Annotated in this window: 50 protein-coding genes (2 of these 50 cut by a window edge); 43 read left to right on the forward strand and 7 right to left on the reverse strand. The window is 34.5% G+C overall.

Annotated features, from left to right (window positions below; all coding sequences use genetic code 11):
* The 4 genes from ILYOP_RS01345 to hslO form a co-directional block, all read left to right on the forward strand.
* Positions 1–523, forward strand: partial view of a type II secretion system F family protein gene (locus ILYOP_RS01345; protein WP_013386709.1) — the final stretch only. Its footprint begins 686 nt before the window's first position; the window shows 523 of its 1,209 coding nt (coding positions 687–1,209); the start codon falls outside the window, past its left edge; its stop codon occupies positions 521–523.
* A 17-nt stretch (positions 524–540) separates the two neighbouring features.
* Positions 541–1,935, forward strand: coding sequence for a coproporphyrinogen III oxidase (locus ILYOP_RS01350; RefSeq protein ID WP_013386710.1), 1,395 nt, complete (start codon positions 541–543; stop codon positions 1,933–1,935).
* 25 nt (positions 1,936–1,960) lie between these two features.
* A complete protein-coding gene (locus tag ILYOP_RS01355; protein WP_013386711.1) occupies positions 1,961–2,509 on the forward strand; it encodes a ComEA family DNA-binding protein in 549 nt (182 codons plus the stop codon).
* Between the two features lie 116 nt (positions 2,510–2,625).
* The gene (gene hslO, locus ILYOP_RS01360; protein WP_013386712.1) at positions 2,626–3,513 is read left to right on the forward strand and encodes an Hsp33 family molecular chaperone HslO; all 888 of its coding nucleotides are present in this window, start codon (positions 2,626–2,628) and stop codon (positions 3,511–3,513) included.
* A gap of 141 nt (positions 3,514–3,654) precedes the next feature.
* Here hslO and ILYOP_RS01365 read toward each other — a convergent pair whose 3' ends face one another.
* On the reverse strand, positions 3,655–4,545 hold the full coding sequence (locus tag ILYOP_RS01365) for a fumarylacetoacetate hydrolase family protein (RefSeq protein ID WP_013386713.1): 891 nt from the start codon (positions 4,543–4,545) through the stop codon (positions 3,655–3,657).
* Positions 4,546–4,788: 243 nt separating this feature from the next.
* Between ILYOP_RS01365 and putP the strand changes: the two genes are divergently transcribed.
* From putP to ILYOP_RS01420, 11 genes are all read left to right on the forward strand, one after another.
* Positions 4,789–6,237 carry a sodium/proline symporter PutP gene (gene putP, locus ILYOP_RS01370; protein ID WP_013386714.1) on the forward strand — a complete coding sequence of 483 codons (1,449 nt, stop codon included), beginning with the start codon at positions 4,789–4,791 and terminating at the stop codon, positions 6,235–6,237.
* A 187-nt stretch (positions 6,238–6,424) separates the two neighbouring features.
* The gene (locus ILYOP_RS01375; RefSeq protein WP_013386715.1) at positions 6,425–8,152 is read left to right on the forward strand and encodes a phospho-sugar mutase; all 1,728 of its coding nucleotides are present in this window, start codon (positions 6,425–6,427) and stop codon (positions 8,150–8,152) included.
* A gap of 183 nt (positions 8,153–8,335) precedes the next feature.
* Positions 8,336–9,376 (forward strand): ABC transporter substrate-binding protein, encoded by a 1,041-nt coding sequence (locus ILYOP_RS01380; protein WP_013386716.1) that lies wholly within the window; start codon positions 8,336–8,338, stop codon positions 9,374–9,376.
* A gap of 76 nt (positions 9,377–9,452) precedes the next feature.
* The gene (locus ILYOP_RS01385) at positions 9,453–11,174 is read left to right on the forward strand and encodes an ABC transporter permease (protein ID WP_013386717.1); all 1,722 of its coding nucleotides are present in this window, start codon (positions 9,453–9,455) and stop codon (positions 11,172–11,174) included.
* Positions 11,174–12,244, forward strand: coding sequence for an ABC transporter ATP-binding protein (locus ILYOP_RS01390; RefSeq protein WP_013386718.1), 1,071 nt, complete (start codon positions 11,174–11,176; stop codon positions 12,242–12,244). The genes ILYOP_RS01385 and ILYOP_RS01390 overlap by 1 nt, the downstream gene beginning before the upstream one ends.
* A 289-nt stretch (positions 12,245–12,533) precedes the next feature.
* Positions 12,534–13,613 carry a radical SAM family heme chaperone HemW gene (hemW, locus tag ILYOP_RS01395; RefSeq protein WP_013386719.1) on the forward strand — a complete coding sequence of 360 codons (1,080 nt, stop codon included), beginning with the start codon at positions 12,534–12,536 and terminating at the stop codon, positions 13,611–13,613.
* Positions 13,614–13,632: 19 nt separating this feature from the next.
* Positions 13,633–14,313: a YggS family pyridoxal phosphate-dependent enzyme gene (locus tag ILYOP_RS01400; protein ID WP_013386720.1), complete on the forward strand. Its 681-nt coding sequence runs from the start codon at positions 13,633–13,635 to the stop codon at positions 14,311–14,313.
* A gap of 15 nt (positions 14,314–14,328) precedes the next feature.
* Positions 14,329–14,859, forward strand: coding sequence for a cell division protein SepF (locus tag ILYOP_RS15445; RefSeq protein ID WP_013386721.1), 531 nt, complete (start codon positions 14,329–14,331; stop codon positions 14,857–14,859).
* A 15-nt stretch (positions 14,860–14,874) separates the two neighbouring features.
* Entirely contained in the window at positions 14,875–15,804 is a 930-nt protein-coding gene (locus ILYOP_RS01410; protein ID WP_013386722.1) for a nucleoside recognition domain-containing protein, read from the forward strand.
* 64 nt (positions 15,805–15,868) lie between these two features.
* Complete coding sequence (locus tag ILYOP_RS01415; protein WP_187288109.1) at positions 15,869–16,867, forward strand: 7-cyano-7-deazaguanine synthase; 999 nt, start codon at positions 15,869–15,871, stop codon at positions 16,865–16,867.
* Positions 16,868–17,187: 320 nt separating this feature from the next.
* Positions 17,188–17,676: a GNAT family N-acetyltransferase gene (locus tag ILYOP_RS01420; protein WP_013386724.1), complete on the forward strand. Its 489-nt coding sequence runs from the start codon at positions 17,188–17,190 to the stop codon at positions 17,674–17,676.
* A gap of 268 nt (positions 17,677–17,944) precedes the next feature.
* On the opposite strand, the gene ILYOP_RS01425 is transcribed toward ILYOP_RS01420, so the two are convergent.
* Positions 17,945–18,235, reverse strand: coding sequence for a hypothetical protein (locus ILYOP_RS01425; protein WP_013386725.1), 291 nt, complete (start codon positions 18,233–18,235; stop codon positions 17,945–17,947).
* A gap of 236 nt (positions 18,236–18,471) precedes the next feature.
* On the opposite strand from ILYOP_RS01425, the gene ILYOP_RS01430 reads away from it, so the two are divergent.
* Positions 18,472–19,320, forward strand: coding sequence for a tRNA lysidine(34) synthetase (locus ILYOP_RS01430; protein ID WP_013386726.1), 849 nt, complete (start codon positions 18,472–18,474; stop codon positions 19,318–19,320).
* Positions 19,321–19,322: 2 nt separating this feature from the next.
* Positions 19,323–20,282 (forward strand): tRNA 2-thiocytidine(32) synthetase TtcA, encoded by a 960-nt coding sequence (locus tag ILYOP_RS01435; RefSeq protein WP_013386727.1) that lies wholly within the window; start codon positions 19,323–19,325, stop codon positions 20,280–20,282.
* Between the two features lie 76 nt (positions 20,283–20,358).
* Here ILYOP_RS01435 and ILYOP_RS01440 read toward each other — a convergent pair whose 3' ends face one another.
* Positions 20,359–21,051: a response regulator transcription factor gene (locus ILYOP_RS01440; protein WP_013386728.1), complete on the reverse strand. Its 693-nt coding sequence runs from the start codon at positions 21,049–21,051 to the stop codon at positions 20,359–20,361.
* 166 nt (positions 21,052–21,217) lie between these two features.
* On the opposite strand from ILYOP_RS01440, the gene ILYOP_RS01445 reads away from it, so the two are divergent.
* Together ILYOP_RS01445 and citS are read left to right on the forward strand one after the other, a co-directional pair.
* On the forward strand, positions 21,218–23,443 hold the full coding sequence (locus tag ILYOP_RS01445; RefSeq protein WP_013386729.1) for an ATP-binding protein: 2,226 nt from the start codon (positions 21,218–21,220) through the stop codon (positions 23,441–23,443).
* 294 nt (positions 23,444–23,737) lie between these two features.
* The gene (gene citS, locus ILYOP_RS01450; RefSeq protein WP_013386730.1) at positions 23,738–25,051 is read left to right on the forward strand and encodes a citrate/sodium symporter CitS; all 1,314 of its coding nucleotides are present in this window, start codon (positions 23,738–23,740) and stop codon (positions 25,049–25,051) included.
* A gap of 218 nt (positions 25,052–25,269) precedes the next feature.
* On the opposite strand, the gene ILYOP_RS01455 is transcribed toward citS, so the two are convergent.
* Positions 25,270–26,394 carry a TetR/AcrR family transcriptional regulator gene (locus ILYOP_RS01455; protein WP_013386731.1) on the reverse strand — a complete coding sequence of 375 codons (1,125 nt, stop codon included), beginning with the start codon at positions 26,392–26,394 and terminating at the stop codon, positions 25,270–25,272.
* A gap of 237 nt (positions 26,395–26,631) precedes the next feature.
* Here ILYOP_RS01455 and ILYOP_RS01460 point away from each other — a divergent pair, with 237 nt between their 5' ends.
* The 9 genes from ILYOP_RS01460 to ILYOP_RS01500 all read left to right on the forward strand — a co-directional run bounded on the left by ILYOP_RS01460 (position 26,632) and on the right by ILYOP_RS01500 (position 36,040).
* A complete protein-coding gene (locus ILYOP_RS01460; RefSeq protein WP_013386732.1) occupies positions 26,632–28,206 on the forward strand; it encodes an acyl CoA:acetate/3-ketoacid CoA transferase in 1,575 nt (524 codons plus the stop codon).
* Between the two features lie 37 nt (positions 28,207–28,243).
* Positions 28,244–29,617, forward strand: a complete 1,374-nt coding sequence (locus tag ILYOP_RS01465) for a GntP family permease (RefSeq protein WP_013386733.1) — start codon at positions 28,244–28,246, stop codon at positions 29,615–29,617.
* 28 nt (positions 29,618–29,645) lie between these two features.
* Positions 29,646–30,365, forward strand: coding sequence for a beta-ketoacyl-ACP reductase (locus ILYOP_RS01470; RefSeq protein ID WP_013386734.1), 720 nt, complete (start codon positions 29,646–29,648; stop codon positions 30,363–30,365).
* Positions 30,366–30,389: 24 nt separating this feature from the next.
* Positions 30,390–31,595 carry an acetyl-CoA C-acetyltransferase gene (locus ILYOP_RS01475; RefSeq protein WP_013386735.1) on the forward strand — a complete coding sequence of 402 codons (1,206 nt, stop codon included), beginning with the start codon at positions 30,390–30,392 and terminating at the stop codon, positions 31,593–31,595.
* A gap of 130 nt (positions 31,596–31,725) precedes the next feature.
* Positions 31,726–32,505: an enoyl-CoA hydratase-related protein gene (locus tag ILYOP_RS01480; protein WP_013386736.1), complete on the forward strand. Its 780-nt coding sequence runs from the start codon at positions 31,726–31,728 to the stop codon at positions 32,503–32,505.
* A 67-nt stretch (positions 32,506–32,572) separates the two neighbouring features.
* Entirely contained in the window at positions 32,573–32,977 is a 405-nt protein-coding gene (locus ILYOP_RS01485; protein ID WP_013386737.1) for a MaoC family dehydratase, read from the forward strand.
* 44 nt (positions 32,978–33,021) lie between these two features.
* Positions 33,022–34,167: an acyl-CoA dehydrogenase gene (locus ILYOP_RS01490; RefSeq protein WP_013386738.1), complete on the forward strand. Its 1,146-nt coding sequence runs from the start codon at positions 33,022–33,024 to the stop codon at positions 34,165–34,167.
* A 46-nt stretch (positions 34,168–34,213) separates the two neighbouring features.
* Complete coding sequence (locus ILYOP_RS01495; protein ID WP_013386739.1) at positions 34,214–34,996, forward strand: electron transfer flavoprotein subunit beta/FixA family protein; 783 nt, start codon at positions 34,214–34,216, stop codon at positions 34,994–34,996.
* A 33-nt stretch (positions 34,997–35,029) separates the two neighbouring features.
* Positions 35,030–36,040, forward strand: a complete 1,011-nt coding sequence (locus tag ILYOP_RS01500) for an electron transfer flavoprotein subunit alpha/FixB family protein (RefSeq protein WP_013386740.1) — start codon at positions 35,030–35,032, stop codon at positions 36,038–36,040.
* Between the two features lie 238 nt (positions 36,041–36,278).
* Here the strand turns inward: ILYOP_RS01500 and ILYOP_RS01505 are convergent, their stop codons facing one another.
* Positions 36,279–38,507: an ATP-binding protein gene (locus ILYOP_RS01505; protein WP_013386741.1), complete on the reverse strand. Its 2,229-nt coding sequence runs from the start codon at positions 38,505–38,507 to the stop codon at positions 36,279–36,281.
* A 147-nt stretch (positions 38,508–38,654) separates the two neighbouring features.
* On the opposite strand from ILYOP_RS01505, the gene ILYOP_RS01510 reads away from it, so the two are divergent.
* From ILYOP_RS01510 to ILYOP_RS01530, 5 genes are all read left to right on the forward strand, one after another.
* Positions 38,655–39,356, forward strand: a complete 702-nt coding sequence (locus tag ILYOP_RS01510; protein ID WP_013386742.1) for a response regulator transcription factor — start codon at positions 38,655–38,657, stop codon at positions 39,354–39,356.
* A 283-nt stretch (positions 39,357–39,639) separates the two neighbouring features.
* Entirely contained in the window at positions 39,640–40,650 is a 1,011-nt protein-coding gene (locus ILYOP_RS01515) for a Bug family tripartite tricarboxylate transporter substrate binding protein (RefSeq protein ID WP_013386743.1), read from the forward strand.
* Positions 40,651–40,750: 100 nt separating this feature from the next.
* A complete protein-coding gene (locus ILYOP_RS15035) occupies positions 40,751–41,203 on the forward strand; it encodes a tripartite tricarboxylate transporter TctB family protein (protein WP_013386744.1) in 453 nt (150 codons plus the stop codon).
* 15 nt (positions 41,204–41,218) lie between these two features.
* Positions 41,219–42,730 carry a tripartite tricarboxylate transporter permease gene (locus tag ILYOP_RS01525; RefSeq protein WP_013386745.1) on the forward strand — a complete coding sequence of 504 codons (1,512 nt, stop codon included), beginning with the start codon at positions 41,219–41,221 and terminating at the stop codon, positions 42,728–42,730.
* Positions 42,731–42,768: 38 nt separating this feature from the next.
* A complete protein-coding gene (locus ILYOP_RS01530; protein ID WP_013386746.1) occupies positions 42,769–43,128 on the forward strand; it encodes a hypothetical protein in 360 nt (119 codons plus the stop codon).
* A gap of 536 nt (positions 43,129–43,664) precedes the next feature.
* On the opposite strand, the gene ILYOP_RS01535 is transcribed toward ILYOP_RS01530, so the two are convergent.
* Complete coding sequence (locus ILYOP_RS01535; RefSeq protein ID WP_013386747.1) at positions 43,665–45,920, reverse strand: hydratase; 2,256 nt, start codon at positions 45,918–45,920, stop codon at positions 43,665–43,667.
* A gap of 317 nt (positions 45,921–46,237) precedes the next feature.
* Between ILYOP_RS01535 and ILYOP_RS01540 the strand changes: the two genes are divergently transcribed.
* On the forward strand, positions 46,238–47,617 hold the full coding sequence (locus tag ILYOP_RS01540) for an aspartate-alanine antiporter-like transporter (protein ID WP_013386748.1): 1,380 nt from the start codon (positions 46,238–46,240) through the stop codon (positions 47,615–47,617).
* A gap of 192 nt (positions 47,618–47,809) precedes the next feature.
* Here ILYOP_RS01540 and ILYOP_RS01545 read toward each other — a convergent pair whose 3' ends face one another.
* A complete protein-coding gene (locus ILYOP_RS01545) occupies positions 47,810–48,454 on the reverse strand; it encodes a GntR family transcriptional regulator (RefSeq protein ID WP_013386749.1) in 645 nt (214 codons plus the stop codon).
* Between the two features lie 582 nt (positions 48,455–49,036).
* Here ILYOP_RS01545 and ILYOP_RS01550 point away from each other — a divergent pair.
* The 9 genes from ILYOP_RS01550 to ILYOP_RS01590 form a co-directional block, all read left to right on the forward strand.
* Positions 49,037–50,065 carry a Bug family tripartite tricarboxylate transporter substrate binding protein gene (locus ILYOP_RS01550; RefSeq protein ID WP_013386750.1) on the forward strand — a complete coding sequence of 343 codons (1,029 nt, stop codon included), beginning with the start codon at positions 49,037–49,039 and terminating at the stop codon, positions 50,063–50,065.
* 306 nt (positions 50,066–50,371) lie between these two features.
* Positions 50,372–50,863, forward strand: coding sequence for a tripartite tricarboxylate transporter TctB family protein (locus ILYOP_RS01555; protein ID WP_013386751.1), 492 nt, complete (start codon positions 50,372–50,374; stop codon positions 50,861–50,863).
* A gap of 18 nt (positions 50,864–50,881) precedes the next feature.
* Positions 50,882–52,384, forward strand: a complete 1,503-nt coding sequence (locus ILYOP_RS01560) for a tripartite tricarboxylate transporter permease (RefSeq protein ID WP_013386752.1) — start codon at positions 50,882–50,884, stop codon at positions 52,382–52,384.
* A 58-nt stretch (positions 52,385–52,442) separates the two neighbouring features.
* Complete coding sequence (locus tag ILYOP_RS01565) at positions 52,443–52,646, forward strand: hypothetical protein (protein ID WP_013386753.1); 204 nt, start codon at positions 52,443–52,445, stop codon at positions 52,644–52,646.
* Between the two features lie 688 nt (positions 52,647–53,334).
* Positions 53,335–54,717: an oxaloacetate decarboxylase subunit alpha gene (locus ILYOP_RS01570; RefSeq protein ID WP_013386754.1), complete on the forward strand. Its 1,383-nt coding sequence runs from the start codon at positions 53,335–53,337 to the stop codon at positions 54,715–54,717.
* Between the two features lie 58 nt (positions 54,718–54,775).
* Positions 54,776–55,045 (forward strand): citrate lyase acyl carrier protein, encoded by a 270-nt coding sequence (gene citD, locus ILYOP_RS01575; protein ID WP_013386755.1) that lies wholly within the window; start codon positions 54,776–54,778, stop codon positions 55,043–55,045.
* Positions 55,045–55,941: an HpcH/HpaI aldolase/citrate lyase family protein gene (locus tag ILYOP_RS01580; RefSeq protein ID WP_013386756.1), complete on the forward strand. Its 897-nt coding sequence runs from the start codon at positions 55,045–55,047 to the stop codon at positions 55,939–55,941. The genes citD and ILYOP_RS01580 overlap by 1 nt, the downstream gene beginning before the upstream one ends.
* Positions 55,942–55,961: 20 nt before the next feature.
* Positions 55,962–57,521 carry a citrate lyase subunit alpha gene (citF, locus tag ILYOP_RS01585; RefSeq protein ID WP_013386757.1) on the forward strand — a complete coding sequence of 520 codons (1,560 nt, stop codon included), beginning with the start codon at positions 55,962–55,964 and terminating at the stop codon, positions 57,519–57,521.
* Positions 57,522–57,627: 106 nt separating this feature from the next.
* Positions 57,628–57,671, forward strand: partial view of an OadG family protein gene (locus ILYOP_RS01590; RefSeq protein WP_013386758.1) — the beginning only. The gene runs 292 nt beyond the window's last position; only the first 44 of its 336 coding nucleotides appear in the window; it begins with the start codon at positions 57,628–57,630; its stop codon lies off the right edge, out of view.

The raw sequence follows: 57,671 nt of genomic DNA on the forward strand, positions 1-57,671 counted from the left end.
AGCTTTTATCATCGCATTGATACGTCTTTGGTATACTACTGTTGACGGGAGATATAATATAGATGGATATAAACTAAAAGTCCCTATATTTGGGAGCCTTATGAAAAAGTCAGTGGTATCAAGATTTACAAGGACTTTCGGAGCCCTCATGAAAAGTTCTGTCCCTATGCTTCATGCATTGGATATCCTAAAGGAAAGTATAGAAAATGCTGTCATAGAAGAGGTCGTGGATAAGATGAAAGTGGTTGTGAGTGAAGGTGGAAAGGTCTCTAAAGAGCTAGAGGAAAGTAAATATTTTCCGGCGATGGTTGCAAGGATGGTTTCCGTAGGTGAAAATACAGGAGAGCTCGATAAAATGTTGCTGAAGATATCCGATCACTATGATAACGAGCTAGAAAATGATATAAAAGGGCTGACTTCAATTATCGAACCTATCCTCATAGTTTTTATGGGTGTAGTAGTTGGAAGTATCGTTTTAGCTGTTATGCTTCCTATGTTTGATATGATAAAGCTTGTGAAATAGAAACCGGAGGTTAGAGTTTGATTTTAGATACAGATTTTGATATTACAGAAAACAGTATGGATGAGTTTTTGAGAATACTGGTTCCCGAAGCAAGAGGAAGAGATATAAAAATAAGAACTATAGAGGAAGGAGAGAATATAAGCCTTCTCATAGAAACCAACGGTTTTAAAAAACAGTTCACCTATAAAAACCATATCGACAGAATAGATGATCAAAAGATAGTCATGGCAAAGACCTCTCTTTTAGAGATCTATGGTAAAGACTATGCCTGGGGAAGTTTAAAGGGGGTAAGACCTACTAAGCTTGTTAGAAGGCTGTTGGCTTTAAATTATGACTATCTAGAGATAAAGGATATTTTAGAGGGACTTTTTAAGGTGTCAGAAAAAAAGAGCTCTCTTATTATTGAGGTTGTAAAAAAAGAAATGGAGTACCTAAACCGAGAGTATATAAATATGTATATAGGTATACCTTTCTGTCCTACAAAATGCAGATACTGTTCTTTTGCATCCTATGAGATTAACAGTGGAGTGGGAAGACACTATAACGCCTTTGTAGATACCTTAATAGAAGAGATAAAGCTCACAGGAGAACATTTGAAAGAAAACGGCTATAAGCTTGGATCGGTTTATATAGGTGGAGGTACACCGAGTATACTGACAGAAACTGACATTGAAAGGGTGCTGGCGTCTGTGAAGAATAATGTGGATCTTTCTTCTGTAAAAGAATTTACCTTTGAAGCTGGACGAGTGGATACTCTCACAAAGAAGAAGCTTGAGATAATGAAAAACTATGGTGTAGACAGAATAAGCTTAAACCCTCAGACATTTAATGAGGAAACCTTAAAAAATCTAAATAGGACATTCTCTAGAGATAAATTTGATGAGATGTATTCCTTATCCAAGAATATGGGATTTATCATAAATATGGACTTGATTATAGGTCTTCCTGGAGAGGGAACCAAAGAGATACTAAATACTATGAAAGAGCTTGAAAAATATCAGATGGAAAATCTCACTGTGCATGTATTGGCACTTAAAAAAGCCTCAGTGCTTTTTAAAGAGGGACATCAGGAGGAAAAAATCGACAGGCAAGCTGTTGAGAATGGTATAGAAGAGCTTACTAAAAAGAAATCTCTTAAACCCTATTACATGTATAGGCTGAAAAACAGCACCCAGTGGGGAGAAAACCTAGGCTATGCTATCGAGGGGAAAGAATCTATATTTAACATAGAAATGATAGAGGAAAACCAGTCTACCATTGGTCTAGGCGGAGGAGCCATCACAAAAAAAATATCGGCAGAATCCCCTGTGAGAGATCATATAGACAGACTGGTAGGGCCAAAAGAACCGGCAACCTATGTAAGAGAAATGAGAGAAAGGCTTAAAAAAAAGTTAGACCTTTTTAAAAAATAATTTTTTAAATTTATCGGGAGGAAAGATGAGTGAGAACAGAAAATTCCTGCTTCTCATCTTACTGATACTTGGAATTTTTGCAGGAGAAAAACTTTATAAAAATTTCAATACTGAAAAAAACAAAAAAGAGTCAAAGTATGAGCTCACTGTAACAAGAAACGCTTATAAAGATAAAAATAAACCTCTAGATATAAATAAAGCTACTGTGGATACGATGTTGAAAAATGGTATAAATCTAAGATATGCCGAAGGTATAGACGAGTATCGTGAGATAACAGGAGGATTTCAAAATATAGAGGAACTCAGAAGGATAAAGGGTATAGGGGCGAAAACTCTTGAAAAAATCTCTGGAAAAGTAAAAGTTTATGAGAAGGCAAAAAGAAATAAGCTTTATATAAATGAAGCCTCTGATAAGATTCTTCTTTATTTTGGTTTTACAAAAAAAGAGATAAAGAAAATAAGAAAAAAACAAAAAGAAAATTTTAAAATCAATAGTAATATTGAATTTAGAGAGTTACTAGACGATGAAAGGTATTATTATTTTAAAGATTTTGTACAATACGAGAGATACTGATGGAGGCCTTCTAGGTCTCCTTTGGTTTTTTATATACTTAGCTTCATAAGAATTGAAAAAAAATGTTATCTATGATAAAATCAGGTTTGTAAATTTATTTTTGAGAGGAGCAAAAGATGGCCAGACTTATTAGAGGTGCTAGCAAGAATGCTAGATTTTTTATAGTAGATTCAAAGGATGTTGTTCAAAAGGCTCAAGATATACATAAATGCAGCCCTACTGCTATTGCTGCATTTGGAAGACTCCTTACAGCAGGGATAATAATGGGTGCAGGGTTAAAAGGTGATGATCTCATGACTCTTAGGACTGACACAGATGGATCTTTAAATCACATGGTTGTTACCTCAGATTCATTAGGGGGAATAAAGGGGTATCTTTCAAACCCAGAGGCGGAACTGCCTTTAAAATCCAATGGACAGCCTGATGTAGGTGGAGTAGTAGGAAAGGGTATGTTGAGAGTAATAAAGGATATGGGACTGAAAGAACCATACGTTGGTATTTCCAATATACAGACTGGAGAGATAGCAGAAGATATAGCTTATTATTATTATACATCAGAACAGACGCCAACGGTTCTAGCTCTGGGAGTTTCATTGAATGATGACATGTCCATAAAAAATGCAGGAGGATATATGATTCAGCTTTTGCCTGATTCTGAGGATCAGTTTATAGACAAGTTAGAAGCAAAGATAGGTGCTATAAGACCTGTGACTGAACTCTTTGATGGAGGTATGAATCTAGAAAGAATAGCAAAACTTCTTTATGAAGACATGGAAGATGAGAATGCTGAAAAACTTGTAGAGGACTATGAGGTATACGAAGAGATAGAAACAAAATACAGTTGTAATTGCGATAAAGATAGGTTCTATAAGGGCCTTGTTGCCCTTGGGAAGAACCAGCTTGAAGAAATCTTCTCTGAGAAGGATACTTTAGAGGTAGAGTGTCACTTCTGTAAATCAAAGTATTCTTTTAGTAAGCAGGAGTTTGAAAATTTAATGAACTAATTAAAAATGGCGGTCTAAACCGCCATTTTTAATTTTTTAGATTTATTTATTATACCAGGTTAAATTTTATATTTGTATTTCTATAAATATTTAAGATTTTTAATTATTCTCTTTATGGTGATATTAAATTTTAGAATTTCTTTATTCCACAATATTGGTAAGAGTACCTATTTTTTCTATCTCACAGACAACTTTGTCCCCTGATTTCAAGAATTTAAAGGGTTTGAATCCAAGTCCCACCCCAGAAGGAGTTCCTGTGATTATAATATCTCCCTTGTGGAGTTTCATTCCTTTAGAAAGGTCACTTATGATTGTGGGTATGTCAAAAATCATCATGTTTGTATTTGAATTTTGACGAAGCTCATCATTTACACTGCATTTTATGTCTAATTCAACAGGAAAAGGGATTTCACTTTTATGGACTATTACTGGCCCCATAGGGCAAAAAGTCTCAAGACATTTACCTTTGAACCACTGTCCGTGTTTTCTTTGTATATTTCTTGCGGACACATCATTTACGATTGTATATCCAAATATATGATCTTCAACCTTTTCGGGTTTTATATTAATCCCTTCCTTACCTATGACAATCCCTAATTCTACCTCATAGTCGATCTTATCTGTGATATCCTTGTGATTTAGGATGATATCTCCATCACCTATGGCAGGGTCTGCTATTTTTGAAAAGTAGATGGGAAACTTTGGTATAACGTCTTCTGCTCCCTTTAGTCCTTTGATCTCCTTGGCATGATCTAGGTAGTTTTTTCCTAGACACAGAAGGTTTCTCTTTGGATATTCTATAGGTGCTAGAAGTTTAACATCAGTTAGATTTGAAGTAGCTTTATTTTCAGTGATAAATTTTTTGAGATCCTCTAAAAATAGTTCGTCCCAGCTGTCTAACAGTTCGTTGATATCTTTTGGTTTTTTAATGTTTTTAGAAGAATAAAAATCACTTATATCCACTATAGATTGAGCATTTTTCATTATTCCTATTTTTTTTTCGTCGTTTTCCAAGTAATAAACAAATTTCATTTTGACACCTCCATATATTTAAAAACCTTTTTTCTATAATATAATATAAACAAGGAAAATACCAAAATTATATTTAAGTTTCAATATAGGAAATATCTAATTAGAAATAATTCTTTAGTCAGCTTTATGAAAATATTAGGTTCAAAGTCAACAATAATTGACAGTGTGAATGAAATTGTGATACCATATTAACTGCATAGATGTTATATGGCTGAATATAAAAAAATCTAAGGAGGAATAATAATGGCGGGATTTGAGACGCTTTTTACCTTTGGGATATATATGATATTTCTCATAGGTGTAGGGGTTTACTTCTATAATAAAACAAACAACGTAGAGGATTATTTAATAGGCGGAAGAGGGATGGGGTCGTGGGTCACTGCACTTTCGGCTCAGGCTAGTGATATGAGTGGATGGCTACTAATGGGACTTCCTGGAGCTGTGTATCTATCTGGTATTAATCAGGCTTGGATAGCCATTGGACTTTTAGTAGGAACCTATTTAAACTGGAAGTTTGTCGCACCAAAACTAAGGGTTCAGACAGAAGAGACAGATACAATGACTATTTCCACTTTTTTAGAAAAAAAATTGGGAGATAACACCGGGCTTATTAGAAATTTCTCAGCAATAGTTACACTTTTTTTCTTTACAATTTATTCATCATCTGGACTGGTAGCAGCAGGGAAACTCTTTGAATCTATGTTGGGGATAGATTATAAAATTGCCGTAATTATAGGGGCACTTACAATAGTAACTTACACCTTTATGGGGGGATATCTGGCTTCTTGCTGGACAGACTTTTTTCAGGGTGCTCTTATGTTTGGAGCTATAATACTTGTGCCTCTTATGGCATTGAATATTTCCGGTGGTACTCAAGGGGTAATAGATGCAATGACAGCCAAAAATATAAGTATGGATATTTTTAGCAGTGGATCTGGAAAACTTGGACCAGTTGCGATCATCTCTTCTCTTGCATGGGGGCTAGGATACTTTGGACAGCCTCATATATTAGTCAGATTCATGAGCATAAACTCTGTGAAAGATCTTAAAAAATCAAGATTAATAGCTATGATATGGGTAGTGATATCTCTAGCTGGGGCAATAGCAGTAGGTCTAGCAGGAATAGCAATGTTTGCAAACCCTGCAGATATGGGTGGCGATTCTGAAAAATTATTTATTTATATGATATCAAAGCTCTTTAATCCTTGGTTTGGAGGAATTCTTTTGGCTGCGATACTGTCTGCAATAATGTCTACAATAGATTCTCAACTTCTTGTATCGTCGACGACACTTACAGAGGATTTTTATAAATATATAAAAAAAGATGTAAATGACAAGGAACTCATGTGGGTAGGAAGAATTTGTGTGATAGGTATATCTATCGTCTCTGTACTTATGGCACTTAATCCTAGTGCAAAGGTTTTGGCCTTAGTTTCTTATGCATGGGGAGGATTCGGAGCTGTATTTGGTCCAGCCATTATAGCGACTCTTTACTTTAAAAATATGAACTGGAAAAGTGTATTCACAGGAATGGTGGCAGGGATGCTTGTTTTGGTAACATGGAAGCATCTAGGTTATGGTTCATTTATGTATGAGATTGTTCCAGGGTTTATGGCAAATGCATTGGTAACGCTTATAGGAGAGAAGGTATTTTTCAAAGAAAAATCACAGGAAACAAATGAACTTGCTTAGGGAGCTTTTAGCTCCCTTTTTTCTTGATTTTTTAAACAATATACATTAAAATTATATTAGCTGATTTAAATTTTGTGAAGATCTATAGAAGATAATCGCATTATGATTTTAAGAGGTTTAATTTCAACGGTTTCTATGGAAACAATTACTAAAAAACAAGCAATTAAACTTAAAGGGGGAAATTTTAATGGACGCTAATATTTGGAAAAAATTTGAAAACTGGTCAAGTTCAGACTATATTGATGCAGAGGACAGAGAAGAACTGAAACAGATAAAGGATAATACCAAAGAGGTGGAAGATAGATTTTATACTGATCTAGAATTTGGAACTGGAGGTATGAGAGGTATAAGAGGAGTAGGTACCAACAGAATAAATAAATATATAGTAAAAAAAGCAGCCCAGGGGATAGCAAACTATATGCTGAAAATGGATGCGGAGGCGGCAGTGGATAGAGGTGTGGTTATAGCTTATGACTGCAGAATAGGATCCTATGAATATTCTCTTAATATGGCTCTTGTTTTTGCGGCAAACGGTATAAAAACCAATCTTTTCGAATCTTTGAGATCAACACCGGAGTTATCCTTTGCAGTTAGAGAGCTAGGAACAATGGTAGGAGTAATGGTAACTGCATCTCATAACCCAAAAGAATATAATGGATTTAAAGTATACTGGGAAGACGGAGGACAAGTTGTAGAACCTCATGCTACTGAGATAGTAAAAGAAGTATACGCAGTAGAAAGCTTTGATGATATAAAAGCTATGACTCAAAAAGAAGCTGAAGAAAAAGGGCTTCTTAAATTTGTAGGGAAATCTGTTGATGATAAATATATAGAGGCTATAAAAAAAGAGGTTATCAATACTGATATCCCAGGTAAAAAAGAATTTAAAATAGTATATTCGCCACTTCACGGAACTGGAAAAAGACCTGTTCAGAGAGTAATGAAGGAGATAGGCTTTGACAGTCTATATACTGTAGCAGAACAGGAAGAACCAGATGGAACTTTCCCAACTTGTGACTATGCAAACCCTGAAGATCCAGCAGTATTTAAACTTGGTATAGAACTTGCTGAAAAAATGGGATCTAAACTATGTATGGCTAATGATCCTGATGCAGACAGGATAGGCATAGCCGTTAAGAGAAAAAATGGAGAATGGGTTTATCCAAATGGAAACCAGGTCGGGCTTCTTCTTATGAATTATATTCTTGAGAACAAAAAAGATATACCAGAAAACGGAGCGGTAATTTCCACTGTGGTGTCTACTCCTATGTTGGATGTAGTAGCTGCAGATAAGGGTGTTAAGATGTTCAGAACTCTTACAGGATTTAAATATATAGGGGAAAAAATATTAGAATTTGAAACAGGAAAAATTGACGGGACATACTTATTTGGGTTTGAAGAATCTTATGGTTATCTGGTTGGAACTCATGCAAGGGATAAGGATGCCATAGTCTCTACAATGCTTATAGCAGAAATGGCAGCTTATTATGAATCAAAGGGTACATCAGTAATAGAAGAACTAGAAAAACTTTATGACAAGTACGGATGGTATAAAGAGGGAATACAGGCTATCACAATGAGCGGTAAAGAGGGAGCTGAAAAAATACAAAATATAATGAAGTCCCTCAGAGAGAATATGCCAGTAGAAGTTTTAGGAAAAAAAGTAAAAAAAGTAAGAGACTTCCAGCTTCAAAAGGACTATGATAAAGAAGCGGGAAAAGAATATCCGATAGAACTTCCTAAGTCTAATGTAATACAGATGATACTTGAAGATGATACACATATAACTGCAAGACCTTCTGGAACTGAGCCTAAGATAAAGTACTATTATGGAATAAATGCAAAAACAGAAGCAGAGTCAGAGAAAAAATTGGAAAATACAATGAAGGGATTCTCAGAATTCCTTGAAAAATAAGGTGCCAGGGGCTTGATGTCCCTGGTTTTAATTTATGAGTCAGATTATAAAGTAAGCTTCCTGTATATAATTGTAAGAATATATACAGATACTGTATTAAATATAAACGATATATTTTGACTAATTGAAAATTTGTGGTATTAATATATTGTTTTGTTAATTACAATTAATGGGAGGTAGTTTATGAAAAATATTAAATTTAGTAATCTGTTATTGTTGATTCTTCTGATTATTTTTGGAGTATCCTGTGGAAAGGCCGAAGATAAGGCAGAGGATAAGGGTAGCCTTACATTTTATGCAGGACTTCAAGAAGACCATGCAGCTATGATAGCAAAAGAATTTGAACAAGAAACCGGAATAAAGACGAGTTTTGTAAGAATGAGTAGCGGGGAAGTACTTGCAAGACTTAAGGCAGAAAAAAATAACATGTCTGCTTCAGTTTGGTATGGCGGGCCTATTGATGCTTTTGTGGCGGCCAACGAAGAAGGATTAATCGAAAAATACGAATCTCCTGAAGGAGAAAATATAAAGCCTGAATTTAAAAGTACAGACAATACTTGGAATGGAATCTATGTGGGATACCTTGGGTTTGTTGGGAATGAAGAGATACTTGCTGAAAAAGGACTTGAGATGCCTACATCTTGGGAAGATCTTTTAAAACCGGAATATAAAGGTGAGATTGTAGTTGCCCATCCTGGATCATCAGGGACTGCATACACAATGCTTGCCACAGTGGTTCAACTTATGGGTGAAGATGATGCTATGGAATATTTCAAGAAGTTTAATGGACAAGTGAGACAATATACAAAATCAGGAACTGCACCTGGAAGAATGGTAGGCCAGGGTGAAGCTACTATAGGAATAACATTCCTTCACGATGCAATCAAGTATAAAAAAGAAGGGTATAAGGATATAATCATTTCGGCACCGTCAGAAGGAACAGGATTTGAAATTGGTGGAGTATCACTTCTGAAAAATGGTCCAAATCCAGATGAAGCGAAACAATTTATTGACTGGGTACTTACTAAAGAAGTGCAGGAAAAAGGACAGACAGTAGGATCATTCCAGTTCCTTACTAATAAAAATGCCATCCCACCTGAAGAGGCTATGGCAATAAAAGACACAAAACTTATTGATTATAACTTTGACTGGGCAGGACAAAACAGAGTTAGACTTGTGGAAAGATTCAGTAAAGAAACAAGTACTACAGCTCCTACTAAGTAATGTTGAACTTACCTTAGTATTTTCTAAGGTAAGTTTTTATTATTAAAAGCAGTGGAAAAGTATTCGGGAGGAAGTAATGAATGACATCAGATTAAAGATTGATCAAGAACTAAAACATATAAAAAAAATTACAAACGATCCCACTTTATTAATAACGGTATTATTTTCTATATTTGTAGTTTCTTTCTTTGTCTTGGTACCGCTATCAAATATATTAAAGGAAAGCTTTACATCACAGGGAGATATAAACTTAGACAATTACAGAGCGGCATTTACTAGAAGCGGGAATGTGGTAGTTATATTTAACACAATAAAATTAGGACTGGTAACGGCGACTCTCGCACTTATAATCGGATTCTTCTTTGCCTACACTACATCTTATATGACCATAAAAGGGAAGAGACTGTTTGATTTTATAGCTATGCTTCCGATAATATCACCTCCCTTTGTAGTTGCTTTATCTGCTATATTATTATTTGGAAGACAGGGCCTTATCACAAGGGGGTTACTCGGTATCAGAGATTATGAAATCTACGGGTTTCATGGGTTAGTACTTGTACAGGTGTTGAGTTTCTTTCCAATAGCGTATCTAATGCTTGTGGGATTATTGCAAAAAATAGACCCCTCTGTAGAGGAAGCGTCTAGGGATTTAGGTGCTAACAGATTAAAAGTGTTTACAAGTGTTACTTTTCCTCTGGTTGTTCCCGGAATAGGAAATGCTTTTTTACTTGTGTTTATACAGTCTATTGCAGATTTTGCAAACCCCGTTGTTATAGGGGGGAATTTTACAACTATAGCTGTTAAGATATATCAGGAAGGAATAGGTAACTTTCAGCTTGGAATAGCAACGGCTTTGGCAATGATATTACTATCTCTGTCTATATCCATGTTTGTTATACAAAGGTTCTATATTAATAAAAAATCTTATATAACAGTAACAGGTAAGATATCTAGAAAAAGAGAGCTCATTTCAGACAGGATAGTTACTGTACCTGTAACAGTTCTTCTTGTGACTATGACACTTTTTGTAATCGGTATGTATATACTTATTCCTGTAAATTCCTTTGTAAAATTGTGGGGTATAAATTATACTCCAACATTAGACCATTATAAATACATTTTTAAGTTTGGAATGGATCCTGTTTTACAAACGACAATTCTATCTGTAATAGCTACTTTTATAACTGGATTTTTCTCAATGATAATAGCCTTTTTAATTGTCAGAAAAAGGTTTATAGGAAAGACATTTATAGAGTTTACAACTGTTATGGCCATGGCTATACCAGGGACTATAATAGGTCTAGGGTATGTTATCAGTTATAATAAGACTTATTATATACCCTTTACTAATATTACACTTATACCTCCACTTACGGGGACAGCACTGATTATAATTGTGGCATTTATAATAAGAAGTCTTCCTGTGGGAGTAAGAAGTGGTATGAGTTCTCTGCAGCAGATAGATCCTTCTATTGAAGAAGCCGCAAGTATTCTTGGGGCATCTAGTCAGAAGATATTCTTTTCTGTAACACTGCCTATGATAAAAGAAGCTTTTTTCAGTGGACTTATATATTCTTTCGCTAGAAGTATGACCCTTGTAAGTACTATTATATTTCTAATATCTGCCAAGTGGAAACTCCTCACTCCGGCAGTAATGGAGAATATTGATACTGGTAGAATAGGAATTGCTTCGGCTTATTGTACAATGCTGATTATAATAGTTTCAATTGTTATGGTATTTATGAAAATAGTAACTTCAAAATTAGGAATTCAAAACGAAAACTCAGGAGATGTCTAATGAAAGAATTTAAAAAAGTAGAGATAAAAAACTTAACTAAAATATTTATATCTGGAAAAAATAAGGTGAAAGCGGTCGATAATCTGGACCTTACTATTGAACCAGGTGAGTTTGTATGTCTTTTGGGACCATCAGGATGTGGGAAGACCACGATGCTTAGAATGCTAGCAGGTTTCGAAGTTCCTACTACAGGAAATATTTTTATCGGAAATAAGGATGTGGCAAACCTGACTCCAGACAAGAGAGATACTGCCATGGTCTTTCAAAACTACGCATTATTCCCTCATATGAATGTTTTTGATAATATTGCTTATGGTTTAAAGGTGCAAAAGAGACCCAAAGCTGAGATTAATGAAAGAGTAGAAAAAATACTAAAGCTTATGAAAATGGATGATTTTGCAACAAGAGTTCCATCACAGATGTCAGGTGGACAGCAGCAAAGAGTTTCCCTTGCAAGGGCCCTTATAATGAATTCGGGAGTACTTCTTTTTGACGAACCTCTTTCTAATTTGGATGCCAAGTTGAGACTGCACATGAGGGATGAGATAAGAAAACTTCAAAAAGAGGTGGGGATAACCTCTATATATGTAACCCATGACCAGGCAGAGGCTATGTCCCTTTCAGATAAAGTAGTAATAATGAAAGACGGGAAAATAATGCAGGTAGGTTCTCCCATCGAGATCTATCAGAGACCAAATAGTGAATTCGTGGCAAAATTTATCGGACGGGCTAATATTTTAAAAGCTAAACTGATACCTGAAGATGGAAATTCTGCAACTATAAATATATTTGGGCATGAATATCCAAGTAAGGAAGACTTGAACGGGAAATCGAAAGAGGTAGATATTGTAGTAAGGCCTGAAACAATTAAGTTTGACAAAAAAACTCACGAAGGAACAGTTTTAAAGAGTGTATTTATGGGGGAGAACCATGAATACGAGATAGAGGTTAATGGCCAGATTATAGAGGCTGTACTAAGTAATCCTCACGGAAAAGATATAAAGTCTGTAGGGGAAAGAATAGGATTTACTTTTGATCATGAGGCTCTTCACATAATAGACAATAATTAGATTATAGAATTATAAACTCTTAATAACCCCACTTAATGCGGGGTTATATTTTTTTAAAAGGGCTTTGATTTAAATAAATAAAAAAATTTTAGCTAAATCAGAAAGTAATTGTGGAAAAATAATCATTATTATGATTAGATAAAAGGTTATATAAATCTAATAAGAATAATAACTAATATCTAAAGAAGATAAGAAGGAAAAATATTTGGTCAAAATATATGAATTTGTAAAAAAAATACACAGATATTAAAATATTATTTTGAATAACCAAACTGGAGGTAAATTGAAAATGTGTGACGCAATATATATACACATCCCTTTTTGCATAAATAAATGCCAGTACTGTGATTTTCTATCTTTTAAAAGCACCCCTTATAAGAGAAGAGAGTATGTAGAGTATCTGAAAAAGGAGATAAAACTATATCCTGAATTTGAATATGATACTGTTTACTTTGGAGGAGGAACTCCGTCACTTCTTGACCCTTTTGAAGTGAAGGAAATATTAGAACTACTTCAAATAAGAGAGGATTCAGAGGTAACTTTAGAAGTGAATCCTAAAAGTGTCGATTTAGAAAAGCTAAGAGCTTTTAGAAATGCCGGGATAAACAGGTTGAGTATAGGGGTTCAGAGTTTTGATCCGTATTATCTGAAACTTATTGGGAGACTGCACACAGGTATAGAGGCAGAGGAAATATACAGAGATGCCAGAAAAGCGGGATTTGAAAATGTCAGTTTGGACCTTATGTTTTCGTTGCCGGGGCAGAGTATAGAGGATGTGAGAAAAGACCTGGTAAAGATAGCGAAACTTAGGCCTGAACACATATCTATATACTCACTTATATGGGAAGAGGGGACACCTCTATATGAGAAGTTGTTAAAGGGTGATTTAGAAGAGACAGACAATGAAATAGAGGCAGAGATGTATGAACTTATAATAGATTTTTTAAAGTCAAAGGGATATATACACTATGAGGTGTCTAATTTTTCACTGCCAGGGAAAGAAGCGAGGCATAATACCAAATATTGGGAGAACAAAGAGTATTTGGGGGCAGGCCTAGGAGCATCTGGATATATAGGAAATCAAAGGTATAAAAATGCTGTGAATTTTGAAGATTATTATGGTAAAATAGATAATAATGAAAAGCCTTATGAAGAGGTGGAAGTCCTAAAGGAAAAAGAAAAAGAGGAATATCGATATATTCTCGGCCTGAGACTCCTAGAAAAAGGAGTAGAGGCAGATAAAGAGTATATTGATAAGTGCGTAGAATTAGAAAAAAAAGGTTACCTTATGAAAAAATCAGGTAGGTATATTTTGACTCATAAGGGGCTTATGATAGCAAATGATGTTTTTGAAGAATTTATAAGCTAAATTAAAGGAGGAGATTGTTCTGGGAAGCATAAAGAATAATATCCAGGAGATATCAGAGGATATAAAAAAATATTCTCCGTGTCCTGAAAAGGTTAAACTAGTGGCTGTTACTAAATATGTAGGGACAGAAGAGATGACCGATGTACTAGCATCAGGGGTCAACATTGTAGGCGAAAACAGGGTACAGGTTCTAAAGGACAAGAAAGAAAAATTTGATCAGAGTGAATTGGGAAGTAAAATAAAATGGCATTTTATCGGAAATCTTCAGAAAAACAAGGTAAAGTACATTTCGGATTATATAGAGTTGATTCATTCTGTAAACAAGCTTTCCCTAGCGAAGGAGATAAATAAGAGGGCAGAAGCTACAGACAGAATTATAGAAGTTCTTTTGGAGATAAATATAGCAGGCGAGGAAAGTAAAGAAGGGTACAAAATAGAGAAGCTTTATAAAGAACTTCCGGAAATATTAAAACTTAAAAATATAAAAGTAACAGGACTCATGACAATGGCTCCTTTCACAGAAGATACAGATCTAGTGAGAAGGATCTTTAGAGAACTCAGAAAGCTTAAAGATGATCTTAGCAGAGACTATTTCCAAGGAGAGTTGAAGGAACTATCTATGGGGATGAGTGGTGATTATAAGATAGCGCTCGAAGAGGGAGCTACATTAATTAGAATAGGAAGTAAAATTTTTTCCTAGGAGGGTGTGTTGAAGATGAAAGAGATGCTTAGGGGACTTAAATTTAAAGATATTCTAGGTATAAACGACGCTACAGATGATGAGACAGAGGAGTTGGGAAAGGTAATTGACAGTGTAGAGGAGATAAGGGAGGAAAAACCCGCTTTAAAGACAGAATTTCTTAGCACAGGTGAAACTGGAAAAACAGATGAAAAGACAAAGTCGAAAATAGAAATCCCGGTAAAATCACCTGATGAACCTAAAGTTAAAACTCCACCTATGGGGATAAAAGACTATCAGACTGTCTTTGTAGATCCAAAGAAATTTTCTGAGTGTAAAAAAATTGCAAATTATATAAGAGATGATAAAATAGTAACTGTTAACCTTGAGTACGTAGATAGTCCCACTGCCCAGAGGATAATAGATTTTTTGAGTGGGGCCATGAGTATAAAAGAGGCTCAGTTTATAGAGGTCAGTAAAAAAGTATATATGGCTGTCCCTAAAAAGGTACAGGTCCTTTATGATGGGAAGACTGAAGCTGTAAATACAGGACTATTGGAGATTTAAGGTATAGGGGGAAATTTGAAGTTACTTAAGGATAGTGTCAACATAAGTTGCAAACTTTTAAAAATAATGCTGCCGGTGAGCATTTTGGTAAAAATCCTCAGTCATTTTGGGATAATTGAAACAATATCTAGAGGTATATCTCCTGTTATGGGAATCATGGGACTGAGCGGAGAGATGGGAATAGTCTGGGCTACGGCAATGACGACCAATATATATGCCGGTATTCTTACACTTTTTACCCTAACAGAAAACACTAGTGTAACAGTGGCAGAGATAACCATTTTGTCTACAATAATTCTTGTGGCTCATTCACTGCCGGTAGAACTTAAGGTAATATCTGAAACAGGAGCAAAACCTTCAAAAATTTTGGGTATCCGGGTATTCTGTGCTATAATAGCAGGAGTGTTTTTAAATATAGTGTTTAAATTATTTAATCTTTATCAGGAAAATGCGAATTTTAGCTTTATTCCTGAAAAGGCTAAACCTGGAATTTTTTACTGGATCCAGGGGGAAGCTAAAAAGTATATGATGATATTTTTTATAATTTTTATACTCTTAGCTGTAATGGAGATCCTGCAAAAGATTGGAGTAATAGACTGGATAAATTTAAAATTTTCCCCAATGATGAAGCTGTTTGGCATAGAATCAGGCCTTTCGTTTACATGTATAGTAGGATTAACCATGGGGATAAGTTATGGAAGTGGATTTATAATTAAAGAAAGCAGAGAGGGGAAATACAGCAAGAGAAGTTTTTTTTTGGTAGCTGTGTTTATGAGTCTTTGCCATGGTTTGATAGAAGATACACTTTTGATGGTATCCATAGGAGCCAAAATGATAGGAATATTCTGGTTTAGACTGATTTTTGCAATAGTCGTAACTGTTATTTTTAATAAATTAATGCCCTATGAAAAATTGGAAAAAATAGGGAAAGGTATAGAAGAATAAAAAGTTAACTTAAGGGCTGCCGCCAGTTTAGGTGAGGAGTCCTTTAGCATTTATAAGGAAGGTGATTTTTAAAATGAGAGCATTAGCGTTATTTTCAGGGGGATTAGACAGTGCCCTTGCCATCAAAGTGGTAGTAGACCAAGGTATAGAGGTTATAGCCTTAAACTTTGTATCCCATTTTTTTGGAGGTAAAAATGAAAAAGCAGAAAAAATGGCAGAGCAGCTGGGTGTTAGGCTTGAGTATGTTGACTTTAGTAAGATACATACTGAGATACTAAAAGAGTCTCCAAGTGGAAGAGGAAAAAATATGAATCCTTGCATAGACTGTCATGCCCTTATGTTTGAGGTGGCAGCTAAACTTCTTGAAAAGTACGATGCAAACTTTATTATATCCGGGGAAGTTTTAGGTCAGAGGCCTATGTCTCAGAATTATATAGCCCTTGGAAAGGTAATGGAACTTTCAGGTGTAGAAGACCTAATTGTGCGTCCTTTGTCTGCAAAACTATTGCCTCCTACAAAGCCTATAAGAGAGGGATGGGTTGATAGAGAGCAACTCCTAGATATACAGGGAAGAAGCAGAAAGAGACAGATGGCCCTAATGGAAGAGTATGGAATAGTAGAGTACCCTAGTCCAGGTGGTGGTTGTATGCTTACAGAACCAAATTATTCTTACAGACTGAAAACTCTTGAAAATGATGGTTTTCTTGAGGACAATTATTCATTTCTTTTTCATCTTGCTAAATATGGTAGATTTTTCAGAATGGAATCTGGTAAATATTTATTTGTGGGAAGAGAACACGATGATAATCTGAAAATTTCAGAATACAAAGATTTTGGAAGCTTATACATAGTAGGGGCTGGAACTCCTGGTCCAGCTGTTGTAGGATATGGAGATCTGACTAAGGAAGAGATAATCTTTGGAAAAGAATTATTTGCTAGGTACTCCAAGAGTAAGGGGAAAAGCAACACTGAAATGGTAGTGAATGGTGTAATAGAAGAGATAGAGGCATTGGATGAAAAATCTATAAATGAAAAAATCAAAAAATATCAGGTTATTTTATAAAAAAAAGAATAAGCTCATACCTATTAAGCTAGAAGGCTTTAGGAGTCTTGCCACTATGTGGTTAGGCTCCTCTTTAATTTTAAGGCTGAAATTTTGAATTGTAAAAGAATTTGAAAAGATATCTGATAATGAGATTAAAGGTATTTTGAAAGATAATGGTAAAACAATGAAATGTGCATATGGATAGCAGAGGATCTCTATATTAGAAGTGAAAATGGAATCAACTACGGAAATAGTAATTTAAGAAAGGTACTTTATTTTTAAAGAAATAATAAAAAAAAATTATAAATAAATATTATATTGGTTATGGGGGTAAAAATATGGAACTAAAAATAAGAAATGGAAAGGTAGAAGACTTGGAGGAGAGTTTTATATTGGAGAGAAGAACCTTTCTAGAGTGTGAAGCTGCTTCTAAGGAAAATATAAAAATAAGGCTCTCTGAATTTTCTGATGGATTTATAGTTGGAGAGATCGGAGGTAAGATAGTGGCACATATAAATAGTGGTTCAACAAATAAAGACGATATAACTGATGAGGAATTTAAGGGCCTTATCGGTCATGAAAGTGGCGGAAAAAATATAGTAATATTTTCTGTAGCAGTTGATCCACAGTACCAAAAACAAGGAATAGCATCTGAAATGATGAGAGAATTTATAGAGGTTTCAAAAAAAATAAAGAAGAAAAATATACTACTTCTATGTAAAGAAAATCTTATTGGGATGTATGAAAAAATGGGGTATGAAAACAATGGAATATCAGCATCGACACATGGAAACGCTGTATGGTATGAAATGGTTTACTCTCTCTAGAGATCCTCTAAAATTTTAATACTTATCTATTTAATCCAATAAAATACCGAGATAAGCTTAAGCTGGGGTTGTATCTTTTTTATTTGATAATTTTATGGTGATGGAAAATTAAAACCAAAATGATAGTATGATATTCCATAAATACAACCTCTTAAGGAGGATAAATGATAAAAATAAAAACAGACTCTCAGAAAATTAATCCAAGAGAGTCTGTCAGTTTAGTTGAGAACTAATTTTTGGAGAATACACAAGAGATCTTGTTCAATGTTTATGGATGTTGTCCATATTCCTCTATAGCCTTCCAAGTGATTACTCTTATCTTTTTCACCTTGTCACTGGGCTTATAAGTTGGAGATGTGCAGTTTCCTCCTTTAGAGCAGTTGTCACAAGTCTTTTCGAAATATCCGTTGTCCACCTCTAAGTACCCTTCATCTTCGAGAATATCAAAAAGATTTTCAAGTTCTTTTGTATTTATGTTCATATTTTCCATGATTTCATCTTCTGAAAAGACTTCTCCTGAAAGAAGAAGTTTCAAAAGATCAATCTCTTTGTTTTCCATATTTTACTCCTTTTTGTTTGTAAAAATTTAGGTTTTAATGAATTTTGATAAATAGAATATTCGATATTTAACATTAAAATATAATTGTAGTGCTTTATAGGGAAAAAGTCAAACCATTCTTTATCAAATTGATAAAAAAACTTTTAAAAAAATAATTACTTGTGATATAATTATATGATTCGAAAAAAAGAGAAAGATAACTTATATCTATTGAAATAAAAGCAACGGAGGTTTTTATGAAAGAAAAAAAAGTTTATGAAGACATAGATGAAAGAATAAAGGAAGAGGGAATTAGTCGTGGTAAGATAGCCACAGAATCCATAAGGACTACTTATAGAAAAAAAATATGGTCTAAATTTATAAAGGCTATAAAAGATTTTGAACTTATAGAGGACGGAGACAGAATAGCAGTAGGGGTATCAGGAGGAAAAGACAGTCTTCTTATGTGTAAGCTTTTTCAGGAACTGAAAAAAGACAGAACTAAAAATTTTGAAGTAGTATTTATCTCTATGAACCCGGGGTTTGAAGCTATGGATGTAGATCAGTTTAAGCATAATTTAACGGAACTGGATATCCCATGTGAAATATTTGATTCTAACGTATGGGAGGTTGCCTTTGAGCAAGATCCTGAAAATCCTTGCTTTTTATGTGCAAAAATGAGAAGAGGAGTACTCTATAAAAAAGTAGAGGAACTAGGGTGTAATAAGCTGGCTCTAGGACATCATTTTGATGATGCAGTGGAAACTGCTCTTATCAATATGTTCTATGCAGGAACAGTCAAGACAATGATACCCAAGGTAAAATCAACGAGTGGTAAATTGGGACTTATAAGACCTATGATCTACATAAAGGAAATAGATATAATAAATTATACCCATAAAAACGGGATATCTCCTATGACCTGTGGTTGCCCTATAGAGTCTGGAAAAACAGATTCTAAAAGAAAAGAGATAAAAAATCTTTTGGCAGATATGGAGCAAAAAAATCCAAATATAAAACAAAGTATATTTAACTCCATGAAAAATATAAATCTTGACTATGTTATAGGTTATACAAGGGGTAACAAAAAGGACAGAGGGGTATAGATATGGCTATTAAAATAAATGATCTGAATGAACTTCAGGGAGTAAAACATGAAAATTATTTGTTTTCTATAGAGGGAGACAGAATAAAGGCTTTTAATTCCAAGGAAAAAACAGAGATATATTTTGATCTGAATGTTAAAAGAAGATTCAAAACAGCAGAAGCAATTGAAAAACACACAGGGTTAAAGATCGAGCTTGAAAACCTTTCAGACAGAGAGCTGCTGGCATTTATCGAATCAAAGGGTTTTAATAAGACCCTGTGGAATCCAATAGGGAAAGCGATGCACAAATACAATATGATAGAGGCTGGAGATAGTATAGCAGTTGGTGTGTCAGGTGGTAAAGACAGCCTCACCACTATAAATGCCCTGGTGAGAATAAAAAAAATAGTAAATTTTGATTTTGAGATAATTCCTATACATATTCATCCTAGTACTGACAGCTCAAGTTATAATAAAACTGAGGATTATTGCAAAAAAATGGGTTTGGAACTTCAGGTTTTTGAAACAGATCTGCAGAATCTACTTTTTGAAGAAAAAAAAGAGAAAAACCCGTGCTTTTTATGTGGAAGGATAAGAAGGGGAATGCTTTACAGGATAATGAAGGAACAAAATATAAACAAGCTCGCTTTAGGGCATCATAAAGACGATATAATAGAAACATTTTTGATGAATGTATTTTATCAGGGAAACATGAATGTGATGAAACCGGCCTATTATTCAAAAGATTACGGTGTCATGGTGATAAGACCACTTTCATTTGTAGAGGAAAAAAATATAATAAGATATGTAAGAAAAACTAATCTTCCTATATTAAAATCTGAATGTGCCTATGAAACAAATGAAAACTCAAGAAGACTTCGGGTAAAAAATATTATAACTGATTTATCAAAAGAAAATTCTGAAATAAGAAGTGTAATGCTAAACAGTATAAAAGATCTTCTAGAGGAAAAGGATCTATAAATCTAAGAATTTAATGAAAAATATACCAATAAAAAAGGACTGTAGAAATAAACAGTCCTTTTGTGCCTCTTATTCTTTAGATATTAAACTTATATCCTATTCCCCATACAGTTTGAATATATTCTGGATTTTTAGAATCATCTTCTATTTTTTTTCTGAGATGACGGATGTAGACCATTATTGAGTTATTATCAATAATAGTATTATTCCAAACTTTTTCATAAAGCTGTTCTTTGGTGAAGACTCTGTTTGGATTTTCCATGAAAAATTTCATGAGCATGATTTCCTTGGATGAAAGAAAAATCTCCTCTCCGTCTTTAAAAAGCTGATAAGTATCTATATTTAAGACAAATGGAGCTTTTGTGATTTTTCTCGAGGAAGTCTGGAGTTCTTTTATTTTGTCTGAACGTCTAAGATGTGCCTTTATTTTTGCTATCAAAACAGACATACTAAAGGGTTTTGTGATATAATCGTCAGCACCCATTCCCAAAGCAAGTATTTTATCGTAATCCTGTTGTTTACCGCTTAAAAAAATAACTGGAATCTCGATATCTTCAGCCTGAATTTTTTTCAAAAGCTGAAAACCATCGGTGTCATCTAGCATAATATCAAGAATAATAAGGTCGAAGGCCTGAGAGTTAATAACATTTCTGGCTTCCCTTCCAGTAGAGATGGTAAGGGTCTCTATATTTTCTGGATCAAGGGCCTTTTTTATCATTTGGCATATTTCTATGTCGTCATCAACTAAGAGAACTTTATAGCTTTTCAATTAAAGGCTCCTCCTTTTGCTTTATTTTAAATACTTTAAACAAAAAATATGTTATTATATTTCTATTCAAAATATTTAATGGTTAAAAAAATACAAGTCTGTCATATATTATACAACATTTCATTGTAAAAGAATATATCTTTTTATATATCGAAAGGAGAATATAGTGGGGAAAATTAAATTAAAGGTACTGCCGGTCATAGCAATAGCTTTTGTAATTTTAGTTGTAGGAAATATAAGTTACAGAAGTTTTTTGAATTATCAGAATATAATTGTAGAGCAGCAGATGGAACATCTAATGACAATATCCAAATCTATAGGTAGAAGTCTAGAGCTATATGTACAGGAGAAGGAAAAAGGTCTGAGGGACCTTGGGAATAATATAGAATACAGAATAAAAGAGCAGGAAAATAACCTGATAGATGAAGTGATTTTAAATAGCTTAGAGACATTTTATCTGTCTCAAAATAAAGAGATCGACAACTTAATCTATATAAATATAAACGACAATTCTTTTCATAGTTATCCTGAAGATATGCAAGAGGAAAAGTTTATAACAGAAAGAGACCAATTTTCCAAAGAAATAAGTTATGTAAAAAGAACCCAGGAATCATATGCCGGGAACCCTTATCTAGACAGAGACAACACCTTCTCTTTCAATATATTAGAGCCTGTTGTAGTGAAAGATGAAATTGTAGGAATAATTTTGGGTAAGATAAAAGTAATGAACATGTATGAACTTTTAGTAAAGCCTGTAAAGGCCGGTAAATTTGGTTATGCCATGGTGAAAGACAAAGATGGTTTGATTCTGATGCATCCTGTAAAAGAGCAGGTGGGATATGATGTTATAAAGTCTAGAATGCAAAAATATCCTGGATTAGATTATGATGATCTGGAAAAACTTTTGGAAAAGCAGATGTCAGGTGTAGAGGGTTCTTATGTATATTACTCTTACTGGTGGCCTCAGGACAAACTGGAAAAAGTAAAAAAACTAAACGCATTTTCACCGGCAAAAGTTTCCGAAGACTTTTGGATTGTAGCTGTTGTGATGTCCTATGACGAGATAAGCGAACCTATTATAAATTATCTTTTAAGTAATATCGTAATTGCAATAGTAGTGATAATGATTTTTTCCTGGGTGATTTTTCTGAGTGTAAGAATGATAAAAAATAAAGAAGCTTATGAGATGGAAACCAGGTATTTGAAAGAAATAAATAAATCTACAGAAGAACTGAGGATAAAAGATGCTGAACTTCATCATAAGAGAAAACTTGAAACAATAGGGAGACTTACTGGAGGAATAGCTCACGAGTTCAACAATGTACTGACACCTATTATGGGGTATTCTGAAATGGTCTTAAGAAACTTGGATCCTGAACTTGACAGTTATGACTATGTAAAAACAATTCATAAATCCTCTAAAAGGGCTCAGGAAATAATAGACCAAATCAGGATGTTCAGCGGGGATAAAAATATAAAAATAAAATATGAAATTATTTCTATAAATAAAATTTTAGATGATGCAATCAGCTTTGCAGAGTCGGTATCTCCTTCGAATATAAAAGTCATAAAAAACATAGATAAAAATTGCGGAAATGTATATGCAAATGAAACACAGATTCATCAGGTAGTCTTGAATCTGTGTACAAATGCATTTAATGCAATGAAAGAAACAGATATCGGGAATCTAAAAATAACTGCAAAAAATGTAAAGAATAAGAAGTTACATAATATGGAAGAAAACATAGTTGATAAAAAAGAATATGTGAAAATATCCTTTGAAGACAATGGTTGTGGAATGGACAGCGAAACCCAGGAGAAAATATTTGATCCGTTTTTCACCCAAAAGCTATCAAGAAAAAGCAGTGGTTTAGGACTTGCAATTGTACAGGGAATAATAACAAAGCATGGTGGGAGTATAGAGGTATATAGTGAAAAAGGGAAAGGAAGCAGATTTGATATTTATATTCCTATAGCACAGAACATAGAATCAGGTAAAGAACAGGTCTACGAAGATGAAATTTTAAGAGGTAATGAGAAGGTGCTTGTTGTCGATGACGATGAGTTTATTGCTGAGATGCTAGAAAAAGGTCTTGTAGACTTAGGATATAAGGCTGAGTCCATGACAGATGGGATAGAGATTTTAAAAAAGTTTGATTATATTAAAAATAATTTTAAAATTGTGATAACTGACCTTACAATGCCGGAAATAAACGGAATACAGCTTGCGAAAAAAATAAAGGAAAATAATCCTGAGATAAAGGTAATTTTAATGACTGCTTATTCAGAAGAGCCATTAGAAGAATATATGCGGCTTGGAATAATAGACAGTTATCTAATAAAACCTGTTTCTGCTGCACAAATAAGCAGAAGTATAAGGGAATTGGTTTAAATTATAAAAATAAGAATTTTCTTATAAAGGGTATAAAACAATAAGTCTATAAATAGTTTACTGGAATAATGATAAAAAAAAGCACTGAAATATATCAAAAAAGAACCGAGATGTATTATCTCGGTTCTTTTTTAATTGAAAAATACCACATCTTAAAATATTTTAAAAAACTCAATGAAATATTTTAAAAAGTAACCTTTATACTGATTATAAGATCAGATGAAAGTGTTTGGAAATAACCTTTTGATGTTCGTAACGGAATAAAAAAATAAAAAATATAACAAGGAGGGAATCATGTCAACATTAGCATTTAGTTCGGAAAAAAAGAAATCCGGAATTAAGGTATTTGGTATGTCAATTCAATTATTCTTACTTCCACTGGTAGCGGTATTATTGGTTCATTTTACAGATTCATTACCAAAGGGGCTTGCAGGAGCAGTTGTATTTTCAATGGTATTTGGAACTGTATTTGGAGAGATAGGAGACAGGTTACCGATTTTTAAGGAGTATATCGGTGGAGCACCAGTTCTTATTTTCTTGGCAGCAGCTTTCTTTGTACAGCAAGGGTGGTTTACTGACAGGGAGATAGCAGTTGTAACTGACTTTATGAAGGATTCTAAGTTTTTAACATTATATATCATTGTTTTAATGACTGGATCAATTTTCGCAGTTAACAGAAAATTGTTATTAAAGTCCATTGTTGGTTATATACCTACTATCTTAGTAGGAGTAATCGGAGCTTCAATCATGGGTATTTTAGGAGGATTCATCTTTGGAATTACACCTAAAGAGATTATGATGTTATATGTACTACCTACAATGGGTGGAGGAAATGGAGCAGGAGCGGTGCCACTTTCTGAAATATATGAGGCGGCAACTGGGAACTCTAAAGAAACTTATTACTCATACGCTATCGCAGTACTTACTATTGCAAACATCTGGGCAATCGTAGTAGCGGCAGTATTAAGCAGACTAGGTAAAAAGTACCCTCAATTTTCAGGAGAGGGAGAACTTGTAAGAGCTGGAAACCTTGAGTTAGAAGAGGATGAAAAAGTAGAAGTAACTCCTAGAGATATGGCTATCGGTCTACTAGTTGGACTTACAGCTTACACCCTTGGTACTTTCTTAAACAAAAACGTAGCTATTCTTTCAGGAATACATACATACGCATTAACTGTATTATTGTTAGTTGCTTTCAATGGTCTTGGAATTATTCCTTTATCAATTAAACAAGGTGCTGGAAAGTTCCAGAGTTTCTTTTCTAAGCAACTTACTTGGGTACTTATGGTAGGGGTAGGAGTAGCATATACTGACCTTGGAGAAATTATAGCAGCAATCACTCCAGCAAATCTTATCATAGCATTGATGATCGTAATAGGAGCAACTGTAGGTGCAGGAGTAATGGGTCACCTTGTAGGATTCTACGCTATCGAATCTTCTATCACAGCAGGACTGTGTATGGCAAATAGAGGAGGATCTGGAGATATAGAGGTACTAGGAGCTTCTAAGAGAATGAACCTTATCTCATATGCACAGATTTCATCTAGATTAGGTGGAGGAATAATACTAATCATAGCTTCTATTATATTCAAGATATTGGCTGGATAACAATAAAAAAACCGGGATTATCCCGGTTTTTTTATTGGAAAAAATTTAACATTAGATTCAACAATTTCAAGTTGATATTGCTAGAATTAATATCCAAATTAAAGTTGATGAAATACTTATAAATCATAGATGATTCTTAGAATATTGGTTAGATCCAACTCTAAAAGGATTATCTATGATTTTTTATTGCAGTTATTTATAATAATCTGGATATTTTTTTACAGTGAGTCTTTTATTCCGTGACTCAAAAAGTAATTCATTTTCTTTAGGAAATTATCTTTATCATTTAGATTTTTTGTAAAGAAAAATTCGATACCCATGTAATGAGACAAACCTATCAAAAAAGCACTTATAATTCTTTTTTCTTCGAAAGTATAATGGGTTTTACTTAGGGTATGAATATAATATTCTTCTAGAGCTCTAAAATAATCTATTGATACATCATATTCTATAAATTCCAATTCTCTTAAAATCTGATATTTGTACGTAGATTTTTTGAAATATTCATGCATGAGGTATAGCAAAAATATGTGCTGATCTATAGGTGATAGATCATTCTGTGAATTATCTTTTAAAAAGAAAAGCAAAGTATTTTTTGTGTTGATGGCTATTTCTTTTAAAAATTCTTCTTTTGTTTTGTAGTAGTAATAAAAACTCCCTACCCCTGCTCCAACAGAATTAACTATATCATTTATTTTTGTTTCGTAAACTCCCTTGCTGCCAAATAAAATTTCCCCTTCTTTTAAAAGTTGATGTCTTATATTTTCGCTGTTAAAAAGGACTCTTAAGTATAAATCTTTTTCCTTTAGATTATTAATATCTAGGTTGCCCTCCGAAAAAATTCCATTCATCAGCCTTTCTGCTAAAAACTTAGGATTATTTTCAATTCCTCTTAAAACAAAATTAACATTTATATATCTGATCCCAGACATAATAAAAAGATATTCGAATTCATCTAAATTTTTATTGAAAATAACATTTAATGCTTCCAAATAAACTTCTCTAAGTCTTTGTTCAAACTCTGTGAATTTGTATTGACCCTCTCTGTAAACTCTTATTAATGGCAGTTGATCTTTTGTAAGTTTAAAGTTTATTTCTATGAAACTTTCTAATCTATCTTGGACAGTGTTTCCAGTAATGTCATTGAAATAATTTTGAATTCTATTTGATGTTTCTTCAAGGAGATGTTTAAAAATTTCCTCTTTATTTTTAAAGTGCTTATAAAAAAGTCCATTTGACACTTTCCCTAATTTGCAAATTTTTGATACAGAAACATTTTCATATGTATTGTTTGAAAATAATTGTATTGATGATTCGATAAGTTTATCTCTACCCTTGGACATCTGCTTACTCCCTGTTTGATATATTTCTTTAGAAGTAATTATACATTAGATATAATTTTTTTCCAACTTACATATTTTTTTCACAATACCTCAAACCTTTATTTCCGGCACTTTGAGTTGTTATAGTACGTTTTTCTTTGAAAAAGAACATAAAAAAATATTGACATATTTTAGTTTACAGTGTAATAATAATAACAGAATCGGTTCTCACTTTTTTAGATTATTTTAGGAGGATATATGAGTAGAGTGAAGTTTGTATCGGCCAATGAAGCAGTAGATTTGATAAAAGATGGATCTTGTGTGGCAAACGGCGGTTTTGTTGGGATAGGAGTAGCGGAAGAGGTCTTGGAAAGGCTAGAGAACAGGTATAGAAATACAGGGGGTCCAAGGGATCTAAGTCTGATATACACAGCTGGTCAGGGAGATGGTAAAACTAAAGGACTGAATCACTTTGGACAAGAGGGTATGGTCAAAAAGGTTATAGGGGGACACTGGGGGTTAGCTCCTAGTCTTGGAAAACTTGCCAATGAGGAAAAATTACAGGGATATAACCTTCCTCAAGGAGTAATCTCTCATATTTTTAGGGATTTAGCAGCTGGAAAACCCGGAACTTTAACTCATGTAGGGCTAGGAACATTTGTAGATCCTGAAATATCAGGTGGGAAAATAAACTTGTCTACAACTGAAGATGTAGTGGAAAAAATGAAAATAGGAAAAAAAGATTACTTGTTTTATAACATTGAAAAAATAGTTCCTAAAATTGACTACGCAATAATTCGAGGAAGCTCGGCAGATGAAAATGGAAATATCAGCATGGAGAAGGAAGCGTTAACTCTTGAAACTCTATCTATAGCAATGGCTACAAGAAATACAGGAGGGAAGGTTATTGTTCAGGTAGAGAAAAAGGTTAAGTCAGGAAGTATAGACCCAAAATTAGTTAAAATACCAGGTATTTTAGTAGACTACGTTGTGGTTTCAGAGGTTCCTGCTGAAAATCACATGCAAACTTTTAGCGAAATTTTCAATGAGTCCTATGTAAATTCAGCAATAAGTATCTCAGAAGGAAGCTTGGATTTTCCTTTGAACGAAAGGAAGGTAATTGCTAGAAGGTGTGCAATGCTACTGAGTGAAGAAACCAGAATTTTAAATTATGGAATAGGTATGCCAGAAGGTATTGCAGCAGTATTAAACGAAGAGGGAATGGAAAAAAACTTTATTCCCACAGTAGAGCCAGGGGCTATAGGGGGAACTCCAGTGGGAGGCCTTAGTTTCGGAGCGGCAATAACACCAGAGGCAATAATAGATCAGTCGTATCAGTTTGACTATTATAATGGAGGAGGCTTAGATATGGCTTTTCTAGGTCTGGCTCAGTGTGATGAACACGGAAATATAAATGTATCTAAATTTGGACCTAAAATAGCAGGATGCGGTGGCTTCATAGACATCACCCAAAATGCGAAACAAGTGGTATTTTGTGGAACTTTTACTGCAGGCGGTTTAAAAGTAGAAGCTAAGAATGGAAAATTGGACATCACGAACGAAGGTAAGTTTTCTAAGTTTTTAAAAGATGTAGAACAGATAACTTTTAGTGGAGAATTGGCGAATAAACAAAATAAAAATATATTCTATGTAACTGAAAGAGCTGTTTTTAAACTGAAAAAAGAGGGACTAGAACTTATTGAAATAGCTCCTGGAGTTGATCTGGAAAAGGATATTCTTGAGAACATGGACTTTAAGCCAATGATATCTGATGATCTTAAACTAATGGATGAGAGAATTTTTAAAGATGAATTGATGGGTTTAAATTTCTAAGTAATTATAATTAACTAAATGTTTGGAGGGAGAAATAATGGGAATTGGAATTTTAGGAATAGTACTGTCACTGATACTTTTAATGTTTTTTGCTTATAGGGGAGTTTCGGTAATTATACTTGCACCATTACTAGCATGTTTGGCTGCCGTTCTTTCTGGTGATTTTCCGGCGATAGTTGCATATACGGAAGTCTTTATGAAGGGAGTCGGAGGCTTTGTAATCAAATATTTCCCTATTTTCTTGACGGGAGCAATATTTGGTAAACTTATGGGTGTATCGGGAGCATCAAAAACAATATCTCATTTCTTTGTTGATAAACTAGGAAAAGAGAGAGCAATCCTAGCAGTTGTAATGGCAACAGCACTTTTAGTTTATGGGGGAGTATCGTTATTCGTAGTTGTTTTTGCTATATACCCAATTGGAGCTTCTTTATACAGAGAGGCTGGGATTCCAAAGAGACTACTTCCAGCAACAATAGCATTTGGAGCGTTTACTTTTGCAATGACAGCTCTACCAGGTACTCCGCAGTATATAAATACTATGCCTATACAGTATTTTAATACAAATATTTATGCGGCACCAGTCTTGGGTATTGTAGGGTCTTTGGTAATGGGGACTTTAGGTATCGCTTGGCTTAATGGAAGAGCCAAAAAATTAATGGCTTCAGGTGAAGGTTACGGAGATCACGTGGAAAACTTTGTCAGCGATGACGACAACCTTCCAGGATTCGGACTTTCTATAATGCCTATATTTACAATCTTTGCCTTAAATTATTATTTTACAAATTTTTACTTTAAAAGTTACGGAGAACGTTATAGTGGAGCAATGGAAAAATTGGGATCCTCTGGAATCAACGGTATTTGGCCGGTAATCATATCTCTAGGCGCAGCAATTATAGTTTGTATGATACTTTTTAGACCTTACATTAAGGATATGAAAAAAGAGATGGCCGATGGAGCACTAGGATCTCTTTTACCGATAATGAATACAGGTTCTGAAGTAGGTTACGGAGCAGTTATAAAGTCTCTTGCGGCTTTCTTAATAATAAAGGACGGAATACTTTCGATTCCAGGTACACCTCTTATAAAGGTAGCAGCTTCCACAACAGCTCTTGCAGGTATGGTTGGATCATCTTCTGGTGGTACGGCGATAGCCCTGGGAGCACTTGGAGATACATTTATGAAGTTGGCAGCAGCAACAGGTGTAAATCCTGAGGCAATGCATAGGATAGCAATAATGGCTGCAGGAGGACTAGATACTTTCCCTCATTGCGGAGCAGTTATAACTCTACTAGCAGTATGCGGACTAACTCACAAAGAATCATATAAGGATATTGCTGTATGTACTATGGTAATACCGTTAATTGCTACAACAGTCTGCATAGTACTTGCAGCAATGGGAATGAACTAGTTTAATATTTTAATATAAGGAGTGAATTATGAGATTAGAAGAAAAAGTATGTATAGTAACTGGAGGAGCCAAGGGAATAGGAGCAGAAATGGCTCAGTTGTTTGCAAAGGAAGGGGCAAAGGTAATAGCTGCTGACATGTCTGATCTTGATTATTCTGTAGAGAATATAGAGGGATATAAATTGAACGTAGCTGATACTAATCAGTGTGAGGAATTGTTTAAATATGCATCTGAAAAATATGGGAGAATAGATGTACTTGTTAATAACGCAGGTATTACAAGAGATGGATTAACTCATAAAATAACAGACGACATGTGGAATATGGTAATCGATGTAAATCTCAAAGGAGTTTTTAATCTCACCAAGCATGTTGGTCCTTATATGATGAAACAAGGAAATGGATCAATAATAAATATTTCTTCTGTAGTCGGAGAATATGGGAATATAGGTCAGGCTAACTATGCAGCTACAAAAGCTGGAGTTATAGGACTTGCTAAAACATGGGCAAAGGAATTTGCCAGAAAGGGTGCCGCAGTAAGAGCTAATGCAATAGCACCGGGATATATTATGACAGACATATTAAAAACTGTACCTCAACCTCTTTTAGATGATTTTGCTAAACTTACTATGCTTGGAAGATTAGGTCAACCAGAAGAAATTGCAAAAGCAGCACTTTTTCTAGCCAGTGATGACTCGAGTTATGTGACAGGACATGTGCTTAGCGTAAACGGAGGAATGAGACTGTAAAATAATCTTAAAGGAGATTTTGAAATGAGAAAAGTATATGTAATAAGTGCAAAAAGAACACCTGTGGGAACCTTTTTAGGTGGATTAAGCAGCGTCTCTCCAGCTGAACTCGGAGGGGCAGTAATCAGAAATATTGTTGAAGAAACTGGTATTGACCCTAAAAACCTTGACGAAGTTGTAATTGGAAATGTCCTGCCTGCAGGTCATGGACAAGGGATAGGTAGACAGGCTGCAGTGGCAGGAGGAGTTCCTTATGAAGTTCCGGCTTATTCACTAAACATTATCTGTGGAAGCGGAATGAAGTCTGTAATCTCAGCTTACAGCAACATCAAATCAGGGGAAGCCAATCTTATAATTGCTGGTGGAACTGAGTCTATGTCTCAGGCAGGTTTTGTACTTCCTGCAGCAGTGAGAGGCGGTCACAAGATGGCTGATATAAAAATGATCGATCACATGATAAAAGATGCACTGACAGATTCTTTTAATGACTATCATATGGGAATAACAGCTGAAAATATTGTTGAGAAATATGGTCTTACAAGAGAGGCTCAAGATAAATTTTCAATGGAATCTCAAAAGAGAGCAATTGCAGCGGTGGATTCTGGAAGATTTAAAGACGAGATTGTTCCTGTAGAAGTTAAAAGCAGAAAGGGAAGCGTTGTTGTAGATCAAGATGAACATCCAAATAGAAAAACCACTCCTGAAATTTTGGCAAAATTAAGACCAGCCTTTAAAAAAGACGGTAGTGTAACAGCAGGAAATGCATCAGGCCTAAATGATGGAGCAAGTATGCTACTTCTTGCCTCTGAAGAAGCGGTAGAAAAATACAATCTTAAACCCATAGCTGAGATAATATCTACAGGTCAAGGAGGAGTGGATCCTTCTATAATGGGAATGGGACCTGTTCCTGCAATAAACAATGCACTTGGTAAATTAGAAATGAAGCTTGAAGATATAGAGCTTTTGGAACTAAATGAAGCCTTTGCGGCTCAGTCTTTAGGAGTAATGACTGAACTATCAAAGCAACATAATGTAGATCTTAGTTGGTTCTCAGAAAGGACAAATGTCAATGGAGGAGCCATAGCAATAGGACATCCTGTAGGAGCTTCTGGGAATAGGATAATAACAACACTCATTCATGAGATGATAAAAAGAGACGTAAAAACAGGACTGGCCTCTCTTTGTATTGGTGGAGGAATGGGAACTGCGGTGATACTCAATAAAATTTAATTGATGGGGGAAAATACCCCCATCAATTAAAAAACTTTATGTGAAAAAAATATGTATCTTGAAAAAAGTCTATTTGAGATTGATGTGTTGAATTATCAAAATATACCATCCATAAAAAAGAGGTGAACTTTTGAAGTATAAAAATTTAATTATAGAAATTAATAAGAATATTTGTATAATCAAAATTAACAGGCCACAGGCATTGAATGCTTTAAATATAGAAACAATAACTGAAATCCACAATTGCTTTAAAGAACTTGAGAAAAATGACAACGTTGATATTATAATTATTATGGGTGAAGGAAAGGCCTTTGTTGCAGGGGCGGATATCTCATATATGAAAAACTTAAACGCAGTTGAAGCTAAGGAGTTCGGGTTATCTGGTATAAATGCATTTAATGCCATTGAAAATAGTAAAAAAATTGTAATAGCTGCATTGAATGGTTTTACATTGGGTGGAGGATGTGAGTTAGCTATGGCATGTGACATAAGAATAGCTTCGACTAAAGTTAAAATTGGTCAACCAGAGGTCAGTTTAGGAATTACTCCTGGATTTGGTGGAACTCAAAGACTTCCAAGACTTGTAGGTGTAGCTAAAGCCAAAGAGTTAATATATACAGGGAATATAATTGACGCACAAGAAGCGGAGAGTATAGGATTAGTAAATAAGGTAGTAGAGCCTGAGTTTCTCATGGAAGAAGTTCTTGGAATGGCAAATAAAATATTAGAAAATGCAAAATTTGCCGTAAGATATTCAAAAGAGGCAATAGATAAAGGGTTACAGGTAGATAAAACTACAGGTATGTTTATTGAAAGTAGTTTATTCGGGTTGTGTTTTTCTACAGATGATCAGCAAGAGGGGATGTTATCTTTTCTTGAAAAAAGAAAGGCAGTCTTTAAAGATAAGTAAAGCTTTAAAAATAATATGAAATTTTTAAACTAATTAATAAAGAGTGCAGTGTAAAAGGAGATCAACTATGAAATATTCAGAATTAAAGCTTGGAATGAAAAGCAGCATAACTAAAACTATAACTGAGACAGATGTAATACTCTATTCAGGAGTGAGCTTAGATACAAATCCTGCACATCTAAATGAGGAATACGCTAAGACAACAATGTTTAAAAAAAGAATTGCACATGGAATGCTAACTGCCGGTCTCATATCAGCAGTGCTTGGGACAAGACTTCCTGGAGAAGGAAGTATTTACATGGGACAGGAATTAAAGTTTAAGGCACCGGTATATATGGGAGATACAATTACTGCTGAAGTTGAAATTATAGAGCTTATCGATGAAAAAAATCAAATAATACTAAAAACTGTATGTACTAATCAAGATGGAAAAGTAGTAATAGACGGAACAGCCAGAATAATGAAAAAATAATATATTTCAATTAAAAAACAACTTGATTATGAGGAGTGAAAAATATGAATTTCGAGTTACCTAAGACGCATGTGCTTTTTAGACAAATGATCAGAGAATTTGTTGAAAACGAAGTAAAGCCAATAGCTGCTGAGATAGATGAAGAAGAGAGATTTCCAATTGAAACTGTAAAAAAAATGAATGAGATAGGACTTATGGGAATACCTGTACCAAAAGAATATGGAGGTGCCGGTGGAGATAACCTTATGTATGCAATGGCAGTAGAGGAACTTTCAAAAGCTTGTGCAACTACTGGAGTAATAGTGTCGGCTCATACTTCCCTTGGTATGGCTCCAATTTTAGAGTTTGGAACAGATGCTCAAAAGAAAAAATATTTACCTAAGATGACAACAGGAGAATGGTTAGGAGCCTTTGGTCTTACTGAACCAAATGCAGGAACTGATGCAGCAGGTCAACAGACAACAGCTCATTTTGATGAAAAAACCAATGAGTGGGTATTAAATGGTTCTAAAATATTTATAACAAATGCAGGATATGCCCATGTATATATAATATTTGCCATGACAGATAAATCAAAAGGTTTAAAAGGAATAACAGCATTTATTTTAGAGGCAGATACCCCAGGATTTAGCGTAGGTAAAAAAGAGAAAAAACTGGGAATAAAAGGTTCTGCAACTTGTGAATTAATTATGGAAGATTGCAGAATTCCAAAGGAAAACTTATTGGGAGCTATAGGAAAAGGATTTAAAATAGCGATGATGACCCTTGATGGTGGAAGAATCGGTATTGCATCTCAGGCGCTTGGAATTTCCCAGGGAGCTCTAGATGAAAGTATCAATTACGTAAAAGAAAGAAAACAATTTGGAAGAAGTATAGCAGCATTCCAAAATACACAATTTCAACTTGCAGATATGCATACAAAAACTGAAGCAGCAAGAATGCTAGTGTATAGTGCAGCATGTAAAAAATCAAGCAAAAAGCCATATTCACAAGATGCAGCTATGGCCAAGTTGTTGGCTGCAGAAACAGCTATGGAAGTGACAACTAAAGCTGTACAACTCCACGGAGGATATGGATATACCAGAGAATATCCTGTAGAAAGAATGATGAGAGATGCAAAAATCACTGAAATATACGAGGGAACATCTGAAGTACAAAAGATGGTAATTTCAGCCGGACTTCTTAAATAAAATAAATAACAAAATTTTTGAATTATGTTAAAAAAAGGAGATAATGATGAAAATAGTAGTTTGTGTAAAACAGGTGCCTGATACTACAGAGATCAGATTAGACCCTGTAACTGGAACACTAATAAGAGATGGAGTACCTAGTATTATTAATCCTGATGATAAAGCCGGACTAGAAGAGGCTTTAAAACTTAAAGATAAATTTGGAGCTCATGTTACTGCAATTACAATGGGACCACCTCAAGCGCAAGAAGCCTTGAGAGAAACTCTGGCAATGGGTGCAGACAGAGCAATCTTACTTACAGATAGAAAATTTGCAGGAGCAGATACTTTAGCTACTTCTAATGCCCTTGCCGCTGCAATAAAAGAACTTGACTATGATATGATCATAGCCGGAAGACAGGCTATAGACGGAGATACTGCTCAGGTTGGTCCACAAATTGCAGAACATCTTGGAATGCCACAGGTATCCTATGTAAAAGATATAGAGTGTGATGAAGACAAGACCTTAACAATAAAAAGGGCTGTAGAAGATGGATATTATCTTCTTCAAGTTAAAATGCCTTGCCTTGTTACAGTATTGACTGAGGCAAATAAGCCTAGATATATGTCTGTAAAAGGTATCGTTGAAGCCTATGACACAGATGTAGAGGTGTGGGATACTACGAATATCACTGTAGACCTTGAAAAACTTGGACTAAAAGGTTCTCCTACAAAGGTAAGAAAGTCATTTACAAAAGGAGCCAAACAAGCTGGGAAGGTTTATGAATTAGAATCTAAAGAGGCAGCAAAGTTGATCGTAGAAAAACTTAAAGAGAGCTTTGTTATCTAAATTAAATAAAAATTAAAAAAGGAGAAAAATAAGATGAATTTAGATGATTATAGAGGAATCTTAGTATTTGCAGAGCAAAGAGAAGGCGAGATTCAGAATGTAGGACTCGAACTTCTAGGAAAAGCAAAAGAGCTTGCTTCTGAAATAAACGAAGAAGTTACGGCGATTCTGCTTGGATATCAAGTGGAACATTTATCTAAAGAGTTGATTTCATATGGAGCTGACAAAGTTGTCGTAGTAGACAAGGAAGAGCTTAAGTTTTATGATACAGAAGCTTACGCGCAGGCTTTTTCATCAGTTATAAAAGATAAAAAATCTGAAATAGTATTAGTAGGAGCTACAACTATAGGAAGGGACCTTGGTCCTAGAGTCTCTGCAAGAGTTGTTACTGGACTTACTGCTGACTGTACTAAACTTGAGATTTCAGAAGAGAGAGAACTTCTCATGACAAGACCTGCTTTTGGCGGAAATTTAATGGCTACAATAATCTGCCCTGATCATAGACCACAGATGTCAACAGTAAGACCTGGAGTAATGCAAAAATTCTCAAAAGATGAGGCTAGAACAGGTGAAGTTGAAAAATTTGATGTGGAATTTGATAAATCGAAAATGAAGGTAAAAATAATTGAAATAATAAAAGAAGAAAAAGAGAAAATAGATATTACAGAAGCCAATGTTCTAATTTCTGGAGGAAGAGGAGTCGGAAGTGCCGATAACTTCAAAAAACTAGAGGGACTTGCAGAAGAGATAGGTGGAACTGTCTCTGCATCGAGAGCAATTATAGATTCAGGTTGGATAGATCACGACAGACAGGTTGGACAAACAGGTAAAACAGTAAGACCTGATATTTATTTTGCATTAGGAATTTCAGGAGCAATACAACACGTGGCTGGAATGGAAGAATCAGAGTATATAATAGCTATAAATAAGGATAAGGGAGCTCCTATATTTAATATTTCAGATTTAGGAATTGTAGGAGATGTGTCAAAAATAGTTCCTATGATCACGGAAGAAATAAAGCTGTTGAAAAGTCAAAAGTCATAAAAATTAATATAATCTCTCGAATCACTAGAATACAAAACTATTGATTTGAGAGATTTTTTATTGGAAAAGTTACTATTAATCTGATTTTTATCAAAACTTTAGCTATAAACCTAAGACTGGTATAAGAATAAGAACTACCGTTTAAAGTGGTAGTTCTTATTTTGTATAGTTCTCAATAAAAGAGAAGAGCTATTAAAAACATCACCATGGGGTTTTTAAGGTGTACAGATAGACTGGACTATGTATCCTTATTATCCATTATTTTTCTTATACTTCTGCTTACCTGAGCTGCAGAAACCGGTTTTATAAGATAATCATCTAGCGTTTTATCTTTCATATATTCTTCTAATGGTTCGTCAGAGTATGCTGTTATTAAAATTGTTTTTACACTTGACTGATTTCTTTTTATTTTTTTTGCAATCTGTATACCTGATATTTCGGGCATTGTAAGGTCAGTGACAATAATATCAAAATGATCTTTTATATAGTTGAATTTCCTTAAAATCTCATCACATTCAACTATAGAGCTAACACTGTATCCTAATTCGTTCAGACCCCTTTTCAACATCTCAGCAATATTCTTGTCATCGTCTATTATTAAGACTCTTTCTTTTCCTTTTATATCGGAAGATTGAGGTTCTATACTGTCGAGAGTTTCATTTTTTTTTGCCTTTGGAATGTATACTTCAAATCGACTTCCAATATTTTTTTTACTAGATAACTTTATCATACCGCCATGTTTTGTAACTATTCCCTGAACAATGGAAAGACCCAAGCCACTGCTTTTATCAGATAATTTTTTTGTGAAAAAGGGGTCGAATATCTTGTCGACGATATCCTCCTCTATACCACATCCATTATCTTCAAAGGATATTTTGACATACTCCCTTCCAGAGTGAATGTTTTCGTCTTGTCCTTCCTTCTCCAGGTATTTAGAAATATTTAGACTTATTTTTAATATCCCCTGCTGTTTATTTTTCATTGCATTACAAGCATTTGTGCATAGATTTAATATAACTTGGTGTATCTGCGTTTCATTGGCATAGATATTACCGCAATTTTCTTTTATCTCTTTTATAATTGTCATATTAGAGGGTAATACAAATTCAGAGAATTTTAATGCATCTTCTAATACTTTATTTACCGAAATTATGTCATACTTTATTTTTATGTTCTTGTCTCCACTGAACATCCTGATTTGGTCTATTATTTCCTGAGCCCTTTTAGAAGAATTATATATAGCTTCGGCGTCTTCGTAGTTATCTAGGTCGGGGTCTAAGTTTCTGAGAAGCATCTCAGAATGCCCCATTATAGGTGTCAGGACATTGTTAAATTCGTGAGCGATTCCCCCGGTCAGAGTTCCTATTGTTTCAAGTTTTCTCCTGTGGTGGAGTTCAGCATCCTTTTTTCTGAGTTCTTCTGAGGATTTGTTGATCTCTCTAAGATAATTTGTTTCCATCTCATAGGCTTCTTTGTTTTTTATCATTCTTACAATCCAAAATACGATACAGGAAGATATTACGATTATAATTATAGATATGAAAATACTGCCATAAAGATAGTCTTTTATAGGTTCGGTAATTTCGTCATAGGAGGAAACCACTGAAACTATCCAGAAATCACTTGAAAAATCAATTCTGGAAAAAACATTTATTTTTTTTGTAAGTACCAGAGTATCTTGAGGCCACCAATAGGAGTGATAGATATGAAAACCATCGTTTTGACTCAATTGCTTTTTAAACAAACTAGCAATTCCGCTATAATCTAGATTGGGATATTTTTTCTTTCTTGATGTTATAACAAAATCTCCAACCTGACCTTTTGAAGGATGCATCAGGATTTTTCCGGTGCTGTCCTTTACCACAGCATAACCGAATTCCCCTATTTTTACAGGTTTTAATAAAAGTTCATTCATATTTTCAAGTTTTATTTTACCAAATATTATTCCCACAAGTTTACTTTTAATTATAACGGGCTCTACAATATTTATGGAAAGAGTGTCGTACCTGTCATGATAAGGAAAACCGATATAGGAATCTTTTCTTGCTTTGACATAAGATATTTCGTCATAAAAATCGTCACCTGTAACTATAAAATCTCCCTTGGGGTAGCTTAAGAAAAATCTATTTTTAGTTTCCATATAATTTAGATTTGCCATTTCTTCGTCTTGATTTAAATAAAATGTTTCCATGGCTTTTAATATATAATCCCGATGATTTTCCTCTGGAGAAGACTCCATGTGATGAGCTAAATCGTCGGATAAAATTTTGAGTGCTTTTTCTTTTTCTCCGATATATAAGTTTAGACTTCTTCCTATTGACTTTGATATGGTCATAAGGTGTTTTATTTGTTGAGTCATTACTATGTCTTGATATTTTATATAACTTCTGTAGCTAATTCTACTTACAATTAAAGCTATGAAAATAATTGCTATTATCGACAGAAATTTTAATTTGTTTTTTTTCAAAAGCTTCTCCTTTTAATTAAAGTGGATATGTAATATAATATAGTTAGCTTATAAATAATATAATAAAAAAATGTATATATATATATTATCATATTTCTTTAATCACTTTAAATTAAAAAAATTATAAATAAAAGGAGGGCTTTTGAATTGAACGGTTACAAGGTTTTATTAGTAGATGATGATGCAGCTATATGTAAAGTTATAAAAAGAGCTCTGAAGCTTGAAAATATAGAAATAATATATGCTTCTAACGGAGAAGAAGCATATTCTCTGGTGAGGACTCAGATTTTTGATCTTGTAATATTAGATGTTAGTTTAGGGGACACTGACGGATTCCAGGTGCTAAAAAAAATACGGACAGAAGGAAATGATGTCCCGATTATTTTCCTCAGTGGAAATCAACATGAAAATGATAAAATTCTTGCTTTGGGAATGGGTGCTGATGACTATATAACAAAACCCTTTAGTATCTTTTTACTTGTTGCAAAAATTAAAGCTCACTTGCGAAGAGGGGATAAAATAAAAGAACACCAGACTTCTTTGAAGAAAATTATCCAGGGACCCTTTATTTTAAATACTGAGACTTTTCAGCTTTTTAAAAATGAAAAAGAAGTATTTCTTTCGTCAAAAGAAATAATGCTTATGAAATTTTTTATGGAGAATCCCAATATAGTATTTTCAAAGGATCAAATTTATGAGAAGGTATGGAATAATTCTATAGTTGACGACAATACAATCATGGTATATATGCGTCATTTGAGAAAAAAACTCGAAGATGATCCCAAAAATCCAAAATTTTTCCAAACTGTCTGGGGAATAGGGTATAAATTTAATAATTTTATAAAATAAATTTATAAAAAAGAATATACTTTTAACAAAAAATGGTGTATAGATTACACCATTTTTTTCATTTTAATCATTCAGATTAAGATGAACTAAAAAAGAACAAATATAACTTTAGTTGAAAATAAAAAACGATATTGAAATAAAAAAACCAATTCCTTAATGGATTTTAAGAAAGAAACCATGAAATATTAAGGAGTTTAAATTAAACTCTCAATATCTACATAACAGATGTAAGTGAAAATTTTTTTTATAATTTAAAGTATTTAAAAAAAGGGAGGGATCAATTATGAAAAAAAGAAACTTGTTTTTAACACTGGCTCTTATTTTGGGACTGGCATTTACAGGATGCGGTGGCAAAGAAGAGACAACAAAGGCTGATGGGAGTTTTCCTACTGCTAAAACACTAGAAATTATAGCTCCAGCAAACCCAGGTGGTGGATGGGACGCTACAGCAAGAGCACTAAAAAAAGTTATCGATGATAATGATATCGCACCAGAAGTAAATATCATCGTTACAAACAAACCTGGAGGGAAAGGATCAATTGCCTGGAACTCACTGATTCAAAGGAAAGATTCTCATATAGTTGCTATGGATTCAGCTTATATATACCTTAACCAGCTACTAGGGGTACAGGGAGCTCAGAAATTAGACGACCTAAGACCTGTTGCTACTTTGACTAATGAATGGATCGGTTATTTTGTAAAGGGAGACTCAGATATAGAAACTATAACTGAGATAACAGAGAAACTGAAAAAAGACCCTAGTTCTGTTGTAGTTGCAGTTGCACCTGGAAAAGGTAATGATGATCACCTTTCAATAATGAATGTTGCCAAAACTGCAGGAGTAGATATCGCAGAATTTGACAAAAATATAGTTGCTACATCTACAGGAGAATTGATTCCTGGAGTATTAGGCGGATTCTACGAAGTAATAGTTACTGGAGCTGCAGATGGAATAGAGTTCATGAAATCTGGGGACCTAAAGTGTATAGCAATAACTGCTGACGAAAGATTAGGTGGAGAATTTGCTGATGTACCGACTGTTAAAGAGTCTGGTATAGATGTTGTATTCCCTCACTGGAGAGGTATAGTAGCTCATCCTGGAATGACTGACGAAGAAGCAGCTTACTGGGAGACTATAATAGAAAAAGCTATGGCTACAGATGACTGGAAACAGATCATGGAAAACAACAGCTGGCTTCCATACTACAAAAACAGTGCTGACACAAGAAAAATGTGGGAAGAAGAATTTAAAGTTTACAAAGATCTGACTGACGCTGTTGGTCTTACAAAATAATATTGTCATAATATAATATTTAGTTACTGAATCGATAGCTGCCTAAACTTAATGTAAAGGCAGTTATTGGTTCAAACTTAAATAAATTAAGAGGTGAAAAATGACTCAGAATAAAGTAATCGGTATTTTTGGAGCTTTGCTTACAGCTATATATGGTTTTAGTACATTCAGCGCTACAGGGGCAGGAGCTACTTTTCTTTCAGGAACTAAAATATTTCCCATGATGGTTATAATATTGACTGCAGTTCTTTCTGCAGTGATATTCTTACAGGATCATTTGGGAAAAGAAAAAGGTAAAAAGATAGACATAGACAAGAAAGTTTTAATTACTATTGGGAAATCTACACTTATATTTGTTGTTTATACCCTGATTTTTGAGCACCTTGGATATATACTTTCTACTGTAGTTCTTTTAATGGGGCTGTTGAGCATTTTAAATAAAGGCAAATTGAAACAAAATATAATTATTTCAGTAGCTTTTTCAGTGATAGCTTACTTTGTATTTTCAAAATTATTAGCGATTTCTTTACCGCCAGGAATAATAAATTTTTAATCAGGAAGGTGAATTATGTTAGATATATTTTCATATTTAATGGGAGGGTTTAGGGAGATATTGACCTTTACCAACGTCATGTGGATATTCTTTGGAGGAATATTTGGTTCTATAGTGGGGATGCTACCTGGACTTGGTCCGGCCACAGGGATTGCTGTTCTTCTTCCACTGACTTTCGGAATGAATCCTGTGACAGCTTTAAGTACTCTTACAGCGATATATTACGGGGCAATGTTCGGTGGATCCAGAGCATCTATTTTGATTAATACACCTGGAGACGGAGGAGCAATAGCTGCTACTTTTGACGGATATCCTATGACTAAAAACGGAAAAGCAGGAGAAGCCTTGGCCATGTCGGCAATAGCTTCTTTTATAGGAGGGGTTATAGCTACAATTTTGATGACATTCTTAGCCGTGTCCATATCAAAAGTTGCAATAAAATTTGGACCTCCACAATATTTTACATTGATGATATTCGCCCTCATAGCAACATCAGCAATATCAAGAGGAAATGTAATAAAAGGACTATTTGCCACTTCTTTAGGACTTATGGTAAGTACTATAGGGGCAGACAGATTGACTGGTACAGTGAGATATACAATGGGGATACCGGAACTATATGAGGGGATAGACTTCCTTATACTGATCATAGGTTTCTATGCCATTGGAGAGGTTTATAATAACTACGGTAAAATATTATTCAACCATGATCCGTCATCAGATGCTAAAGATTCTCATTATGATATAAGCAGAGTATGGGTAAGTAAATCTGAGTTTAAAGAGTGTCTTATGCCTATTTTAAGAAGTACGCCTTTAGGATTCTTCATAGGGATACTTCCAGGTGCTGGAGCTACGATTTCTTCTATGCTGGCATATTCTACTGAAAAAAGTATGTCGAAAGATCCTGATAGTTTTGGTAAGGGGAATATTGTAGGACTTGCTGCACCAGAAGCGGCAAATAATGCCACAGCAGTTGGAGCTATGATACCTATGCTTACTCTTGGGATACCTGGATCTGGAACAACAGCAGTAATGCTTGGAGCTCTTATGATGCTTGGTATTAAACCTGGTCCTATGCTATTTACGAGTCAGCCTGATGTAGCATGGGGAGTTTTGGCAAGTATGTACATAAGTAACTTAATTCTTGCAGTTATTAATATACCACTTGCATCACAGCTGGTAAAAGTACTTAAAACACCAGAAAAAATTCTCTTGCCACTAGTTGTAGCACTAGGATTTATAGGTACCTATGCGCTAAGTTTTGCAACAACAGACTTTTTCATTATTGCACTGTGTGGAGTAATAGCATTTTTCGTTAAGAAACTGAATATCCCAATATCATCATTCATATTGGCCCTTATACTAGGAAGTAAGATAGAGACATCTTTCAGGCAGTCTATGGTATTGTCTAAAGGTTCTATGGGTATATTTGCTTCAGATTCCATAACTATATTCTTTATAATTTTAGCTGTGTTATCTTTATTTGGACCTTTGCTATTGAATAAGATGTTAAGCAACAATAAATAAGTTAAAATATGAGAGATAATATAAATTAAGGGTGAAATATGATATTTAATAAAAAATTGCGTTTGATTTGGGGAGTTCTCTTTACAGTGGCATTGATTGCCGTTCTTTCTTTTGGAAGAGGTGCTATGTATGCTATTATGTTTGGAGTGGCTTCGGGATTTGTTTTTATTGCTGATTTTTATATTCTCAGTAGAGAGTATAAAAAATCTGGTGTGATGGAGGGAAAATATAGAAAAAGATGGCATATTTTTTCTAAATTTACTCAGTGGTTATTTTGGACGGCACTTCTGTATGTTCCTTTTCAACCACAATTTAGCACTGGATATAAAATATTTATGCTTGTGGATTTTTTCCTAGTTTCTACATTTGCATTTTATAAATTTAGCAGAAGTAATTAAAAAATAGAAGTCAAGACTTTATGTCTTGGCTTCTATTTTAAGTTTCGTCATTTTATTAGAAATAAATTACTGAATTTACAAGAATATTAGAGTCAAAGGATTTTGTCACGAATGAAAATCAATATAAGGCAAAAAAATTAACACGAATAAGGATAAAACCTTTTGGCCACAGAGGGCACAGAGAAAAAGAGAGAGTTTCACAGAGTGAAAATAAAAATATTTTAATTTTTAAACTACTTTCCCCTTTAAAAAATGCCGTTAAGAAATCATCTTGTGAAATCCACTTTCATTGAAATAAGGAGGTTTACCGACTATATTTCAATAGAAAGTTAGTTCAGAAGGGATTTTAGGTATTTTTTAGGGGTGCCTTTTCTTTGGTTACTTTCTTTGGGCAAGCAAAGAAAGTAACACAGCTTTTTGGATAAATTCAATACTTTAATTTGAAATAAAGATAGCAACTTAGGTTAATCAAACCAAACTAAATATAAATTTGTAGAGCTTCTATTAAGGAAGCTCTACAAATTTAAAAACTTATTTTAGTTATTTTTTCTGTAATAGTTGATTAGACATCCGTCTAAAAGAACCTGTCTTTCATCTTGAGTAAGATTAGTTAATTTTAGGTTGAATTTCTTGATTTCATCTCCTAAAACATAGGCTGTAATGTCTTCTATTCCTTCTTTTAAAGCTTTTCTAACGTCAGTAACAAGTAGATAAGCCTCATCACCAAATGGTGCATCTTCTTCCATTGTGAATGGGAGCATTCCCCAGTTGATTACATTTGATCTGTATCTTTTGGTAGCGTACTCATGGCAGATGTTACCCCAACCTCCTAGAACTTTCTGGCAAGAAGCAGCCTGTTCTCTAGCTGAACCATCTCCAGGTTTATTTGCATAAACCAAAGAACCAATTCCGATTTCAGTAGGATCAACCTCTACAAGTGTTTTAACTTTTTCATAAACTGGCTTAAGCTCGTCAAACTTTTCAAAAGGATTCTCCCCTTTTTCTCTAGCATATTCAAACTCACGAACAGCCTTTGATTTTCCTACATATTCAGGAACACGTCTAGAAAGAGTAAATTCAGATAATCCGTAAGGGTTAGATCTGAAAGATGAAGTTTCTCCAGAAGGGATAAGCTCATCTGTAGTAGTTACAGGGTCATCGATGAAAGCTGTAACTTTGAATAAAACATTTTCAGTCAACTCAGGCATTTCAGGCCATGGTTTGATGTTTGGACCTTCGATTAGTTCAACTTCAGGTTCTGCTACAGGAGTTTTACCATAGTTGTGTACTTTGTTTTTGTATGGAGTATCATCATATTTGTAAGTAGCCGTAGTATCAGTATATTCTACATCAAGGTCAGTGGCAGCAGTTATGAATCCACCGTTTAGTGCAGTAGCTGCGATACTCTTGGCATCCATAAGTGCCACAGATGAAGTCTGACCTAGACCAGGTTTTGAACCTTCTCTAGATGGGAAGTTTCTTGTATTGTGACGAATACTTAGCTGATTGTTTGCAGGAGTATCTCCAGCTCCGAAACAAGGTCCACAGAATGCCGTTCTCATAATAGCACCAGACTTCATAGCCTCTATATTCAGTCCCATTTCATTGAACATCATATACGCAGGCTGACTTCCTGGATAGATGCTAAGAGTGAACTCCTCAGCGATGGCGTGTCCTTTTAGTACGTCTAAAGCCCCTACAATGTTGTCGAAAGTTCCACCGGAACATCCACCGATAACACCCTGCTCAGCTCTTAGTTTTCCATTGACAACTTTAGATTTAAGGTCTATATCCATCCCTAGTTTTTTACAGTTAGCTTCTGTTTCAGTTAAAATCTCATCAAGGTTTTCATAAAGTTCTCTGATAGAATAAACATTTGACGGATGTGCAGGAAGAGCTATCATAGACTCTATTTCCTCTAGGTTAATTTCTACCATACCGTCATAGTATGCTACGTCAGCAGGTTTAAGCTCTTTGTAATCTTCCACACGATGGTGGATATCTAAGAAATTTTTAACCTGCTCATCTGTCTCCCAGATAGAAGTAAGACAAGTAGTTTCAGTTGTCATAACATCGATACCGTTTCTGAATTCCACGTTGAGATTTTTGATTCCGTCTCCGAAAAATTCCATTACAGAGTTTTTCACATATCCGTTTTTGAATACTTTTCCTATGATTGCAAGAGCCACATCATGAGAACCGATTCCTGGTTTAGGTTTACCAGTGAGTTTTATACCTACGACTTTTGGATAAGGTACATCGTAAGTTTTTTCAAGAAGTTGTTTTACCAGTTCTCCTCCACCTTCACCGATAGCCATAGTACCAAGGGCACCGTATCTAGTGTGAGAGTCAGATCCTAAGATCATTTTTCCGCATCCAGCATAGTTTTCTCTCATGTAAGAGTGAATAACTGCCTGGTGAGCAGGTACATATATTCCACCGTATTTTTTGGCAGCAGATAAACCGAACATGTGGTCGTCTTCGTTTATTGTTCCTCCTACAGCACAAAGACTGTTGTGACAGTTAGTCAGAACATATGGAAGAGGGAATTTTTTTAGCCCACTTGCCTTTGCAGTCTGGATAATACCAACAAAAGTGATGTCATGAGAAGCCATAGCATCAAATTTCAGAGTCAGATCTTTCATGTCATCTGTTGTGTTGTGAGCCTCTAATATAGAGTAAGCCATAGTCCCCTTTTTAGCATCTTCGATAGAAACTCCTAAATCAGTACCTGCAGGTACTATTTCAGATCCATTTTTTACATAAACCCCTGAATCATAAAGTTTGATCATTGAAAAAAACCTCCTTAATAAAATACTAGACACATAGTAATAATTGTATGCAATTCAGTATAAATATAGTACATAACTGTCGGATTTGTCAATGATTTTTTATTTTTTCATCAATTATCAAGGGTGTGTTTAACGGGATTAAACCTTTGAAATTGATGGTTTGAATCGAAAATGTTAAAAAATCTTGACATTTATTTTTAAAAAAGATAGACTAGGCAGCAGGTAATCATAGAATAATTGTATACAAAAAATCATTTTATTTTTGTTGTTTATAAATTGGAAATTAGATTAACTTTAAAATATAAGGAGGAAAAATAATGAAGTTTGATATTTTTAAATTCATTACCAACAGTTACACGCTTATTTTTTTGACCCTCTCTACCGGAATGCTTCTTGGTAAGGTGAAAATTGGTAAATTTAAGCTAGGTATTTCAGGATCTTTATTCACTGGGCTTTTTCTAGGTTGGGGAGTTTTAAAACTAGCAAGAAGAATTCCCGAGGGAGCTTCAGATTATAAACGTGCATCAGAAATCATTCATCATGCATTGATATCGCACGAGCTCTCACATCTATTTCTAGTGTTGTTTATAGCCGCTGTAGGACTTATGGCAGCTGAAACATTAGCCAGCGTTTTAAGAAACTATGGTGTCAAATTTGTTTCTTTGGGGATAATAATAACACTTGCAGGATGTGCATATTCTTATGGGTTTTCAAAGCTTAATCCGAATGCTAAAATGTATGAGAGTGCAGGAATATATACTGCAGCATTAACTAGTTCACCGGGACTTGCTACAGCTCTTGAGACTACAGAACGTTCGGCTAAGACTTTGATAGAAAGATATGAAACTCTAGACAATGGTGCAAAAGATAAAGTTTTGGGTGTTATAGATCCAACTGGAGAATTAAACCATGAAAATACACAAGTTTTGACAGATGATCAAAAAGAAGTTTTTATAAAAGAATCCCGGGTTAACACAGGGGTGGCGAATGCCATAGGCTTTCCTTTTGGAGTTCTTGTAGTTATACTTACTGTCAATCTTATTCCTAAATTATTTAGAGTTGACCTTGAAAAAGAAGGGAAAAATTTTAAAAGAGAATTGAAAGAAATGACTGAAAAAGATCTTGAAATAGAGACCAAAAAAGTTCATCGTGTGGGATTTGATATACCTGCCTTTGCTTTTGCATGCTTCTTCGGATTTATAATAGGAGGATTTAAAATCCCTCTAGGACCTCTAGGTTATTTTAGTCTTGGAACTACAGGAGGGGTTTTGATAGGATCCTTGACACTAGGGCACATAGGGAAATTAGGGATGATGACATTTAGAATGAATCCTAAAAAACTAGAAGTCATAAAAGAGTTGGGTCTTTCTAGTTATGTAGGTGCAGTGGGTCTGACTTATGGAGAGAAGGTCGTGGCAGCTCTTGCAGGAGATGGTGTTTATTTAGTATTTCAAGTTGTGATTATAGCATTCTTATGTATGGTTACAGGTTTTTTAGTAGGTAAGTATTTACTAAATATAAACTGGTATATGCTTTCTGGTGCTATCTGTGGAGGTATGACATCTACTCCTGGGATGGGAGCAGCCGTAGACGCCATAGGAACCAATGACCCAGCTTCAGGTTATGCTGCAACATACCCTTTTGCTCTGATATGTATGGTTTTATTTACAATTATCTTAAATAATATACCCCTATAATTTTTAAAAATTATTCTTTAGGTATAGAGCAGTTTAAATCTTAAATTGTAATAAGGTCAGCAAATAAAAAATTCATCTAATAAAAAGCATGTAAAATTTCTCAGGATTTGATGAGATTTTACATGCTTTTCGATTTAGGCGAACTCTTTACAATTTTTACTAAAAAACGATTGTTTTATATTGGCTCAATAGTTAGTCAAAATCAATAGAGTTAAGAAGGGAAGTCTCAGCAGATAGAAGATGGGTCGTGTTTACAGCTTTGGCAAGTTCTAGCTGGCTGTTTTTTAAGTATTTGACTATAAGAGAGTGTTCTTCACAGGCTGAGATTATTCTTTCTTTACTGTTCAGGGAGCTCAGTCTCAGTTTGGATAATATAAAATCGTATTGTTTTAAAATCTTTATAGTAAACTCCAGTTCTGATTTTTGATAGAATATTTTATTGAACTCTAAGAATAACTTCCTGGTCTCTTTCCATTTTTTAAGTTTTATATAGTGTTCTGTGAGGATTAAATTTTCCTCGAGCAAAGAGATAACCTCTGGATTTTGTGAAATGGATTCTAAGAGAATATTTTCCAGAGCGATTCTTATTTTAAAAATCTCTTTGATCCTTTCAGGGGTAATATCTATTATTTTAACCCTTCCATTTGCGAGCCTTTCCACGATGCCTTCTATTTCCAGCTTTTTTATCGCTTCTCGCAAAGGCGTTCTACTTACATTTAATTTTTTTGAATAATCTATCTCCACTATTCTGTCTCCGAAAGAAAGTTCTCCAGATAAGATCTCTTCCTTTATAGTGTCGTATATATTATCGCTGGTATTTGTTCTTGGTTTTATCATTGTATTTTTCCTCCTTGATTAACATTATACAAAAAAACAATCTGTAGAAAAAATTCCTTTTAAAATATAACATGATTGTTCAATAGGTGCAACTTGAATATCTTTTGTTCATATTAAGATTATATATTTTATTTTTTTTATTTTCTTTATCTGGATTTTTTTTATGAACATTAAAATAAATAAAAAGAAAAATCAAGAGAAAAGATATTGAAATAGCCATTTTTATTGTTTTAGTAATAACTAAATTTTATGAATAGGTTTTAGAATTTATTTTATAGTAACGTGACTAGATTAAAAAAAGTTAGAGTTCTTAAAAATTTTTAAGAACTCTATAGTAATATTTTAAATTTTAAGGTCTATAGTAATCACAAGAAGATCAAGTGCATCTTTAAAGAAAAAAGTGTTTCGAATAAATACTTAGAATCCTAAAAGCAACCAAGAGATTTTTTAGGGGGGTTAAAGAGTTTTTTAAATTTTGAAGGGAAAAAAAATCTAAAGGCGTAAGTAAAATTTGTAACTTTAAAATTTCATGGAAATATTACTCCGTGGATTTTAAAGATAAAAAAAACTAGGAGGGAATTTATGAACAGACGATTTAAGAACTTGTCAAAAATTTTTATCGCAGCTTTATCGATTTTGGCACTTGTATTAACAGGATGCGGAAAAAAAGATGAAGGAACAGCTGCCAACACTGCAGGAGGATATCCTTCTAAACCGATGAACTTTGTTGCACCTGGTGGAGCAGGTGGAGGATGGGACACTACTATTCGTACAGTTGCTAAAACTTTAAAAGATACTAAACTTGTTAACGTTCCTATGCCTGTAACAAACAAACCTGGTGGAGGAGGGGGAGTTGCCCTTGCTTACCTACAAGAATTAGAAGGGGATGACAAAACAATCTCTGTATATTCACCGCCTCTATTACTTATCCACTTAAACGGATCTTCTAAATTAAGCTACAAAGATGTAACTCCTATAGCTAGACTTATCACAGACTATGGAGCATTTGTTGTTAAGAAGGGTTCTAAGTATAATAATATTGGTGAGATCATGGACGCTCTTAAGAAAGACCCTAAGAGTGTAAAATTCGGTGGTAACTCATCTGCAGGAAGTATGGACCATATCCAATTCCTTATGATCGCTAAAGCAGCAGGTGTAAAAAATATAAGAGATATCGACTATATCAGTTACCAAAATAACGAAGGAGCTGCTCAGCTTCTAGGAGGACATATTGACCTTCTTTCTACAGGTCTTGGAGACGTATCGGCTCTACTTGAAAGTGGACAATTAGTAGGACTTGCTCAGACTGCTGACGAAAGAGTAGGAGATGGTGCTCTAGCTGATATCCCTACTTGTAAAGAGTCTGGAATCGACGCAGTTTTCTATAACTGGAGAGGTCTTTTCGGAGCCCCTGATATGCCAGAAGAAGCTTTAACGTACTGGGAAGATACACTTGCAAAAATGGTTGAAACCCCTGAGTGGGATGAAGCTGTTAAGAAAAACGGATGGAGTAAATCTTTTGCTAACTCTGCTGATTTTGATGCATTCCTAGAAAAAACAAATGAAGAGTACAAAGAGATCTTAGCTGATATCGGAATGCTTAAACAATAATATTAGAAAATATAAAAAGGCGGCACCTTACCTGGTGTCGCCCTAATAAAAATTGATTTGAATAAAGCCAGTTTAAATGGTTGACTTGATGTAATTTTTTCAAAGATTTATAACTGAACTCAGGTTGCTATCTTGATGGAAATAATTTATAAATCAATGAAAAAAAATAAAGGTATCAAAATTTTTAGAGTTTTTTTTTAGGGTTTCAAGTTAACAGACTGAGTTAAATTATGAAGATGACTGTTTTTATATGGTTTTGTTTAACTTTATTGAAAATTATAAATACAAAATGTGAGGTGAAGAACAGTGAATATCAAAGTTAAAACAACAATGGCTTTCACAGTGTTTGGGCTTTTATACACAGTAGTTGCTCTTATGATGCCGAAGGCTGCAGTTGGAAATCCTTTTGCTCCTAAAGTTTTTCCGCTTATATTAGGGATAGGGCTTACTGTAATGGGAGCTCTGTACACTGTAAAGGAATATAAACATTGGAAAGAGGAGCAAGCTTCTGGAGTAGAAGAAGAGATTAGTCCTAAAAAACAGGAAATTGAAAATAAAACTAACAAGCTTATAACTATTACAGCTGTTGCTGGAATAGTTTATGCGGCAATATTTGAACATGCTGGTTATGTAATATCTACCTCGCTGTTTATAGGGGCAATAATGTTCGCAATTAATGGTAAGAAAAAATGGATGTTGAATTTGGCAGTGGCTATAATTTTTAGTGTTGCAGTTTATTTTGTTTTCTCGACACTTTTAGCTATACCGCTTCCTAAAATACCTGGTTTGGAAATATAACGGAGGTGAAGTTTTAAAATGATGGAGATATTACAAAATTTGATGCACGGTTTTTCCGTTGCTGCTACACCGATGAACTTATTGTGGGTAACAATCGGAGGAACTTTAGGAACTATAGTTGGAATGCTTCCAGGACTTGGACCTGCAACTGGGGTTGCTGTTTTACTGCCCCTTACATTTACAATGGGACCTACGGCGGCTCTTATTACAATGTGTGGGATATATTATGGTGCGATGTTTGGTGGATCGAGAAGTTCGATACTTATAAATACTCCAGGTGATGGAGCTGCCCTTGCAGCTACATTTGACGGGTATCCTATGGCTATGAACGGACGTGCAGAGGCAGCTCTGGCTATGTCAGCTGTAGCGTCTCTTATAGGTGGAATTATCTCTGCTGTTCTTATAACTTTCGTAGCTACTCCGGTTTCGATGTTTGCGTTGAAATTCGGACCTGCAGAATATTTCCTTTTGATGGTTGCTGCTCTTTCTATGACAGCCTCTATGTCTAAGGGTAATATGATCGGTGGATTTGTATCTATGTTTGTCGGACTTATCATAGCAACTGTTGGACTTGATGCCCAGTCTGGTGTTCCTAGATTTACTTTTGGAATAATGGAACTTCAGCAGGGAATAGACTTCCTTATCCTTATTATAGGTATCTATGCACTTGGGGAAGTGTTTAAAAGTTTTAAGTCTATAAATGAAGGTCAAAAGGATATGCAGAAGAAATTTGGTAAAATCTGGTTTACCAAAGAGGACTGGAAAGAATGTCTTATGCCGATATTGAGAAGTACTCCTTTAGGTTTTATCGTAGGAGCTCTTCCTGGAGCAGGAGGAACAATGGCTTCTCTTATGTCGTATAACAATGAGAAACAACTTTCAAAAGATCCTGATAGTTTTGGTAAGGGTAATATTGTAGGACTAGCAGCACCAGAAGCGGCAAACAACGCTGCATCTGTGGGAGCTCTAATCCCTATGCTAACACTTGGAATTCCTGGGTCCGGTACAACTGCGGTAATGATGGGAGCTCTGCTTATGCTAGGACTTCAACCAGGACCAATGCTATTTGTTCAGCATCCAGATATCGCCTGGGGTCTTATAGCAAGTATGTTTATTGGTAATATAGTTCTGGCTATAGTTAATATACCTCTAGCGGGATTACTTGTAAGAGTTTTGGCTATACCACCAAAAATCTTATATCCAATAGTTCTTGGGCTCGCCTTCATAGGAACTTATGCTATAGGAAACAGTGCTATGGACTTCTACCTACTGGTTATATTCGGTGTTATGGGGCTGTTCATGTCAAAAGCAAAAGTGCCTACAGCACCTATGATTCTTGGGGTAATAGTTGGAGGAACTATGGAGCAATCATTCAGACAAGCGATAGTTCTATCTGATGGTAGCCTAAGTATCTTTACAGGATCACCTCTAGCTATAACTTTAATAGCTTTAACAGTTGGATCGGTTATTTTCCCTCTAATAAAAGAAGCTATGAAAAATAAAAAGCTTGCAAGTGCCTAATTTAAGTTTAATCAAATTGTAACTCTTATCTGTTAATTATTAAATTGGGGAGGCTAAAATGAAAAATATTTCTATAAATATAGAAGACAAAATATATGAAGAGATTCAAGACGTGTGCAAAGAATTAAATGAAACTATCGAAGACTTTGTTGCCGCGGCTCTAAGTAATCATCTAGAAGAAAGAATGAAACTTGCAGATTCAAAAAAAACTGATGAAATTCTAGAAAAGGTACAAGGAGAAGGGGAAGACGAGTGGATTTAAGTCTTTTGTAAAAGTTTTATAAATTTCTCTCTCGGTTTTTCCGAGAGAGAAATTAAACTTATTTTATTGGGCTGGTTTCACTGAATACTACTTTTTAAAAAAGTACAAAAGTTATTTTATATTTTTTTCAGAGGCTTTGCAAATTGACCAAGTTTAAGAGAGGTTAAAGGTTCTATTGAATTTAAGATTTATATTTGATAAAACCTTTAGGAATAAAAAAGTTTTTCGTAAAAATTACAATTAATTTAATATGTTGATTTTAAAAATGGCTGAATAAATTTGTACAAAATATCTATCTTTAAAAAAAATTAGATGTTGACACACTAAAGTAGGTGCGTTATAATTGTGCAAGAAAGGTCTAAGAAGAACGCGTTTGTGTAGCTTTTTAGAGGCTGTTTTTTAAAATTAATATTAAATTGGTAATTTTTAGGGATAACTTAAGTTAAGCTCTAACAGGCCAGTGCGAAGTATTTTAACTTTGTATTGGCCTGTTTTTTATTTTTAAAATAGCTATCAATAGAAAAACAAATTTAGTCTTTAACAAGTTATTAAAATCCTTTAATATTTAGGATTAAGCGTTGACAAAGATAGTATATGGATGTAAGATATGTGTTGGAAATACTGTATACAGTATTTCTTATGGTGAGTTTTGTATACAGTATTCTTAAATAAAATTGAGGTGATTCTTTTGAAAAAATTAAAAATAACTGAGACTGCTTTAAGAGATGGACATCAGTCCCTTATAGCAACGAGATTAAAAACTGAGGAAATTCTTCCTATCTTAGAAAAGATGGATCAGGCTGGATATTATTCTCTAGAAGTTTGGGGCGGAGCTACATTTGATGCCTGTATAAGATTTCTAAATGAAGATCCTTGGGAAAGACTAAGAGAGATGAGAAAAAGAGTTAAAAACACAAAACTTCAGATGCTTCTCCGTGGTCAAAATCTTCTTGGTTATAGACATTATGCAGATGATGTTGTTGATAAGTTTATAGAAAAATCACTAAAAAATGGAATAGACATTATAAGAGTTTTTGACGCACTAAACGACTACAGAAACCTTGAAACTGCAATCAAGTCCATTATTAAATATAACGGACACTGTCAAGGATGTATCGCTTACACAACTAGTGAGATTCATACTGTAGATTACTTTGTAGAAAAAGTAAAAGAGCTTGAAAAATTAGGTGCTCACTCAATCTGTATAAAGGATATGGCTGGAATATTACTTCCAGAAGTAGCCTATGAATTAATAAAAAAGATAAAATCAGTAACTGATCTTCCTATTGAGCTTCATACTCACTGTACAAGTGGGATAGCGTCGATGCTTTATATGAGGGCTATAGAGGCTGGAGTAGATATAATAGACACAGGTATATCACCTTTTTCAGGAGGTACAGCACAGCCTGCAACAGAAGTATTTGCACATGTTTTAAAGGGAAGCGACCGAGATCCAGAATTAGATCTTGGACTTCTTTCTGAAATTGCAGATTACTTTAAGCCAATAAAAGAAAAGTACAGATCAGAAGGGATATTAAATCCAAAAGTAATGGATGTAGAGCCAAAGACACTTTCATATCAGGTTCCAGGTGGAATGCTTTCAAACCTTCTTTCACAATTAGAGGGACAGGGTGCATCTGACAGATATGAAGAGGTTCTTGAAGAGGTACCGAGAGTAAGAAAAGATCTCGGATATCCGCCTCTAGTAACTCCTCTTTCACAAATGGTTGGTACACAAGCAGTATTCAATGTACTTGTAGGAGAAAGATATAAATTTGTTCCTAAAGAGATAAAAGACTATGTAAGAGGAAAATATGGTCAGTCTCCGGCACCAATAAGCCAAGAGATAAAAGAGAAAATAATCGGAGATGAAACACCGATAACTCATAGACCGGCAGATGATATTGCCCCAGAATTTGAAAAGCTAAAAGCTGAGATAGGAGAGCTTGCTCAAAGTGACGAAGATGTATTAATGTACGCTTTGTTTCCAGAAAATGCAAAAGAATTTTTAAAGAAAAAATTTGAAGAGCTAGAGGAAGAGAACGAATATATCATGACAGTTTACGTATAAGATAGATAAAACAGTTTGTTATTTAATAATTAACTCATATATTGAAAGGAGAAGATTAATGATTGGAATTTGCGGGAATGAAAAAGCTTCAGATGCACTGGTTACAGTTGATCTTAATACCGTAGGAATCAGTGTTGAGGTAATTTCGAAGTTAAAAGGAATGTTTGGAAACTTGATGGAGAAATCTGTAATGGAGGCTCTTGCAGAGATGAAAGCAGAAAATGCAAAGGTAACAGTACAGGATTTTGGAGCGTTAGATTTTATAATTAAAGCTAGAACAAAAACAGCGGTAAGAAGAGCAATGTCCGCTGCTGGAGGTGTAAAATAATGAAAAAACTAAGAAGAACGATGCTTTTTGCACCTGCAAGTAACCCTAAACTATTATTTAATACTGCGATTTATAAACCAGACTGTATTTTATTTGACTTAGAAGATGCAGTAAGATATGACGAAAAAGACGCAGCAAGAGACCTTCTTGTAGAAGCGTTTAAAAGTATAGATTATGGACAGTGTGAAGTTTTTGTAAGAACTAACCCACTAAGAAAACCAACAGGTGAAAAGGCACCATTTGGAGAACTTGATATAAGAGCTCTTGTACCTGCAGGAATGAGAAGAATGAGACTTCCTATGTGTGAAAAACCAGAGCATATAGAAGAATTGTCAGCATTATTAGACGAAGTAGAAAAAGAGCATGGAATAGAACCTGGATCAGTTAAAGTACAGGCATCTCTAGAAACTCCAATAGGAGTTATGAATGCTCTAGCTATAGCACAGTCTTCTGACAGAATAACTTCAATCTCTTTCGGAGCTGAGGACTTTACAAGAACACTAGGAACAGACAGAACAAAAGCAGCCACAGAACTTTTTTATGCTAGATCACAGGTAGTTATGGCTGCAGCAGTAGCTGGTGTAGATGCTATTGATACAGTGTGGGCAGATGTGTCAGATACTGAAGGATTTATCAAAGAAGTAGAATCAGCAAAAAATCTTGGATTTTCAGGTAAGTCATGTATCCACCCTTCACAGGTAAAAGAGGTTCACAATATTTTCACTCCGTCTATGGCAGAAGTAGAAAAATCTGTGGAAATCTTGAAAGCAGCAGCAGATGCAAACATTCAAGATGGTGGAGTAATTACAGTAAAAGGGAAAATGGTTGATATTCCGGTAATCGCTAAAGCTGAAAGAATAGTTTCTTTGGCTAAGGGTGCAGGACTAATCAAATAATTCAGGAGGGATATAAAAAGATGGAATTAAAGACATTAGTTAATAAATTGGGTAGAGAGATGCCAAGTTTTATTGAAGGTTATGGTGAAGTTAAGCCATATGCTGGGCCATTTGCTACAAAGGCATCTGGAAGAAAATATGCACCATTAAAATCTTCTTCAAAACCTGGAGATTTAAAATTATTGGGCAGCCTAAAAGAAGCTTTAGAAAAAGTTGAAATAAAAGATGGAATGACAATTTCTTTTCATCACCATCTTAGAAACGGTGACTATGTATTAAATATGGTTGTAGAAGAGATTGCGTCTATGGGTATAAAGGACATAACAATTTGTTCATCGTCTCTTACATCGGCTCATGAGCCATTAATAGACCATATCAAAAATGGCGTTATAACTGGACTTCAAACATCAGGATTAAGAGGAAAAATAGCTAAAGAGGTAGCTACAAATAATATTCTTGGAAAGCCTGTAGTTTTCAGAACTCACGGTGGAAGAGCAAGAGCTGTCGAAGCTGGAGAGGTAAAAATAGACGTAGCATTTATTGCGGCACCATCTTGTGATCCTATGGGTAACATGAACGGTAAAGAGGGTAAATCTGCTTTTGGTGCCATGGGATATCCTATGGTAGATGCAGAGTATGCTGAAAAAGTAGTAGCAATAACAGATAACCTTATGCCTTTTCCATTAGCAAAGGTATCTATCCCTATGACTCTTGTAGATCATGTAGTAGAAGTGGAATCTATAGGAGATCCTGCTAAGATAGCAACAGGAGCCACAAGAGTAACAAAAAATCCAATGGACCTTTTGATAGCTGAAAATGCTGCGAAGGTGCTTATTGCATCAGGACTTGTAAAAGAAGGATTCTCTTTTCAGGCTGGTTCTGGAGGAGCTTCCCTTGCAGTTTGTAAATTTATAAGAGAATACATGGAAGAAAACGAAATAAAGGGATCTTTCGCAGCAGGAGGAGTTACAGCTTACCTAGTAGAACTTCTTGAAGCTGGATTATTCAATGCCCTTCTTGATACTCAGACTTTTGACGGAGCTGCGGCAGATTCATTTAACAGGAATCCAAATCACATAGAAATGTCAGCTTCTATGTATGCTAATCCTCACAATAAATCATGCTCTGCTCACCAGCTAGACATGATGATCCTTTCTGCTACAGAGATTGATACAGAGTTCAACCTAAACTCTATGACTGGTTCTACAGGAATGATCATGGGTGCACAGGGAGGAGCTCCAGATACAGCAGCAGGAGCAAAGCTGACTGTATGTGTGGCACCGACAATGAGAAAAAGAATACCAATTTTACTAGATAAAGTAACAAATATAGTAACTCCAGGAGAAACAGTAGATGTGCTAGTAACTGAAAGAGGAACTTGTGTAAATCCACTGAGAACGGACCTTATAGAAAAGTTTACTGCAGCGGGAATAGACTTGATGACTATAGAGGAATTGAAATCTGAAGTTGAAAAACTGACAGGAGTCCCTGAAAGAGTTCAATATGAGGATAAAGTAGTAGGAATTATAGAATATAGAGATGGAACTGTAACAGATGTTATAAAACAGGTAAAAAAATAAATAAATAAGGGAGCTTATGCTCCCTTATTTATTCAAGAAAAAAATATATATGTATTTATTGAAAAAAGTAGTTGGACACAAATAATCTTAAAGAAGGGAGGAAAAAATGAATATTACAGAACTTATGACGTTGTTTTCTAATCCGGAAAA

Source organism: Ilyobacter polytropus DSM 2926, assembly GCF_000165505.1.
In the GTDB taxonomy this organism is placed as follows: Bacteria; Fusobacteriota; Fusobacteriia; order Fusobacteriales; family Fusobacteriaceae; genus Ilyobacter; species Ilyobacter polytropus.

Coding starts and splice junctions, on each gene's coding strand:
- ILYOP_RS01355 (WP_013386711.1), top strand. CDS start 1,961: ATGAGTGAGAACAGAAAATTCCTGCTTCTCATCTTACTGATACTTGGA.
- hslO (WP_013386712.1), top strand. CDS start 2,626: ATGGCCAGACTTATTAGAGGTGCTAGCAAGAATGCTAGATTTTTTATA.
- ILYOP_RS01365 (WP_013386713.1), bottom strand. CDS start 4,545: ATGAAATTTGTTTATTACTTGGAAAACGACGAAAAAAAAATAGGAATA.
- putP (WP_013386714.1), top strand. CDS start 4,789: ATGGCGGGATTTGAGACGCTTTTTACCTTTGGGATATATATGATATTT.
- ILYOP_RS01375 (WP_013386715.1), top strand. CDS start 6,425: ATGGACGCTAATATTTGGAAAAAATTTGAAAACTGGTCAAGTTCAGAC.
- ILYOP_RS01380 (WP_013386716.1), top strand. CDS start 8,336: ATGAAAAATATTAAATTTAGTAATCTGTTATTGTTGATTCTTCTGATT.
- ILYOP_RS01385 (WP_013386717.1), top strand. CDS start 9,453: ATGAATGACATCAGATTAAAGATTGATCAAGAACTAAAACATATAAAA.
- ILYOP_RS01390 (WP_013386718.1), top strand. CDS start 11,174: ATGAAAGAATTTAAAAAAGTAGAGATAAAAAACTTAACTAAAATATTT.
- hemW (WP_013386719.1), top strand. CDS start 12,534: ATGTGTGACGCAATATATATACACATCCCTTTTTGCATAAATAAATGC.
- ILYOP_RS15445 (WP_013386721.1), top strand. CDS start 14,329: ATGAAAGAGATGCTTAGGGGACTTAAATTTAAAGATATTCTAGGTATA.
- ILYOP_RS01420 (WP_013386724.1), top strand. CDS start 17,188: ATGGAACTAAAAATAAGAAATGGAAAGGTAGAAGACTTGGAGGAGAGT.
- ILYOP_RS01425 (WP_013386725.1), bottom strand. CDS start 18,235: ATGGAAAACAAAGAGATTGATCTTTTGAAACTTCTTCTTTCAGGAGAA.
- ILYOP_RS01430 (WP_013386726.1), top strand. CDS start 18,472: ATGAAAGAAAAAAAAGTTTATGAAGACATAGATGAAAGAATAAAGGAA.
- ILYOP_RS01435 (WP_013386727.1), top strand. CDS start 19,323: ATGGCTATTAAAATAAATGATCTGAATGAACTTCAGGGAGTAAAACAT.
- citS (WP_013386730.1), top strand. CDS start 23,738: ATGTCAACATTAGCATTTAGTTCGGAAAAAAAGAAATCCGGAATTAAG.
- ILYOP_RS01455 (WP_013386731.1), bottom strand. CDS start 26,394: ATGTCCAAGGGTAGAGATAAACTTATCGAATCATCAATACAATTATTT.
- ILYOP_RS01460 (WP_013386732.1), top strand. CDS start 26,632: ATGAGTAGAGTGAAGTTTGTATCGGCCAATGAAGCAGTAGATTTGATA.
- ILYOP_RS01465 (WP_013386733.1), top strand. CDS start 28,244: ATGGGAATTGGAATTTTAGGAATAGTACTGTCACTGATACTTTTAATG.
- ILYOP_RS01470 (WP_013386734.1), top strand. CDS start 29,646: ATGAGATTAGAAGAAAAAGTATGTATAGTAACTGGAGGAGCCAAGGGA.
- ILYOP_RS01475 (WP_013386735.1), top strand. CDS start 30,390: ATGAGAAAAGTATATGTAATAAGTGCAAAAAGAACACCTGTGGGAACC.
- ILYOP_RS01485 (WP_013386737.1), top strand. CDS start 32,573: ATGAAATATTCAGAATTAAAGCTTGGAATGAAAAGCAGCATAACTAAA.
- ILYOP_RS01490 (WP_013386738.1), top strand. CDS start 33,022: ATGAATTTCGAGTTACCTAAGACGCATGTGCTTTTTAGACAAATGATC.
- ILYOP_RS01495 (WP_013386739.1), top strand. CDS start 34,214: ATGAAAATAGTAGTTTGTGTAAAACAGGTGCCTGATACTACAGAGATC.
- ILYOP_RS01500 (WP_013386740.1), top strand. CDS start 35,030: ATGAATTTAGATGATTATAGAGGAATCTTAGTATTTGCAGAGCAAAGA.
- ILYOP_RS01515 (WP_013386743.1), top strand. CDS start 39,640: ATGAAAAAAAGAAACTTGTTTTTAACACTGGCTCTTATTTTGGGACTG.
- ILYOP_RS15035 (WP_013386744.1), top strand. CDS start 40,751: ATGACTCAGAATAAAGTAATCGGTATTTTTGGAGCTTTGCTTACAGCT.
- ILYOP_RS01525 (WP_013386745.1), top strand. CDS start 41,219: ATGTTAGATATATTTTCATATTTAATGGGAGGGTTTAGGGAGATATTG.
- ILYOP_RS01530 (WP_013386746.1), top strand. CDS start 42,769: ATGATATTTAATAAAAAATTGCGTTTGATTTGGGGAGTTCTCTTTACA.
- ILYOP_RS01535 (WP_013386747.1), bottom strand. CDS start 45,920: ATGATCAAACTTTATGATTCAGGGGTTTATGTAAAAAATGGATCTGAA.
- ILYOP_RS01540 (WP_013386748.1), top strand. CDS start 46,238: ATGAAGTTTGATATTTTTAAATTCATTACCAACAGTTACACGCTTATT.
- ILYOP_RS01545 (WP_013386749.1), bottom strand. CDS start 48,454: ATGATAAAACCAAGAACAAATACCAGCGATAATATATACGACACTATA.
- ILYOP_RS01550 (WP_013386750.1), top strand. CDS start 49,037: ATGAACAGACGATTTAAGAACTTGTCAAAAATTTTTATCGCAGCTTTA.
- ILYOP_RS01560 (WP_013386752.1), top strand. CDS start 50,882: ATGATGGAGATATTACAAAATTTGATGCACGGTTTTTCCGTTGCTGCT.
- ILYOP_RS01565 (WP_013386753.1), top strand. CDS start 52,443: ATGAAAAATATTTCTATAAATATAGAAGACAAAATATATGAAGAGATT.
- citD (WP_013386755.1), top strand. CDS start 54,776: ATGATTGGAATTTGCGGGAATGAAAAAGCTTCAGATGCACTGGTTACA.
- ILYOP_RS01580 (WP_013386756.1), top strand. CDS start 55,045: ATGAAAAAACTAAGAAGAACGATGCTTTTTGCACCTGCAAGTAACCCT.
- citF (WP_013386757.1), top strand. CDS start 55,962: ATGGAATTAAAGACATTAGTTAATAAATTGGGTAGAGAGATGCCAAGT.